Here is a 54,378-nt window from a genome sequence, read left to right as displayed (position 1 = left end):
CGTGCGGCCACTGGCCGAGGAACGCATTCTGCTGGACAAGGAAGCGGTGACCTACTACGAGTCCATCCAGGAATTCGTGGTCGCCGAGGACGCCGACGGAAACGTGGTCGGCTGCGGCGGACTGCACGTGATCTGGGAAGACATTGCGGAGATCCGCACCTTGGCCACCTCCAACGAACTGCGCGGCAAGGGCGTGGGGCACGTGCTGCTCAACGAGCTGCTTCGGAGGGCGCGCGAGGTCGGCGTGCACCGGGTCTTCTGCCTGACCTTCGAGGTGAAGTTCTTCGAACGCCAGGGCTTCAGCGTCATGGCGGACCAGAGCGCCGTGGACCCGGCGGTGTACCAGGAAATCCTGTTGTCCCGCGACGAAGGCGTGGCCGAATTCCTGGACCTGGCAAGGGTCAAGCCGAATACGCTGGGCAACACCCGAATGATCATTTCCCTATAGTTCAATCCTCCATGGTGTCGAAGCGGGAACGGAAGACCAGGAACACCGCATAGGACAGCAGACCCGCGCCAACGAGCACCAGGGCAAGCGGGCCGAACTGCTGGCTGCCCAGCGCTTTCAGCGCCCCGTCGATGCCGGTCGATTCCTCTGGATCACCCTGCACGGTGGAAACAATGAAGAGCAGCCCCGCCGAACCCAGCACCAGGCCCTTGGCCGGGTAGCCGACGACGCCCGAAACGGTGATCGCCTTGCGCAGCCCCCGATGGCCGGAGGTCTGCAAGTCCTTCAGGAATCCGCGGGTAATCCCCCGGTAAATGAAGTAGCCGCCGACGCCGATCAGCACCAGACCCAGCGCAATCAAGGCTCCACGGCCAGCGGCGGAGCGCATCAGCGCTGCGCTGAAGGAGCTGGTGGCCTGCCCCGAATCGCTCTGGTTGCCGAGCGCGAATTGCAAAAATGCGCCGCCCAGCACGAGGAAAACGATCCCGGTTCCGGCATGCTTGAGCCTCTTGAGTACCTTGGGCTGGGGGAGCGCTGCCTGCGCGAGGGACCAGAAACCCAGCAGCCCAGCTCCGATCGCGCAAACCCACAACAGCACGATCCCCCACGGTTGGGCGGCCAACGTCTGCAATGCCCCGCTCTGGTCTGCCTCTGCGCTATCGCCGCGAGCAAGCAGCAAGGCGAGGAATCCGAGCATCGCGTGAAGCACCGCGTTGGCCACGTAGCCGAGCCGCGCCGCGCGCTGGAACCACGGGCTCCGGGCCGTCTGGCGCGCCTTGCCGGCAGCGGAAGAGATATCCATGCACTTAGCTTAGGTGCGCATCCGGGATTTGGCAGTACCTTTTAGCCGCCGCTCAGGAAGGCAGCCTGACGCCGTCGGGTTCGGCAACAGCCAAGCCGTCCTTGAGCAACCCGGCCAGCGCCCGCTCGCGTTGTTCCAGCGGGGATTCCAGCTTGCCCAAAGCCACGTACATCGCGTGGGTTTGCGTTGAGAGATCCGTCAGGAACGTTGTTTCCGGCACCGGATCTTCGTGCTCGCGCAGAATTGCCATGATGGCTCCGCGCACCTGTCGGTCGGTGCCATGCCACGCCTGCCCCTTGGGGGTGTAGTGCGGTTCGGGCTTGCCCGCGGCGATCCAGGCGCAGTCGTCAAAGACCGGGCACGACTCGCACTTGGGGCTGCGCGCGGTGCAGACCAGGGCACCGAGCTCCATGACGGAGATGTTCCAGAGGTTTGCCTCCCGGCGGCCGGCCGGCTGCACCTCGCGGGCCCGTGCGAACTCGCTGGCACGGGGGCTGGGTTCGGGCAGCGCCATGCCTCCGAACAGCCTGGCCTGGACGCGGCGGATATTCGTATCAACCACCACGGTGGGCTCGCCGAAAGCAAAGCAGGCGATCGCTGCTGCGGTGTAGTCTCCTACTCCGGGCAGCCTCCGCAGCTCGGCTTCGGTCTGCGGCACCTGTCCGTTGTATTCGGTGGTGATTTCCACTGCCGCCGCATGCAGGCGCTGGGCGCGGCGCGGATATCCGAGCCTGCCCCAGGCCTTCAAGGCCTCGGACAACGGTTCTGCCGCCAGATCTTCCGGGGCGGGCCAACGCTTCATCCACTCTTCCCAGACCGGAAGCACCCGAACCACCGGCGTCTGCTGCAGCATGAATTCACTGACCATGACCGCCCACCCGGTGACCCCGGGACGACGCCAAGGCAGGTCGCGCTGGTTGTTCAGATACCAATGATTGATCTTCTCGTGGATTTGCTGCACACTTCCACTCTAAGTCAGCGGATTCACGGTGCAGAACTGCTGGATGTCACACGGTGCGGCCATGCAATGAACTAGCCTTAAGCCATGAGCAACACATCGGGGGGCCAGCCATCGGCCCGCGTCTACCGGCGCCGGCGCATCACCGTGGCTGTTCTGGCTCTCGTACTTGTAGGCCTCATTGCCTGGGGTGTCACCGCAGTCATCGGGATGTTCGGCACAGGCGACGATCCCAAGGCATCGACGCCCGCTCCCGTCGAAGCCTCGCCCAACACCTCCGGGCCCTCCGAAGAATCGGCATCCAACGCCTGCAAAGCCGGGGAAATCGCCATCACTGCAACCACCGACAAGCAGTCCTACGCATCAGGCGAAGACCCGGTGCTCACCCTTGGAATTGAAAACACGTCCAAGCGGGACTGCGAGCTGAACGTCGGCACCAGCCAGCAGGAATTCTTGATCTCCAGCGGTTCCGACAGGATCTTCTCCACGGTCGACTGCCTGAGCAACGGCGAGGACGTCGTGCTGGGTTTTGCCGCCGGCCAGAAGGAAAGCGCGAAGTTCACCTGGAACCGCACCCGGTCCGCACCGGGCTGCAAGGCGGTCAACGTGCAGCCGCTGCCGGGGACCTACAAGTTCACCGCGGCGATCGGCGAGCTGACCAGCGAGCCGGCGACGTTCGTGCTCAAGTAGCCGATTTTTCCGCGCGGGCCTAGATATAGCGGTCCAGCAACGAGGATTCGGCCATGCGGGCGAGGCCCTCGCGGATCGAGCGGGCACGCTGTTCTCCTACGCCCTCGATCTCCATCAGCTGGCTGGTCGTGGCGGCCATGAGCAGCTGCAGGTTGTCGAAGGACGCGACCAGGCGTTCGCCGATGGCCTTGGGGACCGTGCGGATCTGCGACAACAGGCGGTAGCCCTTCGGAGTGAGCGTATCCTCCTGGTCCGCGGTCGAATTCGGGAACAGGATCCTTGTCAGCGCCTCGGGTTCGATCAGCTGTGCATCGGAGATCTCGTGCAGCTTCTCCAACGCCGCCTCGATGTCCAATTCCTGCCCCTCGGCATGGGAGTAGTCGCGCAGCAGCAGCTGGTTGTCGATCTGGATGCCGGCCAGCAGTTCGGTGTGCTGGGAGGCCAGCAGGCGGCCGTCCGCGCCGAGCTCCAGCACGGAACGCGAAATCTCTTCGCTGGTGCGGCGCAGCATCTCGGTGCGCTGCAGCACCGCCAGCACCTCGCGGACCGTGGCGGTGTCCTCGATCTCCGCCGCCGACAGCGCGCTGGTCACCTGGTCAAGCCGGTGGCGGTAGCGTTCAAGGGTGGCAATCGCCTGGTTTCCGCGGGCCAGCAGCCGTTCGGCAGGCTCGAGCACGTGGCGCTCGCCGGCGGCATAAAGGGTGATGGTCTGCATGGACTGCGACACCGATATCACCGGGAATCCGGTTTGCACGGCGACGCGTTCCGCGGTGCGGTGCCGGGTGCCCGATTCCTGGGTCTCGATGCCTGCGTCGGGCATCAGCTGCACTCCGGCCTGCAGGATCTGGCGGGCCGAGGCGTCCAGGATGATTGCACCGTCCATCTTGGCCAGCTCGCGCAGGCGGGTGGGGGTGTAGTCCGTATTGATCCGGAAACCGCCCGAACAGATGGATTCGACCTCCTTGTCGTGCCCCAGCACGATCAGTGCGCCGGTGCGTCCGCGCTGGATGCGTTCCAGGCCTTGGGCCAGCTCGGTGCCCGGGGCGATCCGGGCCAGGGTGGAGAGAAGTTCGGGTGCGGGATGCGATTTCAACGTGCGTCCTTTCAGCGGGCAGCAGCTCCCATTTTATCGTGTGGGCTTCTGCCTCTGGTTGAACGCGATATCCAGTGCCTGGGCAATGTTCTCCACCTGGAAAACGCGGATGCCATCGGGCACGTTTTTCAGCGGTTCGGGGGTTGCCGGAGCCATGGCGAAGGAGAAGCCCAAGCGCTGGGCCTCGGTGATGCGCCGCGCAATCTCCGGGACCTGGCGGACCTCTCCGGCAAGCCCCACCTCGCCGAAGGCGACGAAATCCTGCGGCAGTGGGAACTCGTTCAGCGAGGAGGCCAGCGCCAGCGCGCAGGACAGGTCCGCGGCCGGCTCGCTGATCTTCACCCCGCCGACGGTGGCGATGTAGGAGTCCATGGAGGAAAGGTCCATGTGGGCGCGGGCCTGCAGGACGGCGACCACCATCTGGGCGCGCGCGGCGTCCAGCCCGCTGGTAGCCCGGCGCGGCGCGGGCCCGCTGCCGCGTGAGAGCAGGGTCTGCACCTCGGCCACCAGCGGCCTTCGGCCTTCAAGCGTGACCGTGATGCAGGTACCCGGAACGGGGTTGCGGGTGCGGGTGACGAAGAGCTTGGAGGGGTCGGTCAGCGATTCAATGCCGTCCTCGTTCAGGTCGAAGCAGCCGACCTCGTCCGTTGCCCCGTAGCGGTTCTTCAGCGCACGAAGTATGCGCAGGCGGGAATGCTTCTCGCCGTCGAACTGGCACACCACGTCCACCAGGTGCTCCAGCAGGCGGGGGCCCGCCACCGAGCCTTCCTTGGTCACGTGCCCGACCATGATGGTGGTCATGCCGCGGGTCTTGGCCGCGTTGATGATGGAGGCCGCCACCTCGCGCACCTGCGAGACGCCGCCGGCCGCGCCGTCGACCTCTGCGGAGGAGAAGGTCTGCACCGAGTCGAGGATCAGCAGCTGCGGGTTGATCTCCTGGATCTGCCCCAGCGCCAGCGAGAGGTCGGTTTCGGCCGCCAGGTAGAGGTTGTCCGCGACGGCGTTGATGCGTTCGGCGCGCGATTTCACCTGCGCCGCGGATTCCTCGCCGGTCAGGTAGAGGACTTTCAGCCCGGTGTTGGCGGCCTTGGCGGCCACATCCAGCAGCAGCGTGGACTTGCCGACCCCGGGCTCCCCGGCCAGCAGGATGGCCGCGGCCGGCACGAGGCCGCCGCCCAGCACGCGGTCCAGCTCGGAGACCCCGCTGGGACGGAATGCGGCTTCGGAGCCGTCGATCTGCGCAATGGGCTTGGCCGGATGGGCGACCTTGGCCGCGGGGGCGGTGCGCGCGGAGACCACGCCGACCTCTTCCACGGTGCCCCAGGCCTGGCATTCGCCGCAGCGGCCCACCCATTTAACCGTGGTCCAGCCGCATTCGGAGCACTTGTAGCTCGCGGTGGATTTGCTGCGTGTGGAAGTTTTGGCCATGGCTTAATGCTAGCGACCCGCTAGGACAACTTGGGCAGCGCCCCGATGGCTGCCTCGTGGTCGAGTCCGGCGGCCTCCAGCAGATCCACCAGCATCGGGCGCAGCAGCAGCACCAGGCCTTCGCCCTGCAGGCCCTCGACGCCCAGCGCCCGCGGGTCGAGCTGCGCGGCGGCGGCGGCCAGCTGGCTGCGGGCGTTTTTCTCGAACTTGTTCTGCCCGGCCAGATTAGGTTCACGCACCGAATGCGCCAGCGCGTTGATGCCCTCGGAAACCTCGCGCAGCAACGGCGCCAGGTTGGCCGATCCTTCCGGGGTCAGTGCGCTGTTGCTCAGCACCGAGGAGAGCCTGCGGGCGAAGACGCGGGCGTTGCGGGCGGCCCAGTCGTAGTGGTTGAAACGATCCGAAAGCCGGGCGAGTTCCTCGCGGTGGCGCCGGCCGGCAGGGGAGAGCATCGCGATTTCCTGGGCCGCCCTGAATGCTCCGGGCAGCTGGTCCAGGTGCTTTTGGGTGGCTCGGGCCTTGATCAACGCATGGAACGCAGCCCTGCGGTCATCGTCGCGGATCGCCCAAGAGCATTCCAGCATCGCTTCGGACAGTTCCTTGAACAGCTCCGAGAGTGCGGCCACCGGGGTGCGGCGCGGATCCGAGGGCCACAGGATGATGATCAGCAGCGCCAGCACCGAACCGGTCAGCGCATCCAGGGACCTTGAGAAGGGCCCGTCCACGCTGATCGGAAGCAGCACCACCAGCGCAGACTGCATACCCAGCTGGGTGGAGAAGATCGGACCGGAATCCAGATAGCGGGCCACCACCAGGCTCAACGACATCACCACGGCCGCCTGCCAAATGCCTTGGCCGAGCCAGTGCATGAGCGTATCGCCCAGGGCCACGCCCAGGGTGCAGCCGAGCGCCACCTCGGCGGTGCGGCGTACGGTGGTCGCGCCGCCGAAACCCAGCGAGATCAGCGCGCTGGTCGCGGCGAAGATCGGCTGGGTGTGCCCCAGCAGCGTGTCGGCCACCCAGTAGGCGCCGACTGCGCCGAGGGTCATGCGGATGATCCGCGGCAGGGAGTTCCTTGCGCGGACCAGGCCAGCGGCATTGCGCCGGGCCAGGAAGTTCGTGAGGTCTCGGCGCTTGCTGCCGGAGGTGCGAGCGATGGCCATGAGCATAGTCTTTCATGAGCTGTGCAGGCTCCCGGGGCAGGGACACAGCAATCGCGGTGATCAGGATCACCGAAAGTTGCAGGGGTTGTTAACCTTTCGTTCACCTTCGCTGGGGGATCTGGTTACTTTGGCTCCTTAGCCTCATAAGTGAAGCAGGACAAATGTCCGCTCGAAGGTTCAGATTCTTATCTACCAACTCTTATGGGGAGTAACTCTCGTGAAGCTCAATCGTCTTGGCAGTGCAGCTGCTGTTCTTTCTGTCGCAGCTCTCGCACTGACCGCCTGCGGTTCCGACAACCCGACCGGCGCCGCCGGCGCATCGGCGTCGGGCGAAACCCCGGCGGCCAACGCCGCGGTTTCCGGCACCCTGACCGGCATCGGCGCTTCGAGCCAGAAGTCGGCCATGGAAGCCTGGATCACCGGCTTCAAGGCCGAAAACCCGCAGGCCAACGTCCAGTACTCGCCGGACGGCTCGGGTGCCGGCCGCAAGGCGTTCCTGGCCGGCGGCGCGCAGTTCGCCGGTTCGGATGCCTACCTGAAGCCCGAAGAAGCAGAAGAAGCCAAGCAGGTCTGCGGCCCGGACGGCGCCTTCAACGTCCCGGCCTACGTTTCCCCGATCGCGGTGGCCTTCAACCTGGACGGCGTCGACGAGCTGAACCTCGATGCCGGCACCATCGCCAAGATCTTCAAGAAGGAGATCACCACCTGGAACGATGAGGCCATCGCCAAGCAGAACCCGGAAGCCACTCTGCCGGACACCGCCATCACCGTGGTGCACCGCAATGACGAATCCGGCACCACCGAGAACTTCGTCGAGTACCTGAAGGCCGCCGCGGGCGACGTCTGGACCTACGAGGTCTCCGGCGACTGGCCATCGGACATCCAGTCGGAGAACGCCAAGGGCACCTCCGGCGTGGTCTCCACCACCGGCTCGACCGACGGCGCCATCACCTACGCCGACTTCTCCGCCGTGGGCGACCTGTCCACCGTGAACGTCAAGGTCGGCGACGAGTACACCAAGATTTCCGCCGAGGCCGCGGCCAAGGCCCTGGAAACCGCCACCCCGGTCGAGGGGGCCGCCGAGAACGACCTGGCCCTGGACCTGGAGCGCGACACCACCGAGGCCGGCACCTACCCGATCGTGCTGCTCTCGTACCACATCTTCTGCACCACCTACAAGGACCAGGCAACCGTCGACCTGGTGAAGGCCTTCGGCAACTACGCCGTCTCGGCCGAGGGCCAGAAGACCGCTTCGGACTCGGCCGGCAACGCCCCGCTGTCGGCCAGCATGGAAGAGAAGGCAGCGGCTGCCATCGACTCCATCACCGTCGCCAAGTAGCACCCCGCCGGGAAACCGGCACCCGGCGCGGGCGGGCAACCGCCCGCGCCAAACCCCCTCCACCCCCGCAGCGCAAGCTGCAACACCCCTCCAATATCCGTAAAGGCTTTAGCCAATGACTACCAATGCTTTGACGAGCAAGTCATCGACTTCCGGCCGCGCCGGGGACAAGATCTTCTCAGGCGCCGCGCTCGGCGCCGGTGTACTGATCCTGATCACCCTGTTCGCGGTGGCGGTCTTCCTGCTCATCCAGGCCCTGCCGACGTTCATGGCCGATCCGGCCGATATTTCCGGCGGCGCCGGCTTCCTCTCCTACATCTGGCCGATCGTCGTCGGCACCGTCATCGCGGCGGCCATCGCACTGCTGATCGCCACCCCCGTCGGGCTGGGCGTGGCGCTGTTCATCTCGCACTTCGCCCCGCGCCGGATCGCCGGCCCGCTGGGCTACGTGATCGACCTGCTGGCCGCCATCCCGTCGGTCATCTACGGCGCCTGGGGCTACATGGTGCTGGCCCCGGCGCTGGTGCCCGGCTACGACTGGCTGGCCAGGAACCTGGGTTTCATCCCGATTTTCGAAGGCCCCGCCAGCCAGACCGGCAAGACCATGCTCACCGCCGGCATCGTGCTGGCCGTGATGGTGCTGCCGATCATCACCTCGCTGTCGCGCGAAATCTTCCTGCAGACCCCGAAACTGCATGAGGAAGCCGCCCTGGCGCTGGGCGCCACCCGCTGGGAAATGATCACCACCGCGGTGCTGCCCTTCGCCCGCCCCGGCATCATCTCCGCCACCATGCTCGGCCTGGGCCGCGCACTGGGCGAGACCATGGCCGTGGCCCTGGTCCTGTCCACCGGCAACCTCATCCCGTCGCTGATCAAGTCCGGCAACCAGACCATCGCCGCCGAGATCGCGCTGAACTTCCCCGAGGCCTTCGGGCTGCGCCTGGCCGAGCTCATCGCCGCCGGCCTGGTCCTGTTCCTGATCACCCTGGTCGTGAACATGATCGCCCGGGCAATCATCGCCCGCCACAAGGAATTCTCCGGAGCCAACTGATGAGTGCCATGACTACTTCCGAACGCAGAAATACCGCAACGCCGCCGACCGGCCCGAGCCGCAAGCGCAACTCGCTGGCCAAGGGCAAGCTGCCCAAGTGGGCCGTCCCGGCCGTCGCCGGCGGATCGATCATCCTGGGCGCGGCGGGCTCCACGCTGACCGGCTTCAACGTGGCGACCTTCGCCATCTACTCCGCGGTGATCTTCCTGGTCGCCGCCTCGGTGGCCACCACCGTGGTCGAGGGCAAGCGCCGCGGCAAGAACGCGACCTGGACCTACCTGATCTACGCATCCTTCATCCTGGCGCTGATCCCGCTGGCTTCGGTGCTCTACACGGTGCTGGAAAAGGGCCTGCCGGGCATGAACATGCACTTCCTGTTCAGCTCGATGAACGGCATCACCGGGGCGGTCGACAACCAGACCGTTGAAAACGGCACCCCGGTGCTCGGCGGCGCCTACCACGCGCTGATGGGCACCTTGCTGATCACCCTGTGGGCCACCGTGATCTCGGTGCCGGTGGGCATGCTGACCGCCATCTACCTGGTCGAGTACGGCAAGAACGGCCCGCTGGCCCGCGCCATCACCTTCTTCGTCGACGTGATGACCGGCATCCCGTCCATCGTGGCCGGCCTGTTCGCGGCCGCGTTCTTCGGCCTGCTCCTGGGCCCGAACTCCCGCATGGGCATCGTCGCGGCGGTCGCCCTGAGCGTGCTGATGATCCCGACCGTGGTCCGCTCCACCGAGGAAATGCTCAAGATCGTCCCGAACGAGCTGCGCGAAGCCTCCTACGCGCTGGGCGTGCGCCGCTGGCGCACCATCCTGAAGGTGGTCATCCCGACCGCAATCTCCGGCATCGCCTCCGGCGTGACCCTGGCGATCGCCCGCGTCATCGGCGAAACCGCCCCGATCCTGGTCACCGCCGGCATCGCCAGCAACATCAACCTGAACGTGTTCGCCAACTGGATGTCCACGCTGCCCACGTTCATCTACTACCAGATCATGACGCCGACCAGCCCGACCAACGTCGACCCGTCGATCCAGCGCGCCTGGGCCGCGGCCCTGCTGCTGATCCTCATGGTCATGGCGCTGAACCTGGCCGCCCGGTTGATCGCCAAGCTCTTCGCTCCAAAGAAGGGCCGTTGAGCTAGCGCTCCGGCCTTCGAAACCCCAAGAATTTTCAAGGACAAACACCATGGCAAAACGCATCGACGTCAACGACCTGAACGTCTACTACTCCAAGTTCCGCGCGGTTGAAGGCGTGTCCATCAACATCGAGCCGAAGTCCGTCACCGCCTTCATCGGTCCGTCCGGCTGCGGCAAGTCCACCTTCCTGCGCACCCTGAACCGCATGCACGAGGTCATCCCCGGCGGCCGCGTCGAGGGCGAAGTCCTGCTGGACGGCGACAACCTGTACGGCCCGGGCGTGGACCCGGTGACCGTGCGCAGCCAGATCGGCATGGTCTTCCAGCGCCCGAACCCGTTCCCGACCATGTCCATCAAGGACAACGTGCTGGCCGGAGTGAAGCTGAACGGCAAGAAGATCTCCAAGTCCGATGCCGACGCGCTGGTGGAGAAGTCGCTGCGCGGCGCGAACCTGTGGAACGAGGTCAAGGACCGCCTGGACAAGCCGGGCTCGGGCCTCTCCGGCGGCCAGCAGCAGCGCTTGTGCATCGCCCGCACCATCGCGGTCAAGCCGGACGTGATCCTGATGGACGAACCGTGCTCGGCGCTGGACCCGATCTCGACCCTGGCCATCGAGGACCTGATCAACGAGCTGAAGAACGACTACACCGTGGTGATCGTGACCCACAATATGCAGCAGGCCGCCCGCGTCAGCGACAGGACCGCATTCTTCAACATTGCGGGCACCGGCAAGCCGGGCAAGCTCATCGAGTTCAACGACACCGCCACCATCTTCTCCAACCCGGAGCAGAAGGCTACCGAAGACTACGTCTCAGGACGCTTCGGATAAAGATTTCGTCTACCGCCTGCCGTCAGCAGGTTGGTAGATGAACCGGAAGGGGGGTCTTCCGGGGATCCTGGAGGGGATCACCGCCAGCGGCGCACCGAAAGGTGCGCCGCTGGTTTTTAAACCATCGGTGCTCAGCCGCGGGCCGCCGTGCTGGCTCCGGCCTGTCCGGCGACGGCACGGGATGACCGGGCCAGCAGCACTGCGGCGGCCACAAGCCACGGCGGCAGGAGCACGTAGCACAGGAAGCCGCCCGGAGGGATGTGCAGCGCCCCCAGCAGCCCTAGGATCCCCAGCGCTGCGGTGGTGTAGGCGAACCACGAAGGCAGCAGGCCGGTGCGCCGGGCGCCGAGCCCCATGGCGATCAGCGCAGTGCTCAGCCCGGTGAGGGTCACGAACCAGCCGTGGACCTGCAGGTAGGCCAAGGCGCCCACGCCGGCCTGGTCGGCGCTCTCGGCGGCAACCAGCATCGACTGGTTTGCCCATGCCGTCACCGCCAGGCCCGCCGCCGATAACAGCCAACCCGCATGGATGGCCGCCGAGTACCCCGATTTCGTGCCGGGAATTGGTGCTTTGCGGCATCGCGGATTTCCAGGTCTGCGCCATCGCGGAGGACGGAGGGCAGGCCGTCGAATTGTCCGAACTGCACCGGCCCGATGTGGTGATCATGGATCTGCGGATGCCGGTGCTCGACGGCATCGCAGCCACCGGCCGCCTCGTTTCACGCACCCCGCCTCCGGCGGTGCTGGTGTTGAGCATGTTCGGCGACGAGGACCTCGTGCTGGCCGCGCTGCGGGCCGGCGCCCGCGGCTACCTGCTCAAGGGCGCCGGCGAAGTGCAAATTGAACGCGCGGTGCGCGCGGTAGCCGCCGGGGAGGCGATCTTCGACGCGCAGATCGCCTCGCGGGTGCTGGCGTATTTCGACCAGCCAACGGATCCCGCGCTGGCGGCGCTGCCGATGCTCACCGAACGCGAGCTCCAGGTGCTGCGGTTGATGGACAGGGACTTGGGGAATGCGGCAATTGCCGCGGAATTGGGCGTCGCGCTGAAAACAGTGCGGAACCACGTGTCGAATATCCTTGCCAAGCTTCAGGTGCGGGACCGGTACGAAGCCATGCAGCGTTTGCACGCCCGTGACCAGGACCTGCGCTGAACGCAGGGCTGCCGCACTCCCGAATAAGTTTGTAAAGCTCCCTTGACTGTAAAGGAAGCTTAACCATGAGGTGGTGTCACGAGAAAGATCCGACAGGAGGAAAAACAATGCCTGAGACCCAGAAGTCGGCCTGGGGCCGCATGCGTTCGGGCGGCGGTGCCCGCAAGCTTGTTGTGCTGAGCCTTGGCGGGGGCCTGGCCGCCGCAGTCGGCCTTGCGGCTGCCGTCGCCGCAGCGGGGCCCTCGGAACGTTTCCTGGCGACACTTCTGGTCTTCGGATTCAGCTTCTGGATGCCGTTCGGCGCGCTGCTCTGGCTGCTGCTGGTCGACCGGGACACCCTGACAGGCGCCCCGAAGAATGTGGAAGACTCAGTTGAATTCCGCTGGAGCGAGCGTGCGGCGGCCGGGGTATTCCGGGATCTGCTGCTGGCCTTGGGTGTTGGTGCGGCCGTACTGAGCATTCTCCAGATCACGACGGGCCTGGCCTTGCAGTGGCCGTTGAGCCTGGTGCTCGCAGGTGTCCTGATCCTGGCGATGGCCGATTTCGGCATCCGGTTCCAGCTGGCCAAGAGGGCTGAAAGCTAGTGCAGAACTCATTGGCAGAACGCCGCAAGGCCAGGGGACTGTCACAGCAGGCGCTCGCCGACGAGCTCGGTGTTTCGCGCCAGAGCATCATCTCGCTGGAGAAGGGGCGGTACGATCCCTCGCTGCCGCTGGCGTTCAAGCTGGCAGCGGTGTTCGGGTGCGCTATCGAGGAATTGTTCACCCCGGAGCCCGAATAGGTCGACCGGAGGCTAGAAGAGCGGGCTGATGGCCAGGGTGAGCACCGCGCCGCCGAAGACGCACACCACGGGCGTCAGCACCCAGTGCCAGGCCACCCTGGCGACATTGCGCCAGAAGACCGACTCGAAGGCCTGGTTCTTGCCGGCGCCCACGATGCCGCTGGTGACGGTCTGGGTGGTGGACAGGGGCAGGTGGAAGACCAGTGAGCCGATGAACAGCATGATGGCGGAAACGCCTTGGGCGATCATGCCGCGCATCGGGTCGAAGTTCACCAGGCGGCGCCCCAGCGTGTGGGTGATGCGCCAGCCGCCCAGCAGCACGCCGAAGGACAGGGCGACGCCGGCGGCCAGCTGGATGGCCCAGGTCACCGGCCCGGGATCCATGGCGTCCCCGGTGATCAGCACCAGCGCAATCAGGGCTCCGGTGCGCTGGCCGTCCTGCAGGCCCAGCCCGAGGGCCGAGGCGCAGGCGGTGACCGCTTGGCCGGCGCGCGATACCTCGTTCACGGTACGCGAGGTATTGTGCCGCACCAGCCACATCGCGGGGATCACCACCAGGTAGGACAGCGTGTAGGCGATGACCGGGGAGATCAGCAACGGCAGCAGGACCGAGCCCACTAGCAGCGCCCAGGCGCCGGACATCGAGGCATCCCCCATGAACGCCGCGGCGCCGCTGGCGCCCACCAAGGCGGAGAGCAGCGAGTGCGTCGAGCTCATGGGCAAGCCGCGCCACCAGCAGTACAGGCCCCAGGCGCCTGCGGTCAGCAGGCCGCAGATCACCAGCTTCAGCCCGTCGATGCCGTCCGGCACGTTGAAGTTCAGGGCGTCGACCAGCGCAGTGCTCAAGCCGGAGGTGGCGATGGTGCCCAGGAAGGCGAAGAACGACGCCACCACGACGGCCACGACCGGGGTCAGCGCCCTGGTGCGCACCGCGGCCGCCACCGCAGTGGAAGCGTCCCTGAATCCGTTGAGCACGGCGTAGCCCAGGGTCAGGGCCACCGCGACGGCCGTAAGGGACGAAATAACGGTCATGGGCCTTAAGACTCCTTGACCAGTACGCGGCCCAGGTGATCGGCGAACTGGCGCAGGGTGTTGGCGGTGAGCATCAGGTGGTCCGCCACACGCTGGTGGCGGTGGATCGTGCTGGCCTTGGAGAAGGTCGCGATTTCATCCACCCAGACCAGATGGGTCCGCGCCGCACGCTTGGAGGACTGCACCATCTGCAGCCAGTTGTCTTCCAGGTCGTCGAGGTTGTTCAGCCGCTGGACCGAGTCGGAGGCCAAGTCGGCCAGCTGCGAGATGAGCTCGAGCTGCTCCGAGGAGCGCTCCGAGAGCGGAGTGGAGCCGATGTTCATGATCAGCTCGCCGGTGCCGCGCAGCTGCTCCATGGTTTCGTGCAGCAGCCTCGAGAGCGTGTACATGTCCTCGCGGGGCAGCGGGCTGATGTAGCTGGTCCGCAGGTGGGTTAGGACCGCGTGGACCAGGTCCGAGGCCTCGGCCTCGGCCGTGGCCAAGTCGCGCAGCTGCTGCGGGCGCCCCTCCGGATTGCCGATCATCTCGGAGACGCTGGCGACCGAGCGTCGAATCGTTGCGGCAAGGTCGCGCAGCAGTTCAATGCCGCGCGAGGCTGAGGGAAAGATCTGGAACTTCACTTTGTACGGCGCACCATTCAACTAGGGCATGAGAGCAGGTACCAACGCAGAACAGTTTACGTCGTTGAAGTGAACACAAGAATAATGGTGGTGCCGGACCGGGAACGCCTCTCGGCGGAAGGCCGCTCTAGGCGGCAGAGTTTTGGAGCCCGGGGTTACCAGCAGCCCGGCACCGACTCCTAGTTTTCTCGCTTCAAGCGCTTGCTGTCAACCGCCTGCTCGAATGCGTGCCGTTTCTCACGTTATCGCCTCAGCGACTTCTCGATCCCGCTGATTCCCAGCAGGGCGCAGCAGAACCAGATCGCGCCGGCCGGGCCCATGCCCGCCGCCACGGTGCTCGCGATAATCGGCAAACCTACTTGTCCGAGTCGGTTTCCCATGAGACGGACGGCCAGTGCGGCACCCCGGTCTGCCGGTTCCACCGAGGTGGAGATCATGGTCATCGTCAACGGCTGGCCCAGGCCCAGGAAGAATCCGCCGACCAGCATGGCGGTGCCCGAGATCCACAGCGACTCGATGAAGAACGGCGCGATGGCGATGGTGGCGGCCGCCAGGTACAGGCTCGTCGTGAGCAGCGCCGGGCGGCTGAAGTGCGTGGAAAGCTGCGGGATCACCAGGCGCGAGGCCACCGAGGCGCAGCCGCGAATGGCCAAAAGCACACCAACTGCCACCGGTGTGACGTTATGTTGCTCGGCCACCAGCGGCAGGAAGGCCGTGAGGATGTCCAGCATGGACAGCAGTGTCAGGGCCGCGAACATGTGGGAGGTCATGCCGCGCACCCGCAGGATGGCCAGGGCGGAGGTCTTGGGCCGGTCCGCGGCTATGGGGGCGGTGTTCTTGGTGGTCGCCGGCTGCAGGTTGGCCAGCAGCAGCGGGGCCGCCAGCAGCGAACAGCCCGCGCCGATCCACAGGGACAGGCTGATGCTGGCGATGCGTTCGGGGGAATCGGCCGAGGTCCCCGTGCCCAGGATCAGGCCCGCGGCCAGCGGGCCGAGGAACTGGCCGGCCGAATACGCTGCGGTGAACCAGCCGAACCCCTTGTCCAGGTCCTTGTCCGGGAGGAACCGCGCGATGGAGGACTGCCCGCCGATGGTGAACATCAGGTGCCCCATGCCCAGCACGGCGCTTGCCGCGGCAACCAGCAGCGCGTTGGGGGACAGCGCGATGCCCGCCCCGCCCACCGCCAGCAGGCCGATGCCGCCCAGCATCAGGTAGCGGATTTGGCGCATGCGGGAGCTGAGCCTGCCCAGCGAAATCGCGGTGGCCAGGGGCAGCAGCGCGTAGGCGGCGGTGACCGCGCCGACGGTGACGGGACCGGAGTCCAGCGCGATGAGCTTGTAGGTGGTGACCGGGCGGATCAGGTTCAAGGCCGTCTGGGACAGCAGCGCGGTGGCGATCAGGGCCAGGAGCCAGCGCAGGGTGCCCGAGGATGCTGCCTTGTTGTTCGCGGTCACGCACCGGCCCTTCGCTTGAAGAATTCTGCCGTCCCAATCCTAAGGCCAAGGGGCGGCGGGGCCGTTTTTTGTTGCTAGTCCAGCGAGCCTTGGCGCCACATTCGGGCGCAGGTCTCCAGGTCCCGGGCGGTGTTGTCCAGTGAGCGCGCTCGCAGGGTCAGGTTGGTGCCGCGCTCGCTGCTGGCCGCGTCCGCGGCGTCGGCGTGCTCGGTCATTCCCAGGGCCAGGACCCTGCAGTAGGCGGCCGTGCGTTCGAGGGCGTGGGCGAAATCCCCGTTGAATGCCCCGGAGAGAATCGAGCTGGTCATCTTCTTCAGCTCCTCGGCGCTCGGCGGCTCGGCTGCGCCGGCGACGATGCGTTCGACTTCCGCGCGGTGGGCCCCGGCGGAGAACCGGGCCGCCATGACATCGGGCATGTTCAGGGTGGCGGTGCGGACCGCGTACAGGCGCCAGAGCGCGCCGGGCAGCGAATGCGCCGGAGCCTCGCTCCAGAGCTCGGCGAGCACCTCGATGCCTTCGTCCTCGGCGACGGCAATCAGCCGCCGGGTCACCTCGGGGTCGTTGTTGGCCAGTCCCTGCTGGACAAAGGCGCGCGCGGAAAGGTGGGCGGCCTCCGAAACCCGCGCGGGATCCGCCCCGCCTTCATAGGGCTCGAAGTCGATGGGGGCGAAGGGGCGGGGTTTGTGATGCCGGTACCCCGACTCGTGGGCGGTTTGCGATCCGGAACGTGCACCTCTCATGGCGACAAGGTTACTCCCTTCTCCTTGGCGTTTTCCGGCGCCTGTGATGTCGATCCAACTCGATTAAGGATGGGAGGGCACTTCGGGTATTATGGTTTCTGGCCGTAGGCCGTGCGCCTTTAGCTCAGCTGGTAGAGCACTGGACTTTTAATCCATTGGTCGCGGGTTCGATCCCCGCAGGGCGCACCAGCCAGGACCCCGCCGCTGCCGGATTTCACCGGAGGAGGCGGGGTTTCTTTCATTTCGGCAGCAGGCTATCCGTCGAGGCAGGCCGCCAGCGCGCGGCGCACGATCGGCCCAAAATCGAGAGCCTCGTCCACGGTGATGCGGTGCAGAAGCGCGCCGTCGAGGGTTGCCATGAGGAATCTGGTGCAGTCCAGCGGGTTCTTCGCGCCTAGCGCGGCCAGGGTCGCGGTGGTCCAGTTCTCGAAAGTTTTCCGGTTGTCCTTCAGCGGCGCGACGAGCTCCGGGGAATGGACCAGATCGATGAACAGCGCGTAGCGGGCCAGTGTCCGGGTGCGGAAAGGCCCGCTTTGCCTCTCAAGGAGGCGGGTGAAGGCGGCTTGGGCTGCCGCCCGGTCGAGCAGCGGCGCGGCCTGTCCGAAATCCTCGCGCTCCCGTTGGGCGAGGTGCGAAGTTACGCCTTCAACGAGTGCCTGGCGGGTGCGGAAGTAGTTCGACGTCGATCCGGCGGGAAGCTCCGCTGCGCGGTCAACGCGGGCATGGGTCAATGCCTTGAGGCCCAGCTCCCCGAGGATCTGCAGGGCCGCGTCGAGGGCCCGTTCACTGCGTGGCGGTCCCTGGGGGATCAAAGTGTCCATGCCCCCATTCTCCAGCACTATAAAATTAGTGACAAGTCACTATGAACGTAGTATTCTGTCTGCGTGGGGAATCTCCCCGAACACGAGAATGTCCTGCCAGCGGCGCGGCCGCCGGCCGGCGGCATTCGGCGGCAAGAAACCCGGTGGGTGCCCTTGCGAAATTTCCGTCCAACCGGGCTCCATCGTGAAGCTGCCCGGCACGGCGGATGAGGAATAAGCCCAGGCTCCTTTGGCGATGCCCGCGGTGCCGGACCCCTGGCCCAGGCGCAGGGCGGCGGTCCGGTGAAGGAAGCCCGAAAATGTGCCGTGGTGGGATGAGGAATGACTACTGCAAGCCAAACCTTGCCGGCAATGCCGGCAGTAGAGGGTGTCGAGCATGAATACGTGGAGGTCGCCGGCGGGCGCATGCACGTAGCTTCAAGGGGAACCGGTGATCCGATCCTCTTGCTGTCGGGGTTCGGGCAGTCGTGGTGGGAGTGGCGGGATATCATGCCTGCGCTGTCCGACGCCGGCTATCGGGCTATCGCTCCGGACCTGCGCGGAGAAGGGTGGACCCGGCTTCCTTTCCGGCAGATCGATCGAACGCGCCGGGCCGAAGACATCCTGGAGTTACTGGACCTGCTCGGCTTGGGAAAAGTACGTGTGGTCAGCCACGACATGGGGTCCGTATCCGCATTCCAACTCGCTTTCGCGCACCCGGAGCGGATCGCCAGCCACGTGATGATTTCAGTTCCGCCGCCGCAGATGAGATTCCATGTCGGCATGGTTCCGGGCATGCGGCACCTGTGGCATCAGGAAGCGCTTTCGGTGCCCGGCGTGGGTTCCTGGCTCATGCGTTCGGGCAGGGTGCCCCGGCACTTCTTTTCCCCGGTATTTTTTCCCCGCCCGCTGGATCCTGCGGTCCTGGACCAGTACCTGGCACTGATGCAATACGAGGATTCCGCCCGCGCTGCCGTGCCCTTGTGCCGCCGCATGGTTCTGCCCGAGCTGGCGCGCATCGTTGGCGGCAGGTACCGGGCCGCACGCTTTGCCATGCCTACCCTGTTCATTTTCGGCACGGAGGATTCCGGATTCCCGCCCTCCGTCACCGGCAAGGCCTTCGCCGACACCACGCTGTACGGGCCGGATGTGCGGCTGGGGTTGATCGAAGAGGCAGGGCACTTCGTGGTGGATGAGCAGCCCGCGGCGGTGGCGGACGCAGTCCTCGCGTTCTTCGCCTCCCTTGAGCCGGAAGCGGCCGATGACAGGGATGAATAGTCAGAGCTGAAGTTCCAGGTCCTCGGCCGGCGCCGCCATGCAGGCGAGGATCTGGTGCTCTTCCACGCGGGCGCTGGGTTCCAGGGGGTACCCGACGCTGCCACGGCGCAGCGTCAGCACGCATTCGCCGCAGGCACCGGCCCGGCAGGAGCTTTTCGGGTTGAGCCCTTGGGCCTCCAGCGCTTCAAGCAGGGTGCCGTCCTGCGGCCGCCAGGTGAATCCCGCGGCACCGGAGGAGCACGAAATCCGTGCCGGGGCGTACTGTTCCAGCAGCTCACCCAGGTCCGCGGCGGGAGAGGCGAAGGTTTCCCGGTGGATGTTCTGCGGGATGATGCCGGCCAGCTGGCAGGCGTCGAGCGCCAGCTGCGTGAATCCTGCCGGGCCGCAGACCACCACGCTGTCGCAGGAGTCGATGGCTTGGGCCATCCGCGCCGCGGTTGGCCGGCCTTCCAGGGAATCGACGTGGCTGATCCGGGCGGGCAGTTCCAAGCTGCGGGCCAAGGCGGCGGCCCGGGTGAACAGCTCGCCGCCGCTCCCGCGCTCGACATGGAACAGGCGCAGCTCGCGCAGTCCCGGCGCCTGTTCCGCCCCGCGCAGCAGCCCCAGAGCCGGGGTGATGCCGATGCCGGCGGTGAGCAGCGCGGTGCTGCCGTGCAGCACGCGGCTTGCGGTCATGCTGCCGTGGGGGCCGGAGGCCAGCAGCCGGTCTCCGGGTTGCAGCCGGGCCATTGCCTGCGAGACGGTGCCGGCGGTGCGCACGGCGATGCTGATGACGTCCTGTCTTACCTCGGTGATGGTGTAGTTGCGCCACAGCGGGTCGGGCAGGTGCACACGCAGATGGGTGCCCGCCTCGTCGTGGGCCGCGATCCAGCCGTGCGGGTCGCGCAGCGAAATTTCCACCGCGCCGCCGTCCAGCTGACGGCGTTCGACGACCTCCAGGTAGCGCGGTGTGCGCTTGGCCGGCACCAGTTCCAGCGCGTCCCGGTCGTTCGAATCGATGTGGATTTCCGCTCCGGCCTGCAGCGTCCCGGGGTCCAGGACCGTGCCGTAGATGCCGCAGTGCAGGTGTCCGAAATGGCTTGCCAGCAGCCGTGGACCGTTGACGTCCACCTGCGTGGTGCTGGGGTTGACCGAGGTCGCCGGGCAGCGCTCGATGGACTTGGTGATGGCGATCCGGGCATCCCCGATACGCAGGACCTTGCCGATCAGCTCGAACTCGCCGAAGGCCGGCACCCCGTCCAGCAGGATGTTCCCGCGGTAGCGCAGCGGATCCAGCTCCACTCCGGCGGCCCGCGAAAGCGCCTCGACGGTGCGGGGGTTGATCAGCGAGATCCCCGACAAGCGGGAATCGAACATCCCGTGGGAGGCCGCGACCAGGGTTCGAGCATGGCTTCCCTGCGCGGGGATATGCGCAGCCATGTAGTCCGCCGCCGCCGAGCGCCCGCCGGCGTCGGAGGAGTCGAAGGTGAGGGGTGCCGCCCCCGCGGCCGCTGGAGCGGTCACGGTGATGAACGGGGGAGCGGAACTGACCAGCCATTGCTGCAGGCGCGTATCGTTTTTCAGGGCGGTGAACGAACCGCAGGACTGCCACTGCCCGTCCGCGACCGGGGTACTGCCGTTGCCCAGTGCGACGGCGCGGTCCCCGGCGAGCCCGCCGCCGGCGCTGACCGCTGCGGACGTGATTTCCTCGGCGGGAAGACCCTTGACGGGGAAACGGAACAGGCGCTCGATTCGCATAACAGGAGTCTAGTCGGCGCGGGAATTAGCGCGCAGGTTGAGGGCCCTAGATGTCGGCCAGGAACTTCTTGACGCGCTCCATGACCAGGGCGCGAGCCTGCGGGTCATGGGACGGCAGCGAGCTGTCGGTGAACAGGTGCTGGTCGCCGGGGTAGGTGAACAGCTCCGCGAGCCCCTCGCCCTGGTCGTTGACGAAGCGTTCGGCCGCATCCAGATCGCCCTCGCCGGCGAAGAAAGGATCGTTGTCCATGCCGTGGATCTGCACCGGCACGGCCGTCGGCCAGGGGCCGAAGCTCCATTCGGCGTCCAAGTCCACAAAGGACTCCAGCAGGACCACGCCGAGCGCCCCCGGACGCTGCTGTGCGCACTGCTGGGCCAGGGCCGCGCCCCAGGACGTGCCGATGTACACCAGTTCGTCGGGCAGGTTCTTGAACAGCTTGTCCACACGCTGCTGGATCTTGTCCTCGCCGACCTTGTTGGCCAGCAGGATGCCGGCTTCCAGGTCCCTGGGAAGCTTGCCCGCGAACAGATCCACGGGGTGCACGGTGTGGCCTTCGGCCCGCAGCTCGGCGGCCATTGCCTGGACTCCCGGGGTCAGGCCCTGGACATGGTGGAACAAAACAATGGTTGCCATGGGAAAACTCCTAGACTTGGCTCGCTTCGAGCCGGAATTCGGTGGTGCCGCAGTCCAGCGGGACTGCTGGGGTGCTCAGCGTTCGTCGACCAGGTTGTCGATGCGTCCCGGCAGGTGCTCGATCGCATGGTCCCAGCCGGGCATCTGGCTGTTGATTTCCACGCTGTAGCCCTCGGCCAGGTGGAACTCTGCGCAGGTCAGCTCCTCGGCTTCCGTCCCCGCGTCGTAGATGAAAGCTCGTCGGATATCCTCCCAGAGCAGGGTGGCGGACTGGTCGATGACCAAGCCGGCGTCGACGACTTCAACGGTGCGCTGCGGATAGGACATGGTTGAACTGCTTTCGGTCCTGGGCGTTGTGCTTTGTTCAAGTCTACGCGGGGTTCCTGCATGAATCACGTCCCCGGGGCCTGTCCCCGGGCCAGTTTCCCGGCGGAATCAAGGCCGAGGGCGTAGTCCAGGCCAAGCCGTGCGAGGAAGTCCTGGTCGTGGCTGACTACCAGCAAGGCCCCGCGGTAGGCGTTCAGGGCTTCGGCCAGCTGGCGTACGCCGTCGATGTCCAGGTTGTTCGTGGGCTCGTCCAGGATCAGCAGCTGATTCACAGGAACCGCCGCCAGCAGGCAGGCCAGATGGACCCGCAGCCGTTCGCCGCCGGAGAGGGCGCCCAGCGGGCGGTCTGCGCTTGCGCCGCGCAGCAGCAGCCGGGCCAGCAGGTTGCGGATGGTTCCGGAGGGGACGTCCGGAGCCGCGTGCTGCACGTTCTCCACGGCGCTGAGCCGCTCGTCCAACCCGGTGAGCTGCTGCGGCAGGTAGCCCACGCGGTCCACGTGGAGGGTGCCACAGATCCCGCCCGCAGGTTCGGACCCGAAGAGCAGGTGGCGCAGCAACGTGCTCTTGCCAGAGCCGTTGGGGCCGGTCAGCGCCACGCGCTCCGGCCCCTGCACCAGATGCCAACGCTCGCCGTCCTCCAGCTCCAGCACCCGTCGGCCGGCGGGCAGCCCGGGGTCGGGCAGTTCCAGGTTGATGTGCTCGACCTCCCGAATCCGGGCCCGCGCCAGGTCGACGTGCTGCTGCGCGGCTTCGATCTTCGCCTCGTGCTGGGCGCGGGTCTTGCCGGCGTTCGCCTCGGACTTCTGTTTCAGCGAGTTGGCCAGGATGCGCGGCATGTTACCGCCGAGCTGTTCCGCCCGGCCCTTGCGTTTGGCGCGGGCCAGCTTGGTCTCCGCCTCGGTCCGCTGCCGCTTTTCCACCTTCAGCGCCGACCCCGCGGATTTGGCCGCCTGCACCGCCGCCTGCTGCTCGGTCTCCAGCTGCTCCCGGTACAGGCTGTAGGGGCCGCCGAAGAAGCGCAGGTGCCCGTCGTGCAGTTCGACGGTGTGCTGCATCTGCTCCAGCAGCTGCAGGTCGTGGCTCACCACGACGAGTGTTCCGGGCCAGGAATGCAGCAGCCCGTACAACAGCTGCCGGGTCTGCCCGTCCAGGTTGTTTGTTGGCTCATCGAGCAGCGTGATCGGTTTGCGCGCAAGCCGCAGCCCGAGTACCGCCAGCAGCATGGTTTCACCGCCGGAAAGCTCGTCGACCCTTCGCGACAGCTCCAGACGGCCGAAACCCAGCGGGGTCAGCTCGGCCTGGACCCTGGCTTCCAGATCCCAGTCGGAGCCGACGGAATCGAAATCCGCCGGGTCGACGCTGCCTGTTTCGATGGCCTGCAGCGCACGGTAGGCCGGAGCGACACCCAGCAGGTCCGCGAGCGTTGCGTCTGATTGCAGGGTGATGTTCTGCGCCAGGTAGGCGACGTCGCCGTCCGCCGAAACCTGTCCGGAACTCGGGACGAGGCGTCCCGCGATCAGCTTGAGCAGGGTGGACTTTCCGCTCCCGTTGGCGCCGATCAAGCCGCTGGCGCCGGCAGGGAAGGTGCCCTCAAGCTGCGAGAGCACCTGGCCGCCGTCCGGCCAGGAGAAGCTGAGGGCGGTCAGGGTGATGGGCGGGGTCAAGGCCATGGTGGCTCCTGTGAAGTCTGAGGAGGCGACCGGAAAGAGGCGTCGTTGGATGGTTCGCGGCAGCACCTGCGGGGAACCGGGAAACGGAAATCTGCACCGGAAGCCGGGAATGAACGTGCGCCGCCAAATGGGGCGCGAGACTGTTCGAGGCTATGCGCAGATGAGATCCATGGTTTCGAGTGTAGCAGGGGCCCCGACCGTGTTCGAGGGACGAAAAAAATCGGGGCGTGCCTGGCGGCACGCCCCGATTCACAACTTGCTGTTCAGCTTACTTCCACGCGCGGTGCACCGCGACGATGCCGCCGGTCAGGTTGCGGTACTCGACATTCTTCCAGCCGACGTCGACGAACTTGCGCCCCAGTTTCTCCTGGTCCGGCCAGGCGGCGATGGACTCTGCAAGGTAGGCGTACGCCGAAGGATTCGGCGAGACCATGTAGCCCAGGGCCGGGATGACGCGCGGCAGGAACTGCTGGTAGGCGACCTTGATCGGGGTCACCGTCGGGGTGGAGAACTCGGCGACAACAATGCGTCCACCGGGCTTGGTGACGCGGCGCAGCTCCGAGAGCGCCTTCTCGGTGTCCGAGATGTTGCGCAGACCGTAGGAGATGGTCACCGCATCGAAGGTGTTGTCCTCGAACGGCAGATCGTGGCCGTCGCCGTAGACGAATTCCAGCTCCGGGTAGCGCTTGCGGCCTTCGGCCAGCATGCCGTGGGACATGTCGCATGCGGTGACGCGGGCGCCTGCCTTGGCCAGCGGCACGGAAGAGGTTCCGGTGCCGGCGGCCAGGTCCAGGATGCGCTCGCCGGGCTTCGGGGCGATCGCCTCGGTGGTGATCTTGCGCCAGTAGTTCACAATGCCGCCGGTCATCAACGTGTTCAGCAAGTCATAGCGTGGAGCTAGGTTGTCGAACATTTCCTGAACCTGATCGGCCTTCTTATCCAGGCCTGCGCGCACATTGTGGGTACTCATGACACTAAGTGTTTCACATTTGCCCCGGCCCTTTTCGCGATTGTGGGGCGTATCGCTCAGAGCATTGATTCAAGGCGTGCGTAGCTGGCCTCCATTCCGTCGGTCATTCCGGTGGCCAGCACCATGTCGCGGGTTTGGGCGTCGGGGTAGGTGATGACCAGGCTGAGCAGGGTGCCGGACTGCACCGGGGTGAACGTCGTTTCATTGACGGTCGCAGGGTAATCGGTGTCGATCATCTGCTCGGTGAATGATTCGAAGCTGTGCGGGGTGCTGGCCAAGCAGACGCCGGCAAATCCGAAACCCTGGCCTTCGACGCCGGAATTCGGCTCCCACCAGTAGCGGTAGCTGTCTCCCACGTCCTTGGGCAGGAGGCATTCGGTCATCTGCCAGCCGTCGGGGCCCAGCAGCCAGCGCTTCATGAGCTGGGGATCATGGTGTGCGCGCCAGACCTGCTCCTGGGTGCCGCGGATGATGCGGCTGACGCGCACCTGGGTGTCGGAGAGCAGCTGGGCTTCGGTGGCGAAAGTCTGCGCGTAGTTGCGCAGGTCGATCAGCACCTGCTCGATCTGGCTCATGGCCGATCGCGTGCCGTCGATCATGCCCATGGCGACAACCTGCTCAAGCTCATCGACGGAATCGAAGTTGGCGGTGATGGTCAGCTTGGAACCGTCTTCGTGGGGGTCGAAGCTGAAGACGGTGCGGGTGGCTGGAAGATCTTCGTTCACGGATCCGTCAGCGTGGGCGAAACCATCGGTGACCTCGAAGAACTTGTGCTCGACCACTTCGTTCCAAATCCAGTATCCATGGAACTGCTCGCCTTCCGGCGAGGTCATGTAGTAGTTGCTCCGGCCGCCGACGGCGCCGTCGTGGCGCGTGAAGGTGGCCGGGTATTCAACCGGGCCCCAGAATTTCTCGATCTGGCGGGGGTCGAGGTAGGCGTCCCAGAGCCGGGAAACGGGGACCGGGAAGTTGGCGTGGACGGTGAGGGTCAGCGTTTCCGGATCCTTGAGTACGGAGGTGACAGGCATGGCGAAATCCTTAGTCGGCTTCATCTGCGAGGAAGTCATCAAGCCGGGCGATGCGCCGGAGCCAGATGTCCTCATAGGCGGTGAGTAGTTCCTGGACGTGTCGGATGGTGTCCGGCTGGCCGCGGACAATGCGCTCGCGGCCACGTGCGATCTTGGTAACCAGGCCCGCTGCTTCAAGGGCGGCCACGTGCTTCTGCACTGCGGCAAACGACATGTCGTAGGCCGCGGCCAGGTCGCTCACGCGTACTTCGGCGCTCAACGTCCGCCGCACGATGTCTCGTCGTGTGGCGTCTGCCAAGGCGCGGAAGACCTTGTTCACCTGTTCATCGCTCAACTCATATACAACCATTTGGTTGTATATTACTCCCACCGGCCACGCAGTGGAAGGGGTGGGGGAAATAAAATCTTCGGACCCTGGCGGTGTCGAAATAATAGACAAGACATCTAATTAATAAGATGTAAAGTCTCCTATTGGTAGCGGCCGACCTGCGATGATGTCGCGGCCCGGCGTGCGGAGTCAGGGAATCATGGGGGTATCAACAGGATGATCACTACAAATCCCCATCCGCATGCCCTAGTGTGTAAGGTACGCATGGGAAAGTGACCTGCGTTACGCTGAATTTTTACAGGTATCTGGAGTCACGGTGGGCGAAACAGGCATGGACTGGTCGGCTGCGGCAAGCCAAGCGCGCAAGGCGCATGAGCTTTTGGGGTCGCATCTGGCTGACCTTGACGCGCTTCCATTGAGGAATGTCGTTCGGGAGTCCTGGCGGCGTTCCCTGTCGAATCCCGCGCAGTTCAGCCATCCCGCAATGCTCAGCGACGACAGCCTCCGCCTGGCCAGGGAGCGCAGCGAATTGCAGCGCATCTGGCCCGTTTTCGAGAAGCTCTTGGTGCCTGCCGCCAGCGATGCCAACCTGCTGGTCGCACTTGCGGACGCGCAGGGAACATTGCTCTGGGTGGCCGGCAACCACGGCGCCATGGACGGCGCGGAGAATGTGGGGTTCAGTGCGGGCGCGAACTGGGGCGAGTCCTCGGTGGGCACATCTGCTCCGGGGTTGGCGCTTGCGACGGGAAACGGCGTCCAGGTATCCGGCGCCGAGCACCTCTACGAGCACGTGCACCATTTGAACTGTTCCGCAGTTCCGATTCGCAACCCGCGGACCGGCCGCATCATCGGCGCGGTCGACCTGACCGGAGGGGCCGACGCGATTGCCGTGCACTCCCTGCCGTTGCTCCAAGCCGCCGTGGCCGCCGCCGAAGGGCAGCTGCTGCTTCCGGCGCTTGCCGTGCAGCGCGCTGACGAGGATTTCCTTGATCTGTGCGCCAGCGATGGCCCACGGCTTTCGGGCAAGCCGATATCACTGCGCCATGCCGAAATCCTGACCGTGCTAGCCGCTCATTCGCGGGGACTGAACAGCGCCCAGCTCGTTGAAGAACTGTTCGAGCAGCCTGATGGGGCTTCCGAGGGAACCCTGCGCTCCGAGTTGGTCCGCCTGCGCAAGGCCCTGGCTGATTCTCCCGACCGTCGCATCGCGGCCCGCCCCTACCGGCTGGAGTGGGAGCTTCAAACGACCTTGACTCAGCTCTGGCGCGCCATGGAAGAGGGGGACCTGGAGCGGGCGCTGCAGCTTTACCCCGCCGAGATCCTGGTGCGCTCCCAGGCCCCGGGCATTGCGGCGCTGCGTTACCGTGCGCAGATTGCCCTGCGGGAAATGGTCCTGGACCGCGGCACCGCGCAGCAGCTGCTGCGCCTGGGGCGGCAAAGCGCGGACTCGCAACTGCTGATGGCCGCCCTGCGCGAGCTGCCGCTGGATTCTCCTGCACGCTCCCTGGTTGTCGCTGAGATCGAGGCGCTCGAAGCCTGATTGATCCCGTAACCGGCGCGCCGTGCTGTGCCCGCCATGGGCTGGAAACACGTTTCCCGGCGTTGCGGCGCAACGTTGCAAAGTGGTGCAACCTTCTTGCAACGTTTAAGTGACTAGAGTCACATACCAAGACGGCGAGGCATTCAGCCGCCGGCACGAAGCGAAGAGACGAAGGAGTCACGCAGCCATGAGCATCTACGCAAACCCGAACACCGATGGAGCATTGGTCAACTTCAAATCGCGGTACGAGAACTACATCGGCGGCCAGTGGGTTGCTCCGGCCAAGGGAATGTACTTCGAAAACATCACCCCGGTCACCGGCAAGTCCTTCTGCGAGGTCGCACGATCCACCGCCGAGGACGTCGAAACCGCTCTGGACGCGGCGCACGCGGCGGCGCCGGCCTGGGGCAAGACCAGCCCGGCGGACCGCGCCCTGGTCCTGAACCGCATCGCGGACCGCATCGAGGAAAACCTTGAAATGCTGTCCGTCGCGGAAACCTGGGACAACGGCAAGGCCATCCGCGAATGCCTGAACGCCGACCTGCCGCTGGCGGTGGACCACTTCCGCTACTTCGCAGGCGCCATCCGCGCCCAGGAAGGCAGCCTCTCGCAGCTCGACGAAAACACCACCGCCTACCACTTCCACGAGCCACTGGGCGTCGTCGGACAGATCATCCCCTGGAACTTCCCGCTGCTGATGGCCGTTTGGAAGCTCGCCCCGGCCTTGGCCGCAGGCAACGCGATCGTCCTGAAGCCAGCCGAGCAGACCCCGGTCAGCATCCTGGTGCTGATGGAGCTGATCGGCGACCTGCTCCCGGCCGGCGTGCTGAACGTCATCAACGGCTTCGGTGTCGAGTGCGGCAAGCCACTGGCCTCCAACAAGCGCATCCGCAAGATCGCGTTCACCGGCGAGACCACCACCGGCCGCCTGATCATGCAGTACGCGTCGGAAAACCTCATCCCGGTCACCCTGGAGCTCGGCGGCAAGTCCCCCAACGTGTTCTTCGAGGACGTGGCGGCCAAGGACGACGCCTTCTACGACAAGGCCCAGGAAGGCTTCACGATGTTCGCGCTGAACCAGGGTGAGGTCTGCACCTGCCCGTCGCGCGCGCTGATCCAGGAAAGCATCTACGGCGAATTCATGGAGAAGGTCGTGGCCCGCACCAAGGCCATCAAGCAGGGCAACCCGCTGGACACCGACACCATGATGGGCGCCCAGGCCTCCAACGACCAGCTGGAAAAGATCCTCTCCTACATGGACATCGGCAAGGCCGAAGGCGCCAAGCTGCTCACTGGCGGCGGGCGCGCGGACCTGGGCGGAGAGCTGTCCGGAGGCTACTACGTGCAGCCGACCATCTTCGAAGGCACCAACAACATGCGCATCTTCCAGGAGGAGATCTTCGGCCCTGTCGTTTCGGTGGCGAAGTTCAAGGACTACGACGACGCGATGTCCATTGCCAACGACACCCTCTACGGGCTGGGCTCTGGCGTATGGAGCCGCAACGGCAATACCGCCTACCGCGCAGGCCGCGACATCCAGGCAGGACGTGTCTGGGTCAACCAATACCACGCCTACCCGGCGCACTCGGCTTTCGGCGGATACAAGTCCTCGGGCATCGGCCGCGAAAACCACCTGATGATGCTGGACCACTACCAGCAGACCAAGAACCTGCTCGTCTCCTACTCAGAAGACAAGCTCGGCTTCTTCTAAACTGCACTACCCCAACGCAGTACATCCCCCATCCTCTGTCACCATCCCCCACGCACGACCGACAGTTTCACAGACCCCGAAGGCTCGGGCTCGGACCCGGAGCGCAAGCTTCGGGCCCGGCCCTGGTCTTCGAAAACAACGCAAAGGAATTCCCATGAGCACCATGAAAGCTGCCATTGTTGAAGGCTTCGGCGAAGAACTCAAAGTAGCGGATGCAACGATCCCCGAGCCGGGCCCGGGCCAGGCCTTGGTCAAGCTCATCGCTTCGGGCGTGTGCCACACCGACCTGCACGCCGCCGAAGGCGACTGGCCGGTCAAGCCGAAGCTTCCGCTGATTCCGGGCCACGAGGGCGTCGGCACCGTCGTCAAGGTCGGTGAAGGCGTCACCGAGATCAAGGAAGGCGACCTCGTCGGCAACGCCTGGCTGGCCAGCGCCTGCGGCCGCTGCGAGTACTGCCGCACCGGATGGGAAACGCTGTGCGAATCCCAGACCAACGGCGGCTATTCGATGGACGGTTCCTTCGGCCAGTACATGCTGGTGGACGCGAAGTTTGCGGCCATCATCCCCGAAGGTTCGGATCCGCACGAAATCGCCCCGGTGCTGTGCGCCGGAGTGACCGTCTACAAGGGCCTGAAAATGACCGGCGTACGCCCCGGCCAGTGGGTCGCGATCTCCGGCATCGGCGGTCTGGGCCACATTGCGGTGCAGTACGCGGTTGCCATGGGCATGCGGGTTGTCGCCATCGATGTGGCCGATGACAAGCTGGCGCTGGCCACCAAGCACGGAGCTGAACTCACGGTGAACGCCTTTGCGCAGGACCCAGCCGCGGTGATTCAGGAAAAGATCGGCGGCACCCATGGTGTGCTCGTGACCGCGGTCCACCCGGCAGCATTTGGCCAGGCCATCGGCATGACCCGCCGCGGCGGAACGATCGTCTTCAACGGACTGCCTGCCGGGGACTTCCCGGCCCCGATTTTCGACATCGTCCTCAAGGGCCTGACGATCCGCGGTTCGATCGTCGGAACCCGCCAGGACATGATCGAAGCACTGGACTTCTATGCGGCGGGCAAAATCAAGCCCACTTTCCACACCCGCCCGCTGGAAGACATCAACGCGGTCTTTGACGAGATGCGCCATGCGAAGATCGATGGCCGTGTCGTGATCGACTACACCAAGTAACCGAACACCCAACCCAACCGAATAACCCAACCTCCCCCAAATCCCTGTGGCCCGGCATGACATCGTCTGCCGGGCCACAGGGGCATGGACTCCCGGAGACGTTTGGAGGACACTGAGCTTAAAGCCAAGTCCAGTGATCCCAAAGACCAGAGGAGCGAGTCATGAGCACGATTACCGAAACCCGTGCGGCGATTGCCGGCGAGGAATTCTCCCGCGTTGCCTTCACTGATGAGTCCCTGGAACTTCTGCGCAAGCTTTGGGGCATCCACGGGCCGCTGATGTTCCACCAATCCGGCGGCTGCTGCGACGGCTCCTCGCCGATGTGCTATCCGGCCGGCGAGTTCCGCACCGGAGGATCCGACATCCTGTTAGGCGTTCTGTCCCTCGACGACGGCGCCGGCGGCAAGCTGGGTGACATCGATTTCTGGATGTCCAAGGAGCAATTCGAATACTGGAAACACACCAAGCTCACCGTCGACGTGGTGGTCGGCCGCGGTTCGGGTTTCTCCGTCGAGGCCCCCGAAGGCAAGCGATTTCTGATCCGCAGCGAGATCATCGAATTCCCCCAAAGCTGATCTTCTGACGTAAAAGCCCTGGCCGGATTCTCCCTCTTTTTGGGGAGCCAGCGGGGGCAATCAGCGGCGGGTCTGCGCCCGCGGTATGCTGGCCATCAACTGCATCAAGAAGTTGCGCCGGACTCTTCGTCAGGTATCGGGATGCCCGGCACCCGCCCGAGCGTCTGCGTCAACCCGGCGCCGGCTTGAAGCGTGATAGCCGGTATTCCAGCTCTCCACAACGGCGGCAGCGGCTAGGCTGGCACGACGCAGCCCCACGGACTGCGCCCCGCTAGTCCACGAGCGGTGCACCGAATGCCGAGCATCCCCTATCAATTCCGCTTCGATGCCGCCGCGGTGGAAGAACTCAGAACCCGCATCGCGCTGACGCGCTGGCCGCAGCGCTTCGCCGCGCACAACTGGGACTTCGGTGTTGACCAGGACTACCTGCGCGACGTGGTGGATTACTGGCGCGACGGCTTCGACTTCGAGGACGCCGAACGCAGGATCAACGCGGTCCCCAACTACCTGACGCCCATCGACGGGCTGCCAATCCACAACCTGCACTCCCGCTCGGCGCAGGAGGACGCCGTCCCGGTGCTGCTGCTCCACGGATGGCCTGGCTCAATCGTCGAGTTCCTCGAGGTCATTCCGAAGCTGTCCGCCCCGGAAACGGCGGAACTTGAATCATTCCACGTGGTGGCGCCGTCGCTGCAGGGTTTCGGGGCGTCCCCCGGGATCGGGGAACCGGGGATGACCCCGGCCCGTATCGCGCATCGAATGGCTGCACTGATGCAGGAGCTGGGCTACGAGCAGTTCATCGTGCACGGGGGAGATTGGGGCACGCTGCTGGCTACGCACATTGCTGCGCTCTATCCCCAGCGGGTGCTGGGACTGCATGTGACGCTGACGCACCCGATCCCGCCGGCCGATGTGCCCGATGCGATGGCCCTGGTGCAGGAGCACGAACGGGAGTGGCTCAAGGACAACGAATTCAAGGCGCTGGACGGACGCGGCTACTTCGAGATCCAGAAAACCCGCCCGGAAACGCTGGGTTTCGCGTTGAACGATTCACCGGTGGGATGGTGCGCTTGGGTCCTGGACAAGTTCTACCAGTGGGCCGACTGCGAACGCGACGGCATCAGGGACGTGCGCAATGCGGTGAGCTGGGAGAAGTTCCTGACTAACCTGTCCGTGTACTGGTTCACCGACACGATTTCCTCGGCCATGCATTTCTACCGGGAACAGTATCTCGCGCTGCGGAACGGGACCGGGGCGGCCGGCAAGGTCGAGGTCCCCACCGGGGCGGGCATTTTCCCCCAGGAAATCCTCAAATCGCCCCGAGCGTGGTTTGAGCGGCGGTTCCCGCTGGTGCACTGGACCGAACATGCAGCCGGCGGACACTTCGGCGCGATGGAACAGCCCGAAATCTTCGCCAGCGACCTGAGGGCCTTCGCCCAGGCGGTTGCCAACCTGAGCCTGGTGGCCTTCGAGCAATCGAAGAGAAGTTGAGCGACGAAAATGCGGTTGAATCGGCCAGACGGCGGCGCGGGGCGCCGACACTACACTTGAAGCATGCGCCTGTGGTCACTTCACCCGTCTCTATTGGATTCCAAGGGCCTGGTGGCCTGCTGGCGCGAAAGCCTGCTGGCCCAGAAGGTGCTCGCAGGCCAGACCCAAGGGTATGCAAATCATCCGCAGCTGATCCGGCTGCGCAGGCAATCCGATCCGCTGGAGACCGTCGGCGGCTACCTCCAAGGCCTGCTCGTGGAGGCCCTGACGCGCGGCTACAACTTCGACGCGGCAAAAATCGTGCACCCTGCACTGCCCGAGCATGCAGGCTCGGTGCAGGTGAGCACCGGGCAGATCGGATTCGAGGCGGAGCATCTGCTGCGCAAGCTGCAGCAGCGCGACCCGTCGCGCGCGACTTACTTGAACTCGTTGGACACCGGGCAGATTCCCCTGCATCCCTTATTCACCGCGGTCCCGGGGCCCATTGAAGCCTGGGAGAAGGACGCGGCAGTACGTCATTGAAGATGCATAGAAAGTGAATGTTTGTTGCAATGAGCCACATGAGTCGAAGTGAGAACCTCCCCGAGGGCGGGGAAGAAGTAGAAATCCACCTGCGGTGGAGCGACCAGGACAGCCTGGGGCATGTGAACAACGCGCGCGTGGTCACGCTTGTGGAAGAAGCCAGGATCCGCTGGTCTGGACGCCACGGCCAGTCGGACCTCTTTCCCCACGGACTGGTGGTCGCCTCGATGAATCTGGACTACTTGCGACCGGTCTATTACACCTCCAGCGTCATGGTGCGGGTCGGCGTCCAGCGCATCGGCACCAAGTCCTTCGTGGTGCGGCATATCGGGTCCCAGGACGGAACCCCCGTGTTCGACGGCAGCAACGTCATGGTGGCGCTCGCCGAGGACAAGCTCACCCCGCGGGCGCTTAACGAAAACGAGCGCAGCTGGCTCAGCGAGCGGCTTTTCCAAACGAAGGAGGCCGCCCGATGAGCGGCCCCGTCGAACGGCACGTGCTTCTGCACGCCACGCAGGCGCCGGAGGACATCGCCCGGGCCGTGGCGGCGCTCGCGACGCTGGGCGAATCCCTGCCCGGTGCCCGGATCAGCGTCATCGTGAACGGCAAGGCGTTGGCCGGGGTGCGCAAGGATGCCGAGCCCATTGATCCAGCCAGTCGCGCACAGGTCTTCGCCTGCGAACTGGGCATGAGCCGCAACGGCATCACGGCCGAAGACCTGCAGGAGGGCTTGGGTACGGTGCCGTCGGCGGTAGTTGCCCTAGCCGCTGGCCAGCTGGACGGCGCCGCCTACATCCGGATCTGAGCCGCGGTCTGCGGTGGAAGCAGATCACGCCATGCCGGAAACCGGCATGGCGTGATCTTTTGGCGCGGTTCTAGAGCATTTCGGCGCGCAGCTGCGCGGCCGACTTGGGCGAGAGTAGCCCGGGGGCGACGTCGAAGACTGTCTGCGCGCCGGTGACGCCTGCCTGGTTCATCCGGTGCACGGCCCGGGCGTAGGCCACGAGCACGCTGGAGGTGAACTCCGGGTTGGAGCCCAGCGCCAACGAGTACTCGATGACCTGCTTCTGTTCATCGCTGGTGTTGCCGGAGCGGATCACGAAGCCGCCGTGCGGCATGTCGGCGTGCTCGCGGGCCAAGGTCTCGGCGTCGATGAAGTTCACCGTGGTGTCGTACTGGTCGAAGTAGTGCTCCATGGTGACGATGGCTTCGCGCACGGCCTCGGCGTCCGCACCGTCCTCGAGCACTACGAAGCATTCGCGCTGGTGCTTGTCGCGGGTGTCCAGCGTGGGGCGCAGGCCGGCGCGGACCTTGTCGATCGCCTCCTGGCTGGGAATCGTGTACTGCACGCCGGCGGCGACGCCCGGCACGCGGCGCACCGCGTCCGAGTGCCCCTGGCTCAGGCCGCGGCCCCAGAAGGTGTACGTTTCGCCGTCGGGCAGCAGCGCTTCTCCATAGACCCGGTTGATCGAGAACATCCCCGGGTCCCATCCGGCGGAGATCAGCGCGGTCTTGCCGGCGGCCTTCGCCGGGGCATCCACGGTCTCGAAGTATTCGGGGACGCGTGCGTGGGTGTCGAAGCTGTCCACGGTATTGTACAACGCGGCGTACTTCGGGCCCTGCTCCGGCAAGTCGGACTTGGATCCGCCGCACAGGATCAGTACGTCGATATCCCCGGTGTGCTGCTCCAGCTCGGTGATGGCAAAGCGCGGAGCCGGGCTGGCAAGCTGCAGTTCCTGCGGATCGCGGCGGGTATAGACGCCGACCAGCTCCATGTCAGGGTTCTTGGCAATCGCCGCCTGCACGCCACGGCCGAGGTTGCCGTAGCCGGCAATGCCAATACGAATTTTTGAAGTCATGGAGCTTGTTTTCCTTTGGGTTGCATCCGGGGATCTGCGGTGGCGCCCCGCGCGCCTGCGGGGCAACCGACCTGCAGCCCGCACGTGGTCAGTACTTCGAATTATTCCAAAGAACGCAGACGCAGGGTAACTGCGCGGCGACTATGTCAAGGATTCGGCGGACCCGGAACCGCTTAAATGGAATCGGCCCCCGCGCCGACATCTTTGCTGGATGTCCGCACGTGGCCGATTGCAGGGGGCTAGCGGCCGAAGAGGCGGCTGAAGAAGCCGGTCTTCGGCTCGGCTTCGTGGCCCTGGCAGCGGTCCCTGGCGGGAACTCCGCGCATGACCGAGTCAACGTGCTGGCCGCAGCCGGCCCAGGTGGTCTTGCCGCATGTCTTGCATGAAACCTGTCGGCACATAGGATGCCTCCTTCTGGCTTGTTAGCCGTAATTTTAGGAAAGTGAAAGGAAGAGCTTTTCCAGCTCTTCGACGGTCAAGCCGTCTTCTGCTTCGGCGGTCTTTTCGGGATCGACCAGGCAGTGCTGCATGGCCGAGGACACGATGGCGAATCCGGCGCGATCCAGCGCGGTGGACACGGCAGACAGCTGGGTGACCACGTCGCGGCACTTGCCGTCGTTTTCGACCGAGTTGATCACGGCGTCAAGCTGGCCGCGGGCCCGCTTCAAGCGGTTCAGGATTCGCTTGCGTGTGGCGTCATCTGCGTTGCGCATGATGTGCTCCTATTCGAAAAGACCGTGGGGTGAACCCCCGGATTATGCCTGGGACTTGTCGGCAGCCGCCATTTCGGCGTGCACGGCGTCCATGTCCAAATTCTTCAGCGAGGTGATCAGTTCCTCCAAGCCGCGGGAGTCCAGTGCGCCGGGCTGGGAGTAAACCAGCACGCCGTCCTTGAATGCCATCAGCGTTGGAATGGAGGTGATCTGCGCGGCGGCCGCCAAATTCTGCTGCGTCTCGGTGTTGACCTTGCCGAAAGTCACGTCCTCGTGCAGGCCGGCAGCGGTGTCGAAGACGGGTGCGAAGTTGCGGCACGGGCCGCACCAGGCTGCCCAGAAGTCGACCAGCAGCATGGGGGAGGACTTGACGGTTTCAGCGAAGTTCGTCTCGGTCAATTCTAGCGGTTTCATGGATACTCCTTGGGTAGATGTGAGCTAGTCCGCAGCCGGGGCCAGCGGATCAGGGACCTTGCGCCAGGGGCATACGGCGGCCAGTGCCGGGATCTTGGTGCAGAGCACCCAGACCAGTGCGGCGGCGACGGCGGCGACGGCAAGAATGAGGCCTGCCGGGTGCGGCAGCTCCTGGGCCAGGACGAAGACGCCCATGGCCAGGACGAAGAAGCCGAATCCGCGGCGCAGTTTCTTCTCCGGCACCTTGGAAGTCAGCCGTGCTCCGATCAGCGAGCCGATGATGGCCGCCGCGGTAATGAGCAAGGTCAGCGGCCAGTTGACGGCGGTGGAGTTCAGGTGCCCCAGCATTCCGGATGCCGAGTTCAGCGAGATGACCAGCAGGGAGGTGCCTACCGCGAGCTTCATCTGCAGGCCGGCCAGCAGCACCAGGGCCGGGACGATGAGGAATCCGCCGCCGGCTCCCACCAGGCCGGTGACCAGACCGACCACCAGGCCAACGGGAATGTACATCAGCAGGGACCGCCCCTTGGCCGCGGACTCGGAGCCCTTCTTCCGTCCGCGGATCATGTTCCTTGCGCTGGCCAGCATGATGACGGCGAAAGCCACCATCAGCACCGCTCCGGGAATGGCCGCGCTGGCCAGCCCGCCAAGGAACGCGCCGCTCATGCTCGCGGCCGCAAAGACCAGGCCGGGAACCCAGCGGACGTTGCGGGCCCGCGCATGCGGCAGCAGGCTGGCCAGCGAGGTCACGCCCACCACGAACAGCGAGGTGGTGATCGCTTCCTTGGCATCCATGCCCGCAACATAGGTGAGCAGTGGAACCATCAGGATGGAACCGCCGCCACCCAGCAGACCCAGGGTCAGGCCGACGACGACCGACAGTGCCAGGACCAGAATCAATAATGGTTCCACGTCGAGTCTCCTACTTGCTGTTCGGGTTCAGCAGCTGCCCGGCGTTGGGGATCTGGGCCAGGGGGTTGGCCTTGCCGGCGGTGCTGACCTGGTTCCACGGCATCTTGGACAGCATGCTGGCCATGGCGCAGGAGTTGCTGGCCGCCGAGTAGGTCAGGCCCGCTCCGATCGCCGCCGACAGGTAGCCGAGCTTCGGGTGGATCAGCTTCGAGGCGATGAAGCCCAGCAGCACCAGCGAGCCGGCGGTCATGCGGACCTGGCGGTCCATGGCCCAGCGCTGGGTGCCGCGCACCACGTTGCCGCCGGACTTCTCGTAGGCGGCGATGCCGCCGTCGAGCACGCTGCCGGCGTCGATCTGGATGTCGACCAGCTTCTGCTGCGCCTGGGAGGCGCGGGTGCCGGACTGGCAGACCAGCACGATCTGCTTGCCCAGCTTGCGGGTCACGTCGTGGGCGTGTTCAGCGACCAGGTCCAGCGGCAGGTTGTAGGAGCCAGGGATGTGCACGGATTCAAACTCCGCGGGGGTGCGCACATCCAGGACTGCTACGCCGGATTCATCGGAAGCCAGCAGCTTCTTCAGGGTCGGTGCGTCCATGACATCAATGGGGGTGCTCATGCTTGAGGGGGTGTCCTTCGTTGGGGGTGGGGTTAGGCGTTGGTCTTGTTCATGGCGGCATCCCAGCCGGCGTAGCTGCCGGCCAGTTCGACCACGTCGTACCCGGCGTCGCGCAGGGCGCTGGCAACGATCGAGTTGCGCAGGCCGCTCTGGCAGTAGGTGACGATCTTGCCGTCGGTGGGCAGCTCGTCCAGGGTCCACAGGGCGCGGCCGCCGGAGATGTGCTTCGCGTTCGGGATGGCTCCGGCATTGAACTCGCCGCGGCCCCGGACGTCGAGCAGCAGCGCGTGCTCGAAGTTCTCCAGCTCGGCCGGTTTGATGCTCGGCGGGGTGAAGGCCGGCAGGCCTTCGAGGGTGGTGGCGTAGCCGGACACCGCGTCGATGCCCACGCGCATCAGGTGGTCGCGCATTTCCTGCGCGGCTTCCAGGTTCTCGGCGAACAGGATCAGCTGGCGGTTGTCGGCTTCCGGGTCGAAGGCCCAGGCGCCGAAGTTCGCCATCTTGGCGATGGCCGGGATGGCCAGGGCGCCGGCGACGGTGCCTTCGGCGACGGCCACGTGTCCGCGGGTGTCGACGAAGACTGCCTCATGGGCCGCGGTCTGCTCGATGATCTGCTCTGCGGTGAACTCGACCAGCTGCGGCAGGGTGCCCAGCACCTTGGCGCCGTCGCGGTTCTGGCGCTTCATGCGGGCGAAGTAGGCGTGCGCATCGGGCTGTCCGTCGAGCAGCTCGGCGATGAAGCCTTCCTCGTCGTTGGCGGCCAGGTAGCGGCCCCACCAGGCGAAGTTGCGCTCGTAGCCCACGGTGGTGGAAGGAACGGCGCCCAGTGCCTTGCCGCAGGCGCTGCCCGAGCCGTGGCCCGGGTAGACCTGGATGTGGTCCGGCAGTTCAAGGAAGACGTTCTTCAGCGAGGTGAACAGGTCCTTGGCTCCGGCGAAGCGGGTGTCCACGCCGCCGGCTGCCTCGTCCAGCAGGTCCGGGCGGCCCAGGTCGCCGGCGAAGATGAAGTCGCCGGAGAGCATGTAGCCCGGCTGGTCGCTGAAGGCGCCGTCGGTGATGAGGAACGAAAGGTGCTCCGGGGTGTGGCCCGGGGTGTGGCGGGCGGTCACGGTGATGTTGCCCAGCTTGATGGTGTCCTTGTCCATCAGGCGCTCGGCCTCGAAGCCGTACTGCCAGTCGGCTCCGCCTTCGCCCGAGACGTAGGTGGCCGCGCCGGTGGCGGCGGCCAGCTCGCGGGTGCCGGAGAGGTAGTCGGCGTGGATATGGGTTTCGGTCACCGCGACGATGCGCATGCCGTGCTTGGCGGCCAGCGCCAGGTAGTCGGAGATGTCGCGACGGGCATCGACCACGATGGCCTCGCCCTTGGCCTGGCAGCCGATGAAGTAGCTGGCCTGTGCCAGGTCCTCGTCGTAGAAGCGTTCCAGAAGCATGGTGCGTCCTTTCGTTGGGGTGTCTGCATCTACCGTAACCCATACCCCCAGGGGTATGTCAAAAATAGGGGTGGGGGTATACGCGGACCGGGGTGCCGAGGCGGCCGCCCGCCGGGCCTGGCGGGCGGCCAATGCTGGCAATCGCCTTGGAATCCCGGGGATTGCGACCGTCCAGCCCGGACGGTGCGTAGCGTGAAGGGACGTTCAGCCGGCGGGTGCAAGCGCCGCCGGCATGCAGATCAAGGAGAGGACACGATGTTCAACCGCCATCCCACCGACCCGCCCATCAACCCCACCGACCCGACTGGTCCCATCGCGCCGCCCAGCGACCCGACGGCCCCGGACGGCCCGGTAATCGACCCCACCGGTCCGAGCGACCCGCCATTCGACCCGACCGCGCCGCCGATTCCGCCGGAGCCTGAAACCGCCCCGGAACGCCAGCGCAACGAAAGGTAGGAAATCATGGGAGAAAAGCACATTCCCGAAAAATTGCACCCGGCCCCGGAAGCGGACGCCGCGTCGAAGGACCATGTCTCTGACCCGAAGCACTCGGATGACACCGGGCATGATTGGAGCGACGAGGGAGGCGCCACCGAGGAAGGCTCTGCGGCGCCCAGCGATGCCGGTGCGCCCGACCGCGCCTAGGGGCGTGGGAAGAGTGCGAGCCAGCGGGTGATCCGCTGCTGGTCCGCGGGGCTGAACAACACCAGGCAGCGCAGGCCCTCGGTGGCGGGCTGCAGGACTGCGGCCTCGTCCCTCGCGGCGTGCGCCAGCGCATCGCCGGCCGGGGAATCCGCCCCGGCGTGGGCGCCGGTGGCCATGAACAGCGGGCTCGGCGAATTGTGCAGGGTTTCGGGGATCCCGAGCCTGCCGCCCAGGAAGGACTCCAGCTCATCGGCGCGGAAGTGCCCGGCGGTCCCGCTGACGGCCAGCTCCACCGCGGGAATCCGCTGCGTGCCGCGCCGTCCCGCACCCAGCACTCGGGCGCGGAAGTCTGCCTTGCCCACCCGCAGGGGCTCCAGGGCCTCCAGCCTGCGTTCCCAGTCGTCCCCGGTCCCGGGAGCAGTGGACTGCTTGCGTGCGAACAAGCCCATGGCGTCGATCCTGCTTTCGTCTAGGTGAGGGTATCCAGGTGCGCGGCGAGCTTGGCGCTCGCCGTCTGCAGGTGGTCGGCCAGCGCCTGGGCGGCCTCTTGCCGGGATCCGGCGGAGATCAGCTCGAGCAGGTGCGCGTGCTCGGCGGCGATGTCCCGGGTGGATAGCAGCGTGGCATCCTGCACGTGCGTCATGCACAGCCGTATTTCGTCCGTGAGCTGCGCATAGATCGCGCTGGTTCGCGGCGAGCCCAGCGCCTGCACCAGGGCCGCGTGGAAACGCACGTCGGGTTCCACGATTTCTATGGGGGAGGCGTTGGACAGCGCGGTGATCTGGGCGTTCGCCTCCAGCGCGGCTTCGGGCACCTGGCCGGTGCCGGCCAGCAGGCGCACGGCTTCGGCCTCGATGATGGCCCGGGTCTGGTAGATGTCGCGGGCGTCCGCTGCGGAAAGCACCCGCACGCGCGCGCTTTGGTGCGCGTTGCGCGTGAGCAGTCCGCTGGCCACCAGGTTCTCCAGGGCGGCCTTGGCGGTAGGGCGGGCGACCTCGTAGTGCGCGGCCACGTCGACCTCGCCCAGCGGGGTGCCGGGGGCCAGCTCGCCGCTGAAGATGCGTTCGCGCAGCGACTTGATGACGGCCTGCACTACCGAAACCACTCCTAGACGGGCAGCCACGTGCGTCCTTTCGGGCAGAAGTACATTTGGATCTACCAAGTATCCCACGGCGCGTATTACTATGGCATGTGTACTTGTAAGACAATTTCCCGCGACGGTAGGCCGCGCCTACGATCCATATAGGAGCGCACCATGGCATTGAGCACGCCAGCACTCGGCGAAACCACGGTTTCATCCAGCATCCTCGACCTGGTCGGCGAGCCCGGCCGGGTGATGACCCGATCCATCGACCGCGTGGCCTACGCCTCGGATGCGTCGCACTACCTGTACACCCCGCAGGCGGTGGTGCTGGCCAAGGACGCCCGCGAGGTCTCCGATCTGCTGGCCGCCGCGAACCGGAACAACCAGCCGGTGACCCTGCGCTCCGGCGGCACCTCGCTGGCCGGGCAGGCCAGCGGCGACGGCCTGATGATCGACGTGCGCAAGAATTTCCGCGGCATCACCGTGCTGGATGGCGGCCAGCGTGTGCGCGTCCAGCCCGGTGCCACGATCCGCCAGGTCAACGCCCGGCTGGGGGTCTACGGCAGCAAGCTGGGCCCGGACCCGGCCAGCGAGGCGGCCTGCACCGTGGGCGGGGTGATCGCCAACAACTCCTCCGGAATGGCCTGCGGCACCGAGTTCAACACCTACCGCACCCTTGAATCGATGACCTTCGTGCTGCCCAGCGGCACCATGATCGACACCGCCGCCCCGGACGCCGACGCCCAGCTGGCCGCCGCCGAACCGCAGCTGGTGGCCACCCTGGAAAAGCTGCGCGACCGCGTGCGCTCCAACCCGGACTCCGTGGCGAAGATCGAGAAGCACTTCGCGCTGAAGAACACCATGGGCTACGGCATCAACGCGTTCCTGGACTTCGACTCCCCGGCGCAGCTGATGGCCCACTTGATCATCGGCTCCGAAGGCACGCTGGCCTTCGTGGCCGAGGCGGTGTTCCGCACCGTGCCGATCCGCAAGCTGGCCATCGCCACCCTGGCGGTCTTCGACAACCTGGATCTGGCCACCCGCGCCCTGCCCGAGCTGCTGGATTCGGGCGCCGCCACCCTGGAGCTCATGGACTCCACCTCGCTGCGCGTGGGCCAGTCGCTGCCCGGCGTGCCCGAAGCCATCATGGGCTTCGAGGTGGACCATCAGGCGGCGCTGCTCATCGAATACCACGCGGACAGCGACGAGGAACTGCGCGGCCTGCAGGACGCCGGGCAGAAGCTGCTGGACACGGCCGCGCTGCGCGCCCCGGCGGTGCTCTCCCCGGATGCGAAGAACCGCCAGGCCGCCTGGAAATTCCGCAAGGGGCTGTACGCCTCCGTGGCCGGGGCCCGCGTCTCGGGCACCACCGCGCTGCTCGAGGACGTGGCGGTGCCGGTGCCGTCGCTGGCCGAAACCTGCGGCAGCCTGCAGGAGCTGTTCACCGAATACGGCTACGCGGATTCGGTGATCTTCGGCCATGCCAAGGACGGCAACATCCACTTCATGCTCACCGACCGCTTCGAGGGCGAGCAGGCGCTGACCCGCTACAACGGCTTCAACGACAAGATGGTGGAGCTGATCCTCTCCAAGGGCGGCAACCTGAAGGCGGAGCACGGCACCGGCCGCGCCATGGCCCCCTTCGTGCGCGCCCAGTACGGCGACGAGCTCTACGACGTGCACCTTCAGCTCAAGGCCGCCTGCGACCCGCGCCTGATGATGAACCCCGGGGTCATCATCGACGAGGACCACGCCGCCCACATCCGCAACATCAAGCTGAACGCCACCATCGAGGTGGAGGCCGACCGCTGCGTGGAATGCGGCTACTGCGAACCGGTCTGCCCTTCCAAGGACCTGACCCTCACCCCGCGCCAGCGCATCGTGGTGCGCCGCGCCATCGCCAAGGCCGAGGCGGAAGGCAACCTGGAGCTGGCCGCGGAGCTGGAGAAGGACTACGAGTACAACGGCGTGCAGACCTGCGCCGTGGACGGCATGTGCGTCACCGCCTGCCCGGTGGGGATCAACACCGGCCTGCTGGTCAAGCGCCTGCGCCGCGAAGACGCGAACCCCGCCCTGGCCGCCGGGTTCAAGACCGCCGCCAAGGGCTGGGGCGCGGCCACCCGCGCCGGTTCGCTGGCCCTGAGCGTGGCGGACAAGTTCCCCGTAGGACTGGTCCGCGGCGTCACCGACGCGGCGCGCAAGGTGATCAGCACCGATGTCATGCCGCGCTACGACGCGGAGCTGCCCGGCGGCGGCAAGGCCCGCAAGCCGCTGGCCGGCAACCTGGGCGCCGTGGGCGGCGAACCGCTGGCCATCTACCTTCCGGCCTGCGTGAACTCCATGTTCGGCCCGGCCAGCGACGGCGAGGGCGTCTCCGCGGCCTTCACCAAGCTGCTGCAGGCGGCCGGCGTTTCGGTCTACGTCCCGCAGGGCATCGAGTCGATGTGCTGCGGCACCCCGTGGACCTCCAAGGGCTACGCGGACGGGCACGACCTGATGGCGCAGCGGGTGCTCGACGAGGTCGCGGCGGCGCTGCCGGGGAAGAACCTGCCGGTCATCTCCGACGCCTCCAGCTGCACCGAGGGCTTCGCCCACACGCTGGAAGGGCACGGCTACACCGTGGTGGACCTGCTCGCCTTCACCTCGCAGCACCTGCTGGACAAGCTGCCCGAAGGCCGCAAGATCGCCTCGCTGACCCTGCATCCGACCTGCTCCTCCACGCAGATGGGACTGAACCCGGACCTGGAGAAGCTGGCGCGGGCCGCCGCGGACACCGTGAACGTGCCGGTCAACTGGGGTTGCTGCGCCTACGCGGGCGACCGCGGCATGCTGCACCCGGAGCTGACCGCCTCCGCCACCGCCGCCGAGGCCGCCGAAGTGCGTGAGCTCGACGCCCAGGCCCATGCCTCCTGCAACCGCACCTGCGAGCTGGGCATGACGCGCGCAACCGGCAAGGACTACCGCCACGTCATCGAGCTGCTGGCGGACGCGGTCGCGCGCTAGGCGCTAGGCCCGGTCCGGGACCTCGGCGGGGCCGGAGGCGAACATCGCATCCGGCCCCGCCGTTCCCTATTCTCCCGGGTGGAAGCGCCTGACCCGATGCAGGGTATTGGCGTCGGTATGGCGCATTTCCGCGCCCAGTGCGGCCAGGCGCAGCAGCAGGTCCGAGGCATAGCTGAAGCTGTCGTCCTCGTGGAAGGTGAAGGAGCTGATGAACTCCTTGATCTCCGCCCGTTCCAACAGGTACTTGTTCTGCAGCACCCCGTAGCAGGGGTCTCCCGGGGTGGCGTTGAAGTGCACGGTGGTGTCGCGCGGCCCGGCGGTGCTCCCGGCCAGAACCGCGATGCCGCGGCCGAAGACCACGTTGCGCATCACCTGGCTGTTCTCGCGGTCCCAGAGCAGGAAGCCGATTTCGTCGTGGAACGGGTTCATGGCCTCCTCGCCATGGCGCCAGGCGGTCATCGAGTAGTTCAGTCCCCACAAGGTCTGCCTGCCGTTTTCCTGGATCGGGATGGGCTTGAAGACCGCGCGCTCGTAGTAGCCGGTTTCGCTCGTTTCATCGGTCAGGTTGTGGTACGAAAGGTCTACTCCGGCATCCCCTTCCCATTCGCCGACCAGCGGCGTGAGCGGGCCGAGCTTCTGCGGTCCCCGGATGGTCGAGATGCTTGCCAATGCGGTCATGGCGGGGTACTCCGATCAGTGAGTGGTGGGGGTGCGCGGCGCGGCCGCCGTGCACGGGTCCAGCGCACGCCACCGGGTCTCAAGTTCCTGCATCCCCGGCACCCCGCGATTGAATTGATCAATTCCAATGTAGGCACAACTCTTGCGTTAAGCAAGAGTTGTCGAAGGCAAAAGTTTAGGTGTGCATGGCCATGAGGCGGGATGCCTGATGCGCGGGGGTCTACAGGGGCAGATGGGTGCTGTTCGGGCGGGGAATGCTGCGACCCGCCACGTGGTGCAGCTTGTCCAGGGCCGCGGCGCAGGCGGCCCGCTCTGCCGGCTCCAACAGGTCCAGAGCCGCCTTCAGGTCCTGGCGCCGGCGTTCGGTGACCTGCTGCACGACCTGGCGGCCCGCAGCCGTCAGCTCCAGGGTGACAACGCTGCGGTGCGCGGGGTCCGAACCCCGCGCCAGATGGCCGGAGGCATGGAGCCTGTCCGCGAGCCGGGTGATGGATGAATTGCCCACGCCCAGGGCCTTGGCGCAGTCGCTGGACGTCGAGCGCCCCCGGCGCTGCAAGGTCAGCAGCAGGCGGAACTGGGGCAGGGATACCTCCAGCTGCTCCACGCTGCTCAGTGCGAGCCCCACAAGGTCCTGCGTGGCGGTTTCGAAGGCCGCGAGCTCCTGCTCCGAGGTCTGCGGCCGGTCCTGGGTTCCCATGAAAACCAGTTTGTCACAGGAGCATCGGCAGGCAGGGCGCGGCCGGTGGCGTGCGGCGCTGCCGGATCTCCTTGAAGCTTGCTTGAAGGAGTATCCGCGGGAAGTGGAAACTGGTTGAATGTGGGGCATGGCCGTCATTCTTGAAACAAAGATCCCCTTCCCCTCCGACGACGTCTTTGCGTGGCACGAGCGGCCCGGCGCGATGAATCGGCTGCTTCCTCCTTGGCAGCCGGTGCGCGCGCTGAGCCAGGCTCAGGACCTTCGCGACGGCAGCTCCGAGCTGGCGCTGCCTGCCGGACTGCGCTGGCATGCCAGGCATCTTTCCAGCGAGTACATCCCGGGCCGCGTGTTCGTGGACGAGCTGGCGCCCCAGGGGCTCGGCCAGGCGCCGCTGCGGCCGATCCACTGGCGGCACGAGCACCATATCCTGCCCGACGGGCCGCAGCAGTGCGTGCTGCGCGATGAAGTCACCACCAACATGCCGCAGAAATTGGTACGGCGCATGCTCGCCTACCGGCACCGGCAGCTGGCCGAAGACCTGCAGGTGCACCAGCGCGCGGCGCAGCACGGCATGGCGCCGCTGACCGTTGCGCTGACCGGTTCGCACGGGATGGTGGGAACCTCCCTGGGTGCTCTTCTCGAATCGGGTGGGCACCGGGTCATCCGCTTGGTTCGTTCGGCCCCCCAAGGTCCGAATGAACGCGTTTGGAATCCCGAGAACCCCGACGAATCCTGCCTGGATGGATGCGACGCAGTCGTCCATCTGGCCGGGGCGAGTATCGCCGGGCGATTCAATAACGAGCACCGCAGGAAAATCCGCGACAGCCGCATCGGGCCAACGCGCCGGCTGGCCCAGCTGGCCGCGCAGTCCGGCGTCGCGGTCTTCGTCAGCGCCTCGGCCATCGGCCTGTATGGCGCCGACGCCGGCGAAGAAGAGCTGGCCGAGGATGCCCCGCACGGCCGGGACTTCCTCGCGGAGGTTGTCCGCGACTGGGAGCAAGCGGCCCTAGCGGGGCCGGACACCGGCATGCGCCGCGTCCAGGTCCGCACCGGCCTGGTGCAAAGCCCCACCGGAGGGCTGCTGCGCCAGCTGCGTCCGCTTTACGAAGCCGGACTGGGCGGCAGGCTAGGCGACGGACAGCAGTGGCAGTCCTGGATCGGCCTCGATGACCTCGTGGACATCTACCACCGCGCCCTGTGGGACGGCGAGCTGCAGGGCCCGGTCAACGCGACCGCGCCCACCCCGGTGCGCAACAGCGAGTACTCGGCCGTGCTGGCCAAGGTGCTGCGCCGCCCGGAGATCTTCCCCGTCCCCGCCTTCGGGCCGCGGCTGCTGCTGGGCGATGAAGGCGCGCAACTGCTGGCGCTGGCCAGCCAGCGGGTCGTTCCCGCGAAGCTGTCCGCCCGCGGCCACACCTTCCGCTCCGCTGAACTTCCCGATGCGCTGGCCCACTGCTTGGGTAGGGAGCACTAGGCTCCCGCCCCGCTGCGGGCGGCCGCTGGTGCGCTGTCAGCCGCGGGGCTTTGCCGTATCGGCGACGAAATGTGCCACAAGCCCTCCTGGAATACATATGCGAGTTGTCGTATGCGCCGCAGGTGCTGAACGATGCAGCCGTTTGCGAGTCGGCTGACGGTTCAGGCGGCATGCGGCGCCCCAGGTCATAAAGTATCGCGCGCGTGCTGCAATGATGGGCTGAAAACCGCGTTTCCGGACGATTCCGAACAACTCCGACGCTTCGGATACGATCTGACTAGTATCTTTATTTGGCGTGAACGAAGCGCCGAAGGCCATCGGCAGTTGCCGGTGAATCGGCAACTGTATGGAGGACGGCCATGTCGCACCACATGGAATCCCGAGGTGTTCCGACCGAAGCCTTCGATGCGATCGCCCGGGATCTCCAGGCGTTGCGGATCGAGGCCGGCGACGTTCCCTACGCGGAAATCGTCCGTCGAATCGGGAAGCTTCGAGAACGCGCCGGAGTGGGTGCGGCCGCCGCCAGGCCAGCCCGAACCACTGTGTACGACGCCTTCCGCCTGGGCCGGACCCGTATCAACGCGAAGCTTGTCGGGGAAATCGTGCAGGCCTTGGGCTGCTCGCCGGAGGAGGCGGAAACGTGGGAACGCCGGTGTCTTCAGGCCCGTCTCGACCAGTCCGCGGCCAAGCAGCGGGAGCCAGCCAACCCGCAGCCCGCGCCCACCGAGCCGCCCGTCCAAATTGTCGCTGCCATCGGGCCGGCAGACACCGTGGCCAGCCGGCGGCGAATATATATACTCCTCGCAGCATGCTTGCTGATGAACTTGGCGGGCTTCTGGCTAGTGGATGCAGCAGGGCTCCGTCTTTATCTGGACATGGTCGGCACTGCATTGGCCGCCATCGCCTGCGGGCCGTGGGCCGGGGTGCTTGTCGGCCTGGCAACCAACGTCATTGGACTGTCGATTACCGATTCCTCGGCGGCGGCCTTCGGGCTGGTGAACATGACCGGCGCGCTGGTCTGGGGCTACGGCGCGAAGCTGATCAGGCGCAATTCCGCCCTACCTCAGTACGTCCTGCTGAACGTCGTGGTGGCTGTGGCTTGTTCGGTCGTGTCGAGCATCATTCTGGTTCTCCTTTTCGGGGGCATCACCGGCCACGCCTCCGAAACGACGATGCAGTCCATCCTGGCCAGCACCAGCTCGCTCGGGGTGGCCGTTTTCGAGTCCAACCTGATGTATTCACTGGTGGACAAGCTGCTGACCGGATTCATCGTGATTGCGCTGCTAGGCATGGTCAAGGATTGGATCCATGTTCCCGTCTACGGGCACGTTGCGGAGCATGCAATGGATTCCCTGGACCGCACCTACCGGTTGGCGAACGCCGGATTCGGGTCCGGGAGCAACCGCCGGGGAAGGGCCCTGGGATAGATTTTCCGGTTCGGTCCAGGGCACTGGAGAAACGGCGCCTAGCGCAACACCGCGGTTCTGCCCTATCATCATTGAGTCAGGAACCTCGATTGAGCGGATTCCGGCGCTCTCAAAAGGGGCGATACCCGTTGCCGAAATGCAACCGGTAGCGGCAGACATATATGGAATTTTCTTCAGCACCGTACTTTTGAAAAGAGTCCATGATGTCTAGCGTTTCTGCCGCCATCGCCCATGCCCTCAAGCCAATTGCACCGCAGATCTTCGGTCTGATGGGCAACGGCAACGCACACTTCCTCGACGCAGCAGTGCGCCAGGGCTTCACCTACACCGCGGTTCGCCACGAATCGGCCGCGGTAGCGGCCGCGGACGCATACTTCCGCATCTCCAACAAGCTCTCCATCGCCTCCACCACCTACGGTGCCGGTTACACGAACGCCGTGACCGCGTTGGCGGAAGCCGCCGCCGCGCGCACTCCGTTGCTTTTCGTTACCGGTGACGCGCCGACTTCGGGCTTGCGCGGCTGGGACGTGGATCAGGCGGCCATCGATGCCGCCGTGCGGGCCCCGCGCTACGTGGTGGACCGGTCGGCGCCGGGAGCCATCGCCCTGCAGGCCGCCGCCCATGCGCTGCGCGAACAATGTCCGGTGGTCTTGGCTATTCCCTACGACCTGGCCGCCATCGAGACGCCTGAAACCGAAATCCCGGACTTCGCCGCCCTCGGTTCCACGCCGCCCGCACCGGAATTAAACTCCACCCAGCTTGAACAGGTCAGCGCGCTGCTGGCCGGCGCCCAGCGACCGCACATCCTCTATGGCCGCGGCGCCATCGATGCCGCACCGCTGGTCAAGGAGCTGGCAACCAAGATCGGCGCCACCACTTCGGGGACGCTGCTGGCCCGCGACCTGCTGGACTACCCCCACGATCTGGGCATCACCGGAGGCTTCGCCACCGAGCGGAATGCGGAAATCATTGCCCAGGCGGATGTCGTGCTGGCGCTCGGCGCATCGCTGAACCAGTTCACCATGCGCTTCGGGGACCTGGTCAATGAATCCGCCACCCTGATCCAGATCGATTTGGCCGCCGCCGCCACCAATCCGCGGGTGGACTACTTCGCCACCGCCGATATCAGCACCGCAGCCGGGCATCTGCTCCAGTCGCTGCCCGCGACCACTGCCTCGTGGGCCGCGGATCTGGACCTCGCCGCGCTGCGCACCCGTCCGCTCGGAGAAGCGAAGGCCGCCGATGGGCTGCTGGATCCGCGCCGCGTAGCCAGCGAGCTGGAACGGATCCTGCCGGCGCACCGCGTTCTGGTGCAGGACGGCGGGCACTTCATCGGTTGGGGACCAATGTACTGGTCGACCAGCGGTGCCCGATCCCTGACTTGTGTTGGCACCGCCTACCAGTCCATCGGCCTGGGCATCGCTTCAATGGTTGGCGCTGCGGCGGCGGCCGACGGCCGGACCGTGGTGCTGGCCTCCGGCGACGGCGGCTTCCTCATGGGGCTGGCCGATCTGGAATCCATCGTGCGCACCGTCACTAGCGGTGTCATCGTCATTTACAACGATTCAGCCTACGGCGCCGAGGTGCACCAGTATGGATCGATCGGTCTGCATGAGGATCCGATGCTGATCCCGACCGTAGACTTCTCGGCCCTGGCCCAGGGCATGGGCGCCACCGGCATCAAGGTGGAAACCTTGGATGATTTGGGGAAAGTCAGTGAATGGGTGGAAGCCGGTGCGCAGGGCCTCTGCCTGGTTGACGCACGCATCTCGGCGCATGTCCGCGCCCCGTACATGGAGGAAGTGCTCGCGGCGAACCGCAAGGCCGCCGGGGCTGCAGCATCACAATCGGATTAAGATGCTGGTCAGGGCCGGCCTCTCGGCGTAGGGTTGCAGGGTGCACAAGTTTTTGGTTGGAACAGCGGGCCTGGGAATCGGAGCGTTGTTCATGCTCCCTGCAACCCCGGCATTCGCCGCACCTACCGGCCCGAATGACGGGGCCGGCGTGAGCGCACCCCTGCTTTCCGAAACTTCCCTGCGTGTGGCCACGATGGCAACGAACCTGAGCGGGGAGGAGCCCGGCGAGCTGTATCGGGACCTGCTGACCCGAACCGACACCGAAGCCCTGCGCGTGGCCGATGCAATCAGCGTCGCCAATCCCGACGTGATGGTGCTGACCGGCATGGACGCCGACCAGGATGCAGTGAACAGCTTCATCTCGGACTATCTGAAGAGCCCGGACGACGAGCGTTCCGATGCCGGCTACCCCTATTCGTATCTTGCCGTCGGTTCCAGCGGGGTGCAGAGCGGCGCGGACCTGGACTCAGACCGCATCGTCGGCGGCCCGGGCGATGCCTGGGGCCAGCGTGCATTCGCCGAGCAGGCCTCGACGGTGGTGCTGTCCAAGTATCCGATCAACCAGCCGGATGTCGTTTCGGTGTCCACACTGAAGTGGGACGAGGTGGCAGGCAACAACCTCGGGAGCTCCGAGCTGAGCGGCGCCGTCGCGGCTTCCATTCCGGTCATGCACAACGGGCTGTGGGACATCCCCATCGAGTACCGCGGTGAACGCGTCCATATCCTGGCCGCCCAAACCGAACCTGCGCACAGCAGCTACGGCTTCGGCGCACTACGCCAGAAGGACGAATTGAAGGTTGTCGCTGACTACATTGCCGGCGAAGACTACGTCGTCGCAGACGACGGCGCCAAGGCCGAAGGCCTCGACGGGGACCGCATCGTGGTGACCGGCGCGCTGGCTCAGCGCACCGAATCCACCGCAGCCGCCCTGGCCCTGGGCGCCGACCTCGGCCGGGATGACGCGTTGAACGATTCCGGGAACTTCGTCATCCCCAACCAGGGCTGGAACGTGCTGGGCCAGGGCCGCATCGGCGCGGAAGCCCCGGAAGACTTCCAGCTGCTCCCGGGCGCGACACCCGAGGCTATCGAAACCTCGGACTTGATCTGGACCGACATCCAGTTCTAGGCGCCCAGCAGCTCCCGCAGATAGTCATTGACGAATAGCCCCTGCGGGTCGACCTGCTGTCGAACTGCCCGGAAATCCTCAAATCTCGGATACAGCTGCGCGAGGTCGGGCGCCCGCAGCGTGTGCTGCTTGCCCCAGTGCGGCCGCCCGCCGTGCGAACGAAGGATCGACTCCATCTCCGGGAAATACTGCGGGACGCGATCGCGGATATAGCGGTGCACCGCAATGTAAACGCTGTTTCGGCCACTGGCCGTCCCCAGCCAGGTGTCGTCGCCGGCAGTGGTCCGGACCTCCAACGGGAAAACAACGGGTGCGGGCCGAGTCGTGAAGTAGCGGCGCAGTTCCGCAAACGCCGCGGCGAAGTTCTCCAGCGGCAGCGCGTACTCCATCTCGGTGAACTTCACCCGCCGCGGACTGATATAGGTCTGGTTCCACGACGCGGTGTAGCTGCGGTCTGAGAGGACCCGGCTGGCGAACCCGTTGAGCCGGGGAATCATTCGCGGCATGGCGGCGCCCACCGAACAGATGGCCTGGAGCCCGCCGTTGGACAGCAGCTCGTCGTTCACCCAGGCAGTGAGCTTGCCAGGCGCTTTCGCCGGCGTATCGCCGGGCAACCGCGTATTGGTTTTCACCTGGGCGTTGCCGGTGCCCGGGAACCAGAAGAACTCCAGATGGTCTTCCAGCGCCACCCTTTCGATAAAGCTCTCGGTCAGCGGCTCGATGGCTTCGATGGTCTCCGCGGCGTGCATCATGTAGTGCGGAACGCACCGCAGCCGCACGTGGGTGATGACACCCAACGCGCCCAATCCGACGCGGGCAGCCTGGAACAGGTCACGGTGCTCCGTGGCGCTGGCACGCACCTGCGTCCCGTCGGCCAGCATCATCCGCAGTCCGGTGACCGCGCCGCTGAATCCGGTGAATTTCAGGCCGGTGCCGTGGGTGCCGGTGCTGATGGCGCCAGCGATGGACTGTCGGTCGATGTCGCCCATGTTCTCAAGCGCCAGTCCGAAGGGCTCCAGCAGGTCCGGGACCTGCCACAACCTGGTTCCGGCCCGGAACGTCACGTCATGCGTGAGCGCATCGACTTCCTCGATTCCCTGGAAACCGTCGAGATCGAGCAAGACGTCGTCGGTCTTCGCCAGCGGGGTGAATGAATGGCCGGCGCCCACGGTGCGCACGGTGTGCCCGGTCAGCGCCGCCGACTCGAGCAATCCGCCTAGCTGGTCCAGGGAAGCGACCGACTGGCGCACCGATGGGGCGGCAGTCACTGTGCCGGCGAAATTCTGGAAGGTGGTCACAGGAAGGCCTTCCCCTCGCCTCGATAGGTTGGCCATTGGTCACTGATCTTGTTCTTCGAGAAGACCGCGACCTTGTTGACCCGTTCTGCCGGTTCCCCGGATTTTGCATGGCGCAGCCATACCGTCTCGCCGATGTTCAGGCGGTGCGCGGTCGGGCCGGTCAGCGGCGTCTGCACCTCGCCGGCTCCTTCCAACGGCAGGTAGCGCAGCTTGCGCGGATGCTCGATGCTCGGCAACCGGTCTTTTCCGGCGGGACCGGATGCGGCCCAACCGCCGCCGAGGATCGTGACCGTCTGGTGATCCGGCCTTCGGACTACCGGGAAGCCCAGGAACATGGCAGGGGACGGAGAGAAGGAACGGAAGGAGTCGAACAAGGCCGGAGCGAAGAGCCCGGAGCCTGCGGCCAGCTCTGTCACCGCTGCTTCCTTGGTGGTCGTTTCAAATGAACCGGTGCCTCCTGCATTCACGAAGCGAAGGTCCGCGAGACCGCGCACGCGGCTCACGGCTTCGGCACGCCGCTCGGCAAGCTCGGCGGCGCTGCGTTTCCGAAGGGCTCGGGCGATCCAGGCCTTGGGAGCGAACCCTCCATCCGGTACCGAGGCGATCTGCGATTCGTAGGCCATGAGCCCGTCCAGCTCGAAACCCTTCCGGCGTTGGACTTCTTCAGCCAATGAAACCAGATCCGCCGGGTCGGTCAACGGCGATCGGGCAGCCCCGATGCGCAGTCCCGGGGTCGGGTAGTAGGCGGCATCAAGCTCAAGGGCGACCTTCAGCGGATGATGGTGCGGAACGATCCGGTCGATGAGATCCAGCTGCGCAACGGAGTCGACCATGACCGTGATCTCGGCGCGTGCCTGTTCGCTGGTTGCCCAACGGCTGATGGCTTCCGTATCGGCTTGGGGATAGGCCACGACCAGGTCTTTCATTCCATGGCTCGCCAGCCATAGCGCTTCGCTCAGGGTAAAGCACAGCACTCCGCTGAATCCGTCGGCAGCCAGTGCCCGTTCCAGGGCCTTGCGGATGCGCAGCGATTTGGATGCAACACGTATCGGCAGTCCTCCGGCTCGTTCGCGAAGGGCGATCACGTTCGCATCGAAGGCATCCAAATCCAGCAATGCCACTGGGCGTTCGTTGATCCCTGCCTGTTTCAAGGCGTGGTTGTACCGTTTGGCCTGAGCATTCTTCATAAGCCAACTCTTCCATCGGTATTTGGGTGTTTCAAGGACTGGGCCGAACATGACCGGCTATTTGGGGATATTCAGGTGTTGGAACCACCAAGTTCCCGGAAACTTCAAGGTTTGGCTCGATATGCTGACAGCATTATGAGTAAAGATCCCATTTCGATGACGGTTATCGGCAACGATGGCAAACCGCGCACTGCAATCCAGGACGCAATCATGAAGGGTGTCGGTGTCCAGCGTCCGCTGGTTCTTGCCTACCTGAAACGGTTGCGACGAAAGCACCCCGAAGCGACCGCGGCAGAACTTTCCAAGATTGCCGAAAGCGACTACTTGAAAATCGTGACGGGTTCGGGCGCCGCAGTGGGAGGCACTGCAGCCATCCCTGCGGTGGGCACCGGTGTCGCGCTGGGCCTGTCCGTGGCCGCCACCCTTGGATTTCTCGAAGCGTCCGCGCTTTATGCACAGACGCTTGCGGAGCTCCATGGCATTGCCATCGAAGATCCGGAACGTTCACGAGTACTCGTTATGGGTGTGCTGATGGGCGAGGAAGGCAGTGCGATGATCGCCGGCCTCACACGCCAGGCCGCTGGGCGCGGCGGCGGACCGGTCAAGGGCTGGGCCAAGGCCTTCGGTGCGAACAAGTCGACTAGCTTCTATACCTCGATCCAGAAGACGATGCAGAAGTCGTTCATGCGCAAGATCGTCGGCACGCAGGCCGCGAGCGTTGTCGGCCGAATCGTTCCCTTCGGGGTCGGCGCGGTCATCGGCGGAGCCGGCAACCGTTTCCTGGCCAAGCGTGTTGTTGAAACTGCAGCCATCGCTTTCGCAGGGATCCCCACCCTGACTCCCGACCAGCTGGAGCTGGATGATCCCCGGATCATCGACGTCGAGGTTATCGAAGAGTAGTGAGAGCCATGGGCGGCACCGTAAATATAGAGTGACGGCGCGGATTCGACGTTTTTCAGGTTCCGGATGCGGCGGAATGGAATTTAATATTCCGGCGGTAACGGGGAGCCCTAGGAAAAAACCGCATGTTCTCGGGCTTTAAGGCCTTAAATTTTCGGTAATGAACGTGGTTCTGTTTTATGTGGTCACGCTCACCGCTGCGCAGCACCCCTCCGATTTGCACCGCCCCGCCAACCCGTGTATAGTTTTTCCTTGTCGCCACGAGCCGGACGGAACAACAACCAACCGGAACAAGGCGGCGAAAACCCCGGAAAATCAAGGTTTTCCACACCATGTGTGGACAACTCGGAATTGAATGGGAATCAAAGAATACTGGTTCGAATCACAAAGAATCGATTTGACTTTCAGAATTCAATGATTATAGAATATGAATATAACGCTGGACGATATCGCCTCCTTGAATGGGTGGCGGAGAACCGGTAAGTGTTTGTTGTTTGAGAACTCAATAGTGTGCCAAGTTTGTTGATACCAAATTATTTTTTGTTTGG

57 protein-coding genes and 1 tRNA gene (1 of these 58 only partly in view) are annotated in these 54,378 nt (G+C 65.7%); 27 read left to right on the top strand and 31 right to left on the bottom strand.

Translation table 11 applies throughout. The features are described 5' to 3' along the window. Nucleotides 1-448, top strand: partial view of an amino-acid N-acetyltransferase gene (locus tag IEY43_RS16405; protein WP_188949840.1) — the 3' portion only. The gene continues 59 nt to the left of window position 1, outside the view; only the last 448 of its 507 coding nucleotides appear in the window; its start codon lies beyond the left edge, outside the window; the stop codon is at nt 446-448. 1 nt (nt 449) lies between these two features. On the opposite strand, the gene IEY43_RS16400 is transcribed toward IEY43_RS16405, so the two are convergent. Further along, the gene (locus tag IEY43_RS16400) at nt 450-1,250 is read right to left on the bottom strand and encodes a DUF1206 domain-containing protein (protein WP_188949838.1); all 801 of its coding nucleotides are present in this window, start codon (nt 1,248-1,250) and stop codon (nt 450-452) included. A gap of 52 nt (nt 1,251-1,302) precedes the next feature. After that, complete coding sequence (locus tag IEY43_RS16395) at nt 1,303-2,211, bottom strand: iron-sulfur binding domain-containing protein (protein ID WP_188949836.1); 909 nt, start codon at nt 2,209-2,211, stop codon at nt 1,303-1,305. An 84-nt stretch (nt 2,212-2,295) separates the two neighbouring features. Between IEY43_RS16395 and IEY43_RS16390 the strand changes: the two genes are divergently transcribed. Next, entirely contained in the window at nt 2,296-2,898 is a 603-nt protein-coding gene (locus IEY43_RS16390; protein ID WP_188949834.1) for a hypothetical protein, read from the top strand. A 19-nt stretch (nt 2,899-2,917) separates the two neighbouring features. Here the strand turns inward: IEY43_RS16390 and disA are convergent, their stop codons facing one another. The 3 genes from disA to IEY43_RS16375 are packed head-to-tail and all read right to left on the bottom strand — an operon-like array spanning nt 2,918 to nt 6,582. Further along, nucleotides 2,918-3,991, bottom strand: coding sequence for a DNA integrity scanning diadenylate cyclase DisA (gene disA / locus IEY43_RS16385; protein ID WP_188949832.1), 1,074 nt, complete (start codon nt 3,989-3,991; stop codon nt 2,918-2,920). A gap of 33 nt (nt 3,992-4,024) precedes the next feature. Further along, nucleotides 4,025-5,419, bottom strand: coding sequence for a DNA repair protein RadA (radA, locus tag IEY43_RS16380; protein ID WP_188949830.1), 1,395 nt, complete (start codon nt 5,417-5,419; stop codon nt 4,025-4,027). Nucleotides 5,420-5,439: 20 nt separating this feature from the next. Beyond that, a complete protein-coding gene (locus IEY43_RS16375) occupies nt 5,440-6,582 on the bottom strand; it encodes an FUSC family protein (protein WP_188949828.1) in 1,143 nt (380 codons plus the stop codon). A 217-nt stretch (nt 6,583-6,799) separates the two neighbouring features. Here IEY43_RS16375 and pstS point away from each other — a divergent pair, with 217 nt between their 5' ends. The 4 genes from pstS (at nt 6,800) to pstB (ending at nt 10,943) form a co-directional block, all read left to right on the top strand. Next, nucleotides 6,800-7,921, top strand: coding sequence for a phosphate ABC transporter substrate-binding protein PstS (gene pstS, locus IEY43_RS16370; protein ID WP_188949826.1), 1,122 nt, complete (start codon nt 6,800-6,802; stop codon nt 7,919-7,921). A 115-nt stretch (nt 7,922-8,036) separates the two neighbouring features. Beyond that, nucleotides 8,037-8,972, top strand: coding sequence for a phosphate ABC transporter permease subunit PstC (gene pstC / locus IEY43_RS16365; protein WP_188949823.1), 936 nt, complete (start codon nt 8,037-8,039; stop codon nt 8,970-8,972). Continuing rightward, a complete protein-coding gene (gene pstA, locus IEY43_RS16360; protein ID WP_188949821.1) occupies nt 8,972-10,114 on the top strand; it encodes a phosphate ABC transporter permease PstA in 1,143 nt (380 codons plus the stop codon). The genes pstC and pstA overlap by 1 nt, the downstream gene beginning before the upstream one ends. A gap of 49 nt (nt 10,115-10,163) precedes the next feature. Next, entirely contained in the window at nt 10,164-10,943 is a 780-nt protein-coding gene (gene pstB, locus IEY43_RS16355) for a phosphate ABC transporter ATP-binding protein PstB (RefSeq protein WP_188949819.1), read from the top strand. A gap of 131 nt (nt 10,944-11,074) precedes the next feature. Here pstB and IEY43_RS16350 read toward each other — a convergent pair whose 3' ends face one another. Continuing rightward, complete coding sequence (locus IEY43_RS16350; protein WP_188949817.1) at nt 11,075-11,434, bottom strand: hypothetical protein; 360 nt, start codon at nt 11,432-11,434, stop codon at nt 11,075-11,077. On the opposite strand from IEY43_RS16350, the gene IEY43_RS16345 reads away from it, so the two are divergent. The 3 genes from IEY43_RS16345 to IEY43_RS16335 all read left to right on the top strand — a co-directional run bounded on the left by IEY43_RS16345 (nt 11,425) and on the right by IEY43_RS16335 (nt 12,874). Continuing rightward, nucleotides 11,425-12,093: a response regulator gene (locus IEY43_RS16345; protein WP_188949815.1), complete on the top strand. Its 669-nt coding sequence runs from the start codon at nt 11,425-11,427 to the stop codon at nt 12,091-12,093. The two genes, IEY43_RS16350 and IEY43_RS16345, sit on opposite strands and share 10 nt — an antisense overlap. 107 nt (nt 12,094-12,200) lie before the next feature. Then, complete coding sequence (locus IEY43_RS16340; protein ID WP_188949813.1) at nt 12,201-12,677, top strand: hypothetical protein; 477 nt, start codon at nt 12,201-12,203, stop codon at nt 12,675-12,677. Further along, on the top strand, nt 12,677-12,874 hold the full coding sequence (locus IEY43_RS16335) for a helix-turn-helix transcriptional regulator (RefSeq protein WP_188949811.1): 198 nt from the start codon (nt 12,677-12,679) through the stop codon (nt 12,872-12,874). The genes IEY43_RS16340 and IEY43_RS16335 overlap by 1 nt, the downstream gene beginning before the upstream one ends. 12 nt (nt 12,875-12,886) lie before the next feature. On the opposite strand, the gene IEY43_RS16330 is transcribed toward IEY43_RS16335, so the two are convergent. The 4 genes from IEY43_RS16330 to IEY43_RS16315 form a co-directional block, all read right to left on the bottom strand. Then, complete coding sequence (locus IEY43_RS16330; protein ID WP_188949809.1) at nt 12,887-13,906, bottom strand: inorganic phosphate transporter; 1,020 nt, start codon at nt 13,904-13,906, stop codon at nt 12,887-12,889. 5 nt (nt 13,907-13,911) lie between these two features. Then, the gene (locus IEY43_RS16325; RefSeq protein WP_188949807.1) at nt 13,912-14,526 is read right to left on the bottom strand and encodes a hypothetical protein; all 615 of its coding nucleotides are present in this window, start codon (nt 14,524-14,526) and stop codon (nt 13,912-13,914) included. Between the two features lie 242 nt (nt 14,527-14,768). Next, the gene (locus tag IEY43_RS16320; protein WP_229777456.1) at nt 14,769-15,980 is read right to left on the bottom strand and encodes an MFS transporter; all 1,212 of its coding nucleotides are present in this window, start codon (nt 15,978-15,980) and stop codon (nt 14,769-14,771) included. A 74-nt stretch (nt 15,981-16,054) separates the two neighbouring features. Next, on the bottom strand, nt 16,055-16,720 hold the full coding sequence (locus tag IEY43_RS16315) for a hypothetical protein (protein WP_188949805.1): 666 nt from the start codon (nt 16,718-16,720) through the stop codon (nt 16,055-16,057). Between the two features lie 113 nt (nt 16,721-16,833). Here IEY43_RS16315 and IEY43_RS16310 point away from each other — a divergent pair. After that, nucleotides 16,834-16,909 (top strand) — tRNA-Lys (locus IEY43_RS16310). 65 nt (nt 16,910-16,974) lie between these two features. Here the strand turns inward: IEY43_RS16310 and IEY43_RS16305 are convergent. Beyond that, a complete protein-coding gene (locus IEY43_RS16305) occupies nt 16,975-17,541 on the bottom strand; it encodes a TetR/AcrR family transcriptional regulator (RefSeq protein ID WP_188949803.1) in 567 nt (188 codons plus the stop codon). 321 nt (nt 17,542-17,862) lie between these two features. Between IEY43_RS16305 and IEY43_RS16300 the strand changes: the two genes are divergently transcribed. Beyond that, nucleotides 17,863-18,798: an alpha/beta fold hydrolase gene (locus IEY43_RS16300; RefSeq protein ID WP_188949801.1), complete on the top strand. Its 936-nt coding sequence runs from the start codon at nt 17,863-17,865 to the stop codon at nt 18,796-18,798. Here the strand turns inward: IEY43_RS16300 and IEY43_RS16295 are convergent, their stop codons facing one another. The 7 genes from IEY43_RS16295 to IEY43_RS16265 form a co-directional block, all read right to left on the bottom strand. Beyond that, nucleotides 18,799-20,535, bottom strand: a complete 1,737-nt coding sequence (locus tag IEY43_RS16295; protein WP_188949798.1) for an MOSC domain-containing protein — start codon at nt 20,533-20,535, stop codon at nt 18,799-18,801. Nucleotides 20,536-20,581: 46 nt separating this feature from the next. Beyond that, the gene (locus IEY43_RS16290) at nt 20,582-21,169 is read right to left on the bottom strand and encodes a dienelactone hydrolase family protein (protein WP_188949797.1); all 588 of its coding nucleotides are present in this window, start codon (nt 21,167-21,169) and stop codon (nt 20,582-20,584) included. 75 nt (nt 21,170-21,244) lie between these two features. Beyond that, complete coding sequence (locus IEY43_RS16285) at nt 21,245-21,496, bottom strand: hypothetical protein (protein WP_188949794.1); 252 nt, start codon at nt 21,494-21,496, stop codon at nt 21,245-21,247. A 65-nt stretch (nt 21,497-21,561) separates the two neighbouring features. After that, nucleotides 21,562-23,166, bottom strand: coding sequence for an ABC-F family ATP-binding cassette domain-containing protein (locus IEY43_RS16280; RefSeq protein WP_188949792.1), 1,605 nt, complete (start codon nt 23,164-23,166; stop codon nt 21,562-21,564). Between the two features lie 268 nt (nt 23,167-23,434). Continuing rightward, nucleotides 23,435-24,136, bottom strand: a complete 702-nt coding sequence (locus IEY43_RS16275) for a demethylmenaquinone methyltransferase (protein WP_188949790.1) — start codon at nt 24,134-24,136, stop codon at nt 23,435-23,437. Nucleotides 24,137-24,192: 56 nt separating this feature from the next. Then, a complete protein-coding gene (locus tag IEY43_RS16270) occupies nt 24,193-25,164 on the bottom strand; it encodes an SRPBCC family protein (protein ID WP_188949788.1) in 972 nt (323 codons plus the stop codon). Nucleotides 25,165-25,174: 10 nt separating this feature from the next. Continuing rightward, nucleotides 25,175-25,513 (bottom strand): ArsR/SmtB family transcription factor, encoded by a 339-nt coding sequence (locus IEY43_RS16265; protein WP_188949786.1) that lies wholly within the window; start codon nt 25,511-25,513, stop codon nt 25,175-25,177. Between the two features lie 295 nt (nt 25,514-25,808). Here IEY43_RS16265 and IEY43_RS16260 point away from each other — a divergent pair, with 295 nt between their 5' ends. The 8 genes from IEY43_RS16260 (at nt 25,809) to IEY43_RS16225 (ending at nt 33,316) form a co-directional block, all read left to right on the top strand. Next, the gene (locus tag IEY43_RS16260; RefSeq protein WP_188949784.1) at nt 25,809-27,032 is read left to right on the top strand and encodes a sigma-54-dependent transcriptional regulator family protein; all 1,224 of its coding nucleotides are present in this window, start codon (nt 25,809-25,811) and stop codon (nt 27,030-27,032) included. Between the two features lie 187 nt (nt 27,033-27,219). Further along, the gene (gene adh, locus IEY43_RS16255) at nt 27,220-28,743 is read left to right on the top strand and encodes an aldehyde dehydrogenase (RefSeq protein WP_188949783.1); all 1,524 of its coding nucleotides are present in this window, start codon (nt 27,220-27,222) and stop codon (nt 28,741-28,743) included. Nucleotides 28,744-28,897: 154 nt separating this feature from the next. Further along, nucleotides 28,898-29,923 (top strand): alcohol dehydrogenase AdhP, encoded by a 1,026-nt coding sequence (gene adhP / locus IEY43_RS16250; protein ID WP_188949781.1) that lies wholly within the window; start codon nt 28,898-28,900, stop codon nt 29,921-29,923. Between the two features lie 161 nt (nt 29,924-30,084). Then, nucleotides 30,085-30,498 carry a DUF779 domain-containing protein gene (locus tag IEY43_RS16245; RefSeq protein ID WP_188949779.1) on the top strand — a complete coding sequence of 138 codons (414 nt, stop codon included), beginning with the start codon at nt 30,085-30,087 and terminating at the stop codon, nt 30,496-30,498. Nucleotides 30,499-30,792: 294 nt separating this feature from the next. Further along, nucleotides 30,793-31,989 carry an epoxide hydrolase family protein gene (locus IEY43_RS16240; protein ID WP_188949777.1) on the top strand — a complete coding sequence of 399 codons (1,197 nt, stop codon included), beginning with the start codon at nt 30,793-30,795 and terminating at the stop codon, nt 31,987-31,989. A gap of 63 nt (nt 31,990-32,052) precedes the next feature. After that, nucleotides 32,053-32,511: a pyrimidine dimer DNA glycosylase/endonuclease V gene (locus tag IEY43_RS16235; protein ID WP_188949775.1), complete on the top strand. Its 459-nt coding sequence runs from the start codon at nt 32,053-32,055 to the stop codon at nt 32,509-32,511. A gap of 38 nt (nt 32,512-32,549) precedes the next feature. Continuing rightward, on the top strand, nt 32,550-32,987 hold the full coding sequence (locus IEY43_RS16230; RefSeq protein WP_188949773.1) for an acyl-CoA thioesterase: 438 nt from the start codon (nt 32,550-32,552) through the stop codon (nt 32,985-32,987). Next, nucleotides 32,984-33,316 carry a DsrE family protein gene (locus IEY43_RS16225; protein ID WP_188949771.1) on the top strand — a complete coding sequence of 111 codons (333 nt, stop codon included), beginning with the start codon at nt 32,984-32,986 and terminating at the stop codon, nt 33,314-33,316. Before IEY43_RS16230 ends, IEY43_RS16225 begins: the two co-directional genes overlap by 4 nt. Before the next feature lie 70 nt (nt 33,317-33,386). Here IEY43_RS16225 and IEY43_RS16220 read toward each other — a convergent pair whose 3' ends face one another. The 7 genes from IEY43_RS16220 to IEY43_RS16190 all read right to left on the bottom strand — a co-directional run bounded on the left by IEY43_RS16220 (nt 33,387) and on the right by IEY43_RS16190 (nt 38,455). After that, nucleotides 33,387-34,370 carry a diaminopimelate dehydrogenase gene (locus IEY43_RS16220; protein WP_188949770.1) on the bottom strand — a complete coding sequence of 328 codons (984 nt, stop codon included), beginning with the start codon at nt 34,368-34,370 and terminating at the stop codon, nt 33,387-33,389. A gap of 239 nt (nt 34,371-34,609) precedes the next feature. Beyond that, nucleotides 34,610-34,771, bottom strand: a complete 162-nt coding sequence (locus IEY43_RS16215; RefSeq protein WP_188949768.1) for a DUF8730 family Cys-rich protein — start codon at nt 34,769-34,771, stop codon at nt 34,610-34,612. A 33-nt stretch (nt 34,772-34,804) separates the two neighbouring features. Next, a complete protein-coding gene (locus IEY43_RS16210) occupies nt 34,805-35,083 on the bottom strand; it encodes a metal-sensitive transcriptional regulator (protein WP_047117752.1) in 279 nt (92 codons plus the stop codon). A 42-nt stretch (nt 35,084-35,125) separates the two neighbouring features. Continuing rightward, nucleotides 35,126-35,497, bottom strand: coding sequence for a thioredoxin (trxA, locus tag IEY43_RS16205; RefSeq protein ID WP_188949766.1), 372 nt, complete (start codon nt 35,495-35,497; stop codon nt 35,126-35,128). A gap of 24 nt (nt 35,498-35,521) precedes the next feature. Next, entirely contained in the window at nt 35,522-36,409 is an 888-nt protein-coding gene (locus tag IEY43_RS16200; RefSeq protein WP_188949764.1) for a sulfite exporter TauE/SafE family protein, read from the bottom strand. Between the two features lie 10 nt (nt 36,410-36,419). After that, the gene (locus IEY43_RS16195) at nt 36,420-37,025 is read right to left on the bottom strand and encodes a rhodanese-like domain-containing protein (RefSeq protein ID WP_188949762.1); all 606 of its coding nucleotides are present in this window, start codon (nt 37,023-37,025) and stop codon (nt 36,420-36,422) included. A 32-nt stretch (nt 37,026-37,057) separates the two neighbouring features. Continuing rightward, nucleotides 37,058-38,455, bottom strand: coding sequence for an MBL fold metallo-hydrolase (locus IEY43_RS16190; protein ID WP_188949760.1), 1,398 nt, complete (start codon nt 38,453-38,455; stop codon nt 37,058-37,060). A 192-nt stretch (nt 38,456-38,647) separates the two neighbouring features. Here IEY43_RS16190 and IEY43_RS16185 point away from each other — a divergent pair, with 192 nt between their 5' ends. Both IEY43_RS16185 and IEY43_RS16180 read left to right on the top strand, forming a co-directional pair. Continuing rightward, nucleotides 38,648-38,911, top strand: coding sequence for a hypothetical protein (locus IEY43_RS16185; protein WP_188949758.1), 264 nt, complete (start codon nt 38,648-38,650; stop codon nt 38,909-38,911). Nucleotides 38,912-38,917: 6 nt separating this feature from the next. Continuing rightward, a complete protein-coding gene (locus IEY43_RS16180) occupies nt 38,918-39,100 on the top strand; it encodes a hypothetical protein (protein WP_188949756.1) in 183 nt (60 codons plus the stop codon). Here the strand turns inward: IEY43_RS16180 and IEY43_RS16175 are convergent. Beyond that, entirely contained in the window at nt 39,097-39,549 is a 453-nt protein-coding gene (locus tag IEY43_RS16175) for a hypothetical protein (protein WP_188949754.1), read from the bottom strand. The genes IEY43_RS16180 and IEY43_RS16175 overlap by 4 nt on opposite strands. Before the next feature lie 20 nt (nt 39,550-39,569). After that, nucleotides 39,570-40,223, bottom strand: coding sequence for a GntR family transcriptional regulator (locus tag IEY43_RS16170; RefSeq protein WP_188949752.1), 654 nt, complete (start codon nt 40,221-40,223; stop codon nt 39,570-39,572). A 132-nt stretch (nt 40,224-40,355) separates the two neighbouring features. Between IEY43_RS16170 and IEY43_RS16165 the strand changes: the two genes are divergently transcribed. After that, the gene (locus tag IEY43_RS16165) at nt 40,356-43,187 is read left to right on the top strand and encodes an FAD-binding and (Fe-S)-binding domain-containing protein (protein ID WP_188949750.1); all 2,832 of its coding nucleotides are present in this window, start codon (nt 40,356-40,358) and stop codon (nt 43,185-43,187) included. A gap of 66 nt (nt 43,188-43,253) precedes the next feature. Here IEY43_RS16165 and IEY43_RS16160 read toward each other — a convergent pair whose 3' ends face one another. Beyond that, a complete protein-coding gene (locus IEY43_RS16160; RefSeq protein WP_188949748.1) occupies nt 43,254-43,865 on the bottom strand; it encodes a heme-binding beta-barrel domain-containing protein in 612 nt (203 codons plus the stop codon). Between the two features lie 220 nt (nt 43,866-44,085). Further along, nucleotides 44,086-44,562, bottom strand: coding sequence for a MarR family winged helix-turn-helix transcriptional regulator (locus IEY43_RS16155; RefSeq protein ID WP_188949746.1), 477 nt, complete (start codon nt 44,560-44,562; stop codon nt 44,086-44,088). A gap of 127 nt (nt 44,563-44,689) precedes the next feature. Between IEY43_RS16155 and IEY43_RS16150 the strand changes: the two genes are divergently transcribed. The 4 genes from IEY43_RS16150 to IEY43_RS16135 all read left to right on the top strand — a co-directional run bounded on the left by IEY43_RS16150 (nt 44,690) and on the right by IEY43_RS16135 (nt 50,445). Continuing rightward, on the top strand, nt 44,690-46,036 hold the full coding sequence (locus IEY43_RS16150; RefSeq protein ID WP_188949744.1) for a TIGR01777 family oxidoreductase: 1,347 nt from the start codon (nt 44,690-44,692) through the stop codon (nt 46,034-46,036). Nucleotides 46,037-46,395: 359 nt separating this feature from the next. Further along, nucleotides 46,396-47,463 (top strand): ECF transporter S component, encoded by a 1,068-nt coding sequence (locus IEY43_RS16145; RefSeq protein ID WP_188949742.1) that lies wholly within the window; start codon nt 46,396-46,398, stop codon nt 47,461-47,463. Between the two features lie 203 nt (nt 47,464-47,666). Beyond that, entirely contained in the window at nt 47,667-49,319 is a 1,653-nt protein-coding gene (locus IEY43_RS16140) for a thiamine pyrophosphate-binding protein (RefSeq protein ID WP_188949741.1), read from the top strand. 91 nt (nt 49,320-49,410) lie between these two features. After that, nucleotides 49,411-50,445 carry a hypothetical protein gene (locus IEY43_RS16135; protein ID WP_188949740.1) on the top strand — a complete coding sequence of 345 codons (1,035 nt, stop codon included), beginning with the start codon at nt 49,411-49,413 and terminating at the stop codon, nt 50,443-50,445. On the opposite strand, the gene IEY43_RS16130 is transcribed toward IEY43_RS16135, so the two are convergent. Both IEY43_RS16130 and IEY43_RS16125 read right to left on the bottom strand, forming a co-directional pair. Further along, a complete protein-coding gene (locus IEY43_RS16130) occupies nt 50,442-51,743 on the bottom strand; it encodes a D-arabinono-1,4-lactone oxidase (protein ID WP_188949738.1) in 1,302 nt (433 codons plus the stop codon). The genes IEY43_RS16135 and IEY43_RS16130 overlap by 4 nt on opposite strands. After that, entirely contained in the window at nt 51,740-52,930 is a 1,191-nt protein-coding gene (locus tag IEY43_RS16125) for an alanine racemase (RefSeq protein ID WP_188949736.1), read from the bottom strand. Before IEY43_RS16125 ends, IEY43_RS16130 begins: the two co-directional genes overlap by 4 nt. Before the next feature lie 135 nt (nt 52,931-53,065). On the opposite strand from IEY43_RS16125, the gene IEY43_RS16120 reads away from it, so the two are divergent. Further along, complete coding sequence (locus IEY43_RS16120) at nt 53,066-53,830, top strand: hypothetical protein (protein WP_188949734.1); 765 nt, start codon at nt 53,066-53,068, stop codon at nt 53,828-53,830. Nucleotides 53,831-54,378 lie beyond the last annotated feature (548 nt).

The sequence above is a fragment of the Glutamicibacter protophormiae genome (genome assembly GCF_014647495.1).
GTDB classification, from domain to species: domain Bacteria; phylum Actinomycetota; class Actinomycetes; order Actinomycetales; family Micrococcaceae; genus Glutamicibacter; species Glutamicibacter protophormiae.
Note: the sequence above shows the minus strand (reverse complement) of the source record. Positions and strands in the feature narration are given on the sequence as shown.

What these genes read in the sequence shown, in the direction of transcription:
- IEY43_RS16400 (WP_188949838.1), bottom strand. Translation starts at nt 1,250, where the DNA reads ATGGATATCTCTTCCGCTGCCGGCAAGGCGCGCCAGACGGCCCGGAGC.
- IEY43_RS16390 (WP_188949834.1), top strand. Translation starts at nt 2,296, where the DNA reads ATGAGCAACACATCGGGGGGCCAGCCATCGGCCCGCGTCTACCGGCGC.
- radA (WP_188949830.1), bottom strand. Translation starts at nt 5,419, where the DNA reads ATGGCCAAAACTTCCACACGCAGCAAATCCACCGCGAGCTACAAGTGC.
- IEY43_RS16375 (WP_188949828.1), bottom strand. Translation starts at nt 6,582, where the DNA reads ATGGCCATCGCTCGCACCTCCGGCAGCAAGCGCCGAGACCTCACGAAC.
- pstC (WP_188949823.1), top strand. Translation starts at nt 8,037, where the DNA reads ATGACTACCAATGCTTTGACGAGCAAGTCATCGACTTCCGGCCGCGCC.
- pstA (WP_188949821.1), top strand. Translation starts at nt 8,972, where the DNA reads ATGAGTGCCATGACTACTTCCGAACGCAGAAATACCGCAACGCCGCCG.
- pstB (WP_188949819.1), top strand. Translation starts at nt 10,164, where the DNA reads ATGGCAAAACGCATCGACGTCAACGACCTGAACGTCTACTACTCCAAG.
- IEY43_RS16345 (WP_188949815.1), top strand. Translation starts at nt 11,425, where the DNA reads ATGCCGTCACCGCCAGGCCCGCCGCCGATAACAGCCAACCCGCATGGA.
- IEY43_RS16340 (WP_188949813.1), top strand. Translation starts at nt 12,201, where the DNA reads ATGCCTGAGACCCAGAAGTCGGCCTGGGGCCGCATGCGTTCGGGCGGC.
- IEY43_RS16330 (WP_188949809.1), bottom strand. Translation starts at nt 13,906, where the DNA reads ATGACCGTTATTTCGTCCCTTACGGCCGTCGCGGTGGCCCTGACCCTG.
- IEY43_RS16315 (WP_188949805.1), bottom strand. Translation starts at nt 16,720, where the DNA reads ATGAGAGGTGCACGTTCCGGATCGCAAACCGCCCACGAGTCGGGGTAC.
- IEY43_RS16305 (WP_188949803.1), bottom strand. Translation starts at nt 17,541, where the DNA reads ATGGACACTTTGATCCCCCAGGGACCGCCACGCAGTGAACGGGCCCTC.
- IEY43_RS16300 (WP_188949801.1), top strand. Translation starts at nt 17,863, where the DNA reads ATGACTACTGCAAGCCAAACCTTGCCGGCAATGCCGGCAGTAGAGGGT.
- IEY43_RS16295 (WP_188949798.1), bottom strand. Translation starts at nt 20,535, where the DNA reads ATGCGAATCGAGCGCCTGTTCCGTTTCCCCGTCAAGGGTCTTCCCGCC.
- IEY43_RS16290 (WP_188949797.1), bottom strand. Translation starts at nt 21,169, where the DNA reads ATGGCAACCATTGTTTTGTTCCACCATGTCCAGGGCCTGACCCCGGGA.
- IEY43_RS16285 (WP_188949794.1), bottom strand. Translation starts at nt 21,496, where the DNA reads ATGTCCTATCCGCAGCGCACCGTTGAAGTCGTCGACGCCGGCTTGGTC.
- IEY43_RS16280 (WP_188949792.1), bottom strand. Translation starts at nt 23,166, where the DNA reads ATGGCCTTGACCCCGCCCATCACCCTGACCGCCCTCAGCTTCTCCTGG.
- IEY43_RS16275 (WP_188949790.1), bottom strand. Translation starts at nt 24,136, where the DNA reads ATGAGTACCCACAATGTGCGCGCAGGCCTGGATAAGAAGGCCGATCAG.
- IEY43_RS16270 (WP_188949788.1), bottom strand. Translation starts at nt 25,164, where the DNA reads ATGCCTGTCACCTCCGTACTCAAGGATCCGGAAACGCTGACCCTCACC.
- IEY43_RS16265 (WP_188949786.1), bottom strand. Translation starts at nt 25,513, where the DNA reads ATGGTTGTATATGAGTTGAGCGATGAACAGGTGAACAAGGTCTTCCGC.
- adh (WP_188949783.1), top strand. Translation starts at nt 27,220, where the DNA reads ATGAGCATCTACGCAAACCCGAACACCGATGGAGCATTGGTCAACTTC.
- adhP (WP_188949781.1), top strand. Translation starts at nt 28,898, where the DNA reads ATGAGCACCATGAAAGCTGCCATTGTTGAAGGCTTCGGCGAAGAACTC.
- IEY43_RS16245 (WP_188949779.1), top strand. Translation starts at nt 30,085, where the DNA reads ATGAGCACGATTACCGAAACCCGTGCGGCGATTGCCGGCGAGGAATTC.
- IEY43_RS16240 (WP_188949777.1), top strand. Translation starts at nt 30,793, where the DNA reads ATGCCGAGCATCCCCTATCAATTCCGCTTCGATGCCGCCGCGGTGGAA.
- IEY43_RS16235 (WP_188949775.1), top strand. Translation starts at nt 32,053, where the DNA reads ATGCGCCTGTGGTCACTTCACCCGTCTCTATTGGATTCCAAGGGCCTG.
- IEY43_RS16230 (WP_188949773.1), top strand. Translation starts at nt 32,550, where the DNA reads ATGAGTCGAAGTGAGAACCTCCCCGAGGGCGGGGAAGAAGTAGAAATC.
- IEY43_RS16225 (WP_188949771.1), top strand. Translation starts at nt 32,984, where the DNA reads ATGAGCGGCCCCGTCGAACGGCACGTGCTTCTGCACGCCACGCAGGCG.
- IEY43_RS16220 (WP_188949770.1), bottom strand. Translation starts at nt 34,370, where the DNA reads ATGACTTCAAAAATTCGTATTGGCATTGCCGGCTACGGCAACCTCGGC.
- IEY43_RS16215 (WP_188949768.1), bottom strand. Translation starts at nt 34,771, where the DNA reads ATGTGCCGACAGGTTTCATGCAAGACATGCGGCAAGACCACCTGGGCC.
- IEY43_RS16210 (WP_047117752.1), bottom strand. Translation starts at nt 35,083, where the DNA reads ATGCGCAACGCAGATGACGCCACACGCAAGCGAATCCTGAACCGCTTG.
- trxA (WP_188949766.1), bottom strand. Translation starts at nt 35,497, where the DNA reads ATGAAACCGCTAGAATTGACCGAGACGAACTTCGCTGAAACCGTCAAG.
- IEY43_RS16195 (WP_188949762.1), bottom strand. Translation starts at nt 37,025, where the DNA reads ATGAGCACCCCCATTGATGTCATGGACGCACCGACCCTGAAGAAGCTG.
- IEY43_RS16190 (WP_188949760.1), bottom strand. Translation starts at nt 38,455, where the DNA reads ATGCTTCTGGAACGCTTCTACGACGAGGACCTGGCACAGGCCAGCTAC.
- IEY43_RS16180 (WP_188949756.1), top strand. Translation starts at nt 38,918, where the DNA reads ATGGGAGAAAAGCACATTCCCGAAAAATTGCACCCGGCCCCGGAAGCG.
- IEY43_RS16175 (WP_188949754.1), bottom strand. Translation starts at nt 39,549, where the DNA reads ATGGGCTTGTTCGCACGCAAGCAGTCCACTGCTCCCGGGACCGGGGAC.
- IEY43_RS16165 (WP_188949750.1), top strand. Translation starts at nt 40,356, where the DNA reads ATGGCATTGAGCACGCCAGCACTCGGCGAAACCACGGTTTCATCCAGC.
- IEY43_RS16160 (WP_188949748.1), bottom strand. Translation starts at nt 43,865, where the DNA reads ATGACCGCATTGGCAAGCATCTCGACCATCCGGGGACCGCAGAAGCTC.
- IEY43_RS16155 (WP_188949746.1), bottom strand. Translation starts at nt 44,562, where the DNA reads ATGGGAACCCAGGACCGGCCGCAGACCTCGGAGCAGGAGCTCGCGGCC.
- IEY43_RS16150 (WP_188949744.1), top strand. Translation starts at nt 44,690, where the DNA reads ATGGCCGTCATTCTTGAAACAAAGATCCCCTTCCCCTCCGACGACGTC.
- IEY43_RS16145 (WP_188949742.1), top strand. Translation starts at nt 46,396, where the DNA reads ATGTCGCACCACATGGAATCCCGAGGTGTTCCGACCGAAGCCTTCGAT.
- IEY43_RS16140 (WP_188949741.1), top strand. Translation starts at nt 47,667, where the DNA reads ATGTCTAGCGTTTCTGCCGCCATCGCCCATGCCCTCAAGCCAATTGCA.
- IEY43_RS16135 (WP_188949740.1), top strand. Translation starts at nt 49,411, where the DNA reads ATGCTCCCTGCAACCCCGGCATTCGCCGCACCTACCGGCCCGAATGAC.
- IEY43_RS16125 (WP_188949736.1), bottom strand. Translation starts at nt 52,930, where the DNA reads ATGAAGAATGCTCAGGCCAAACGGTACAACCACGCCTTGAAACAGGCA.
- IEY43_RS16120 (WP_188949734.1), top strand. Translation starts at nt 53,066, where the DNA reads ATGAGTAAAGATCCCATTTCGATGACGGTTATCGGCAACGATGGCAAA.